This window comes from Rhizohabitans arisaemae (assembly GCF_025996515.1).
Classification (GTDB): domain Bacteria; phylum Actinomycetota; class Actinomycetes; order Streptosporangiales; family Streptosporangiaceae; genus Rhizohabitans; species Rhizohabitans arisaemae.
The window spans coordinates 1-57671 of sequence record NZ_BLRH01000029.1 but is presented as its reverse complement, the minus strand read 5'-3'; the positions used below and the strand labels follow the sequence as shown (position 1 = coordinate 57671).

Here is a 57671-nt window from a genome sequence, read left to right as displayed (position 1 = left end):
CCGCACGAACCGATCGCGGATGCCGTCGTCACGAATTCGGAGTCCTTGACCGACGAGTGTGGCGATCACGCGTTCGCGGCCGGCGTCGGTGAAGACGTCACGGTACAGGCGTCCGGCCTGGCCGAAGTCGTCGTCGTCCGCGCGCAGGCCGGCGGCGGACCGCAGCAACTCCCCGTCCGACTCCCAGCCACCGTTGCCTGCGGCAGCGGCGTCGCCCGCCGGCCCGCCGAAGGAGTTCGGAGCGTAGACAGGGGCGGACGCGGGCTTGAAGCGGTGGCGACCGAGACCGTCCTGGCTGTACGAACGGACGGGCGCCACGGGCGCATTGACCGGAATCTCGGCATAGTTGGTGCCGACGCGGTATCGCTGGGCGTCCGGGTAGGAGAAGACCCGCGCCATGAGCATCTTGTCGGGGCTGATGTCGACGCCCGGGACCGTGTTCGCCGGGGAGAAGGCCGCCTGCTCGATTTGGGCGAAGAAGTTCTGCGGGTTCTCAGTCAAGGTGTATGTACCGACCTTGATCAACGGATGGTCCGCGTGCGGCCAGACCTTGGTGACGTCGAAGGGATTGAACCGGTACGTCTTCGCGTCCTCATACGGCATCACCTGCACGTTGACCTCCCAGGAAGGGAAATCACCGCGCTCAATCGCCTCATAAAGGTCGCGTCGGTAGTAGTCGGCGTCGGCACCGGCGATCGCCTCGGCTTCGGCTTCGGCCATATCGGCGTTTCCCTGCAGCGGCTTGAAATGGTACTTCACCCAGTGCCGCTCCCCTGCGGCGTTGATCCACTGAAAGGTGTGCGATCCGTAGCCCGACATGGTGCGCCACGATCGTGGAAGGCCGCGGTCACCCATGAGGTACGTGACCTGATGCGCCGACTCGGGCGACAGGGTGAGGAAGTCCCACTGCATGTCGGCGTCGCGCAGGCCGGACCCCGGCAGTCGCTTCTGCGAGTGGATGAAGTCGGGGAACTTCATGCCATCGCGAATGAAGAAGACGGGGGTGTTGTTGCCGACGATGTCGTAGTTTCCCTCGCTCGTGTAGAACTTCAGGCTCCAGCCGCGTACGTCGCGCCAGGTGTCCGGCGATCCCTGCTCGCCCGCGACCGAGGAGAAGCGCTGGAGAAGGCGGGTCCTCGTCCCGGGCTGGAAGAGCGCGGCTCGGGTGTACCGGCTGACGTCCTCGGTGACGACGAGTTCCCCGAATGCGCCGCCGCCCTTGGCGTGCACGATTCGCTCCGGGATCCGCTCGCGGCTGAACTGGGCCAGTTTCTCGACCAGGTAGCGGTCGTGCAACACGGTGGCACCGTCGGCGCCAACCGTAAGGGAGTGAGCGTCGCCGGCGACCGGCGTGCCCGTCTGGGTGGTCGTGACGTTCTCTGTCATCACTTCTCCTCGTAGGTGTTGTCGGGCTGGCGGCTCGTCCCCGGTCCGCCTCAAGAGCGTCACGGCGTCGACCGCCCACGGCTGCGGAAAACGAGCCGACGTGTTTCGAGGTCGTGGAGGATGGTGTGGATGCTCTGTTTCGACAACCCCGGGGTCGCACCATCGGGATCCTCTTCTCCTCCTCCCTGACTCAGTGCAGTCTTTGCGATGGGGCAGCGGGAGTGTGGTGCCGAGGCTTGCCAAAGATCACACAGTTCCGGACATCGGGCCGGACCGGCTGAGGAGGCGACGTCATGCCTAGGACGAGGCACATCGTGTTCCTGGTGTTCGACGGCGTGAAGATGCTCGACATCTGTGGTCCCGCCGAGGTCTTCTCCGAGGCGAACCTTTTCGGAGCGCACTACCGACTCACGTATGCGTCGACCTCCGGGCGGGCCGTGGCAACGTCGATCGGGACGGCATTCGCCGTCGATCAGGCGGTCGGCCGGATCGAACGGGTCGACACCGTCGTGGTCTCGGGCGGCGACAACCTGCCCACGAAACCGATTCCGCCTGACCTGGTCGCCGCCGCGGCCGCACTGCAGGCCCGCTGTACTCGGATGGTGTCCATCTGCACCGGGTCGTTCGTGCTGGCGTCCTCGGGGCTGCTCGACGGGCGGCGGGCCACCACGCACTGGAGGTACGCCGGTTTGCTCGCCCGAGCGTTCCCAAAGATCTCGGTGTCGCCGGATGCGCTCTTCGTCCATGACCGCGGCATCTACACCTCTGCCGGTGTCTCCGCCGGCATCGACCTGGCGCTGTCTCTCGTCGAGCAGGATCACGGACCCGACCTGGCCCGTGACGTGGCGCGCAACCTCGTGATGTTCATGCAGCGGCCCGGCGGACAGTCGCAGTTCGCGGCGCCACTCCAGATCCGGGCGCCACGGACGCCCACGCTGCGCGCCTTGGTCGACTTGGTCTCCGCGCAGCCGGCGCTCGCGCACACCACCAGCTCACTCGCCGCGCACGCCGGGGTCAGTCCGCGCCATCTCGCGCGCCTCTTCGCCAACGAGCTCGACATCTCGCCGGCCAAATTCGTCGAACGCACCCGGCTCGACCACGCTCAGGCGCTCCTGGACTCCGGACACGGCGTCGCGGAAACGGCGAGACTGGTCGGCTTCGGCAGTGCTGAAACCCTGCGTCGGCTATTCGTGGCCCGATTCGGAATCTCGCCCAGCCAGTACCGGGCCCGCTTCAAGACGACCACCGGACACACCCAGGCCGGGCCGAGCTCAGGGCTTGGCCCGGCCGAGGAACCAGGTCGGACCTCGGCGGGCACACACCGACCGGCTACTCCGGCCAAGCGTTGTTCCGGATGACGTCGACGAAGTTCGTGCGCTTGAACCGCCGGTCGAAGTAGGCGAGTACATCGTCGTTCATCGTGCCGAAGGTGGTGTCCGGGCGGTCCGCCATCCCCTCGTAGAACGCATGCAGGATCTGACGCTTGAAATCCGGACGGGGGTGAGCCTCAACCACCGCCTGTATGTCGGCGTCGCCGATCTGCCCGAGATCCACGCCCAGTACATCGGTCTCCACTCCGAGCGTGACGACTCCGACCTCGGGGGCGAGATGGAGCGGCACTTCGGGGGTGGTGTGGAGGGCAATGGCGAGCCACACGTTGCGTGCATCCGCCTCGGAACGGCCGTGGTCGCGGAGGAAGCCGAACGCGGCGTCCGCACCGTCGATCTCGAAGCGCCGGTCGGGCTTGCGAAACGTCTGGGTGAGGCCCAGGTCGTGGAACATTCCGCCGACGTAGGCCAACTCCGGGTCGACCTCGATGCCGCGCGCTTTCGACTTGAGCATCCCCCATAGGAAGACGCGTCGCGAATGGTGGAACAGCGTGTCTCCCACGACGGCGTCGTCCGTGGCACTCCGCGCCACCTCGGTTGCCGCACGGACAAGGCCGGTATCGGGGATCCGGATTCCTGCGATGGTCTCGCTCACGGGACCTCCTGGTTACTTGAGCGTCAGGGACCCCTTCAGCGTCGCAGCGCAAAGGCATTACGCAGCCCACGGCAACGGACAGGAATCGCTTGATCCGCGACATCGCGGGGAGGGCTTCACACTGCTGCGGCTAACGGTTAGCCTAGATGAGTAACGGTTAGCTAGGCGAGGTGGTCATAGAAGCCGGTGTGCGCTGACAACCGTGGAGAACGTGGAGCTGCCGGCCGGGCGGTCACCGCGGGTGGCCCGCCGGGGAGCTGCTGGAGCGTGTCGGGCTCGCCGGTCGTGCCGGGCACCTGCCGTCGGCGCTGTCGGGCGCGGAACGGTAGCGGGTCGCAATCGCCCGCGCGCTGAGCGATGGGCCACTGGTGGTGCCGGCAGATGAGCCAACCGGCAACCTCGACAGTGTCGCGACCCTGGAGATGCTGCGGCTGCTGGACAGCCTGTAGGAAGCGGGACGGACGCTGGTGATCGTCACCCATGACGCCCGGGTTGCGTCCACGGCCGACCGGCTGATCTCGATGCGGGACGGCGTTTTCGTGAAGGAGACCAGGTTGACGCACTACGAGGACGGGCGGCTGAGAAAGCCGGCTGGACTGGAGGACTGATGGGGCGGATCCTGCTGATCTTACGGCTCGCCGCGCGGGATCTCCGGCGGCGCCCGGGTGAGGCGGCGCTGCTGGTGCTGGCGATCGCTACCGCCACGGCCTCGCTGACGGTGGGCATGGTGCTGCAAGGGGTCGTCAGCCGGCCCTATGAAAGCACGCGGGCGGCGACCTCCGGGCCCGACGTGATCGCCAGCGTCACGGAGGTGCCCCATACCGATCCGGCACGGCTGGAGGCACTGACCGCTGTTTCCGGAGTGGTGGCGCACAGCGGGCCGTACCCGTACACGGAGGCGGTCGTGGCGGCGAAGGGCGTGACCGTGGGGGCGTATGTCCAGGGCCGCACCACCACTCCCGCCGTCGTCGACCAGCCCAAGGTGGTCGAGGGCGGCTGGGTGCGCGACGGCGGTGCGGTGGTCGAGGCGAGTTTCGCATCGGCGCTCGGGCTCGGCACGGGTGATCGGATCACCGTGGGCAGCCGGTCGTTCCAGGTCGTCGGCGTGGCGGCGACCGCCTCCGCAGGTCCGTACCCGAAGCACTGCTTCGCCCCCTGCTGGTCTACGAGTGCGGCGGGGTCCCACCTCCCCAAGCCACCCCCGAAACAGGAGCATGCAGAGCCGCCTCCCCAACCCGACACGAGGGGACTGAGCCCCGGCCCGAGAGGCCTGATCTGGACCACGGAATCGGATGTCGGGCTTGTATCCGGGGGGCGGTTCATCGGCTACGTCGCGTACTTGAAGCTGGCCGACCCGGCGAAGGCGTGGGAGTTCGTCGGGGCACACCTGCCGGCTGAGGTGAACGATCCGTTCGTGGTGCCGTGGCAGGACGTGCTGGACGGGCATGGCTGGCTGGTGGAAGCCAAGCGCACCGGCATGATTCTGAGCGCCTGGCTGCTCGGCCTGATCGCGTTGGGCAGCATCGCGGTGCTGGTCGGAGGCCGGATGGCCGATCAGTTCCGGCGGGTCGGGTTGCTGAAAGCCGTAGGCGGCACGCCTGGTCTGGTGGCGGCGGTGCTGTTGGCCGAGCATGTCGCGGTGGCGCTGGTGGCGACGGTGCCGGGGCTGGCGGTGGGACGGGCGGTGGCGCCGCTGCTGACCGATCCCGGCGCCGGATTGCTGGGCGGCGCGGGTGCGGTGCCGTTCACCGCGTCGACGGTCGCCGTGGTGGTAGCCGCCGCGCTCGGGATCGCGGGTGTGGCGACGTTCGTCCCAGCGGTCCGCGCCGCTCGTACCAGCACGGTTCGCGCGCTGGCGAACGAACCTCGCCCGCCACGGCGGTCCGGCTGGCTGATCGCGGCTTCGGCGCGGCTCCCGGTGCCGCTGCTCCTGGGCTTGCGGGTGGCGGCGCGGCGACCGCGCCGTACCGTGCTGGGCGTGGCGGGGATCGCGGTGACGGTCACCGGGGTGGTCGCCACGTTGGCGGTTCATGCCAACCGTTACGCGGAGAAGGCTCCGGGGGTCGATCCCCGTACCGGCCTGAGCCAGGTACTGGTACTGATGACGATCATGCTGATCGTTCAGGCGGCCGTCAACGCGGTGTGTGTGATCTGGGCGACCACACTGGACTCCCGGTGGTCCTCGGCGCTGGCCCGCGCACTGGGGGCGACCCCGGGTCAGGTCAGTGCCGGCTTGTCGGCGGCACAGATGCTGCCCACGCTGGCCGGCTCCCTGCTGGGGCTGGTGATGGGGATCGGACTGGCGGAGTTCCTCGACGACGATCCGGTGACGGTCCCGCCCTGGTGGCAGCTGCTGGCCGTGGTCGTGGGATGTGTGGTCGTGGTGGCGGCGCTCACCGCCGTACCGGCTCGGATCGCCGCCCGTCGCCCGGCTGGTGAGATCCTGCGGACCGAGCACGCCTGAGCCGGGATGAGATCCCCTGATCGCGCAACCCGGCACCAGTCGAGCTCACCGTGTTCGTCGTTCCCCTCGGCCTCAGCTGAACTCGACGCCTTGGGCGAGTGGCAGTTCGGTGGAGTAGTTGATCGTGTTGGTGGCGCGTCGCATGTACGAGCGCCACGCGTCGGAACCCGATTCGCGCCCGCCGCCGGTGTCCTTCTCACCGCCGAACGCCCCGCCGATCTCGGCACCGGACGGACCGATGTTGACGTTCGCGATGCCGCAGTCGGAACCGGCCGCCGACATGAACGTCTCGGCCTCCCGCACATTGAGGGTGAAGATCGACGACGACAGTCCCTGAGTCACCGCGTTGTGCAGGCCGACGGCCTCGTCGAGGTCGCGGTAGCCGAGCACGTACAGGATCGGCGCGAACGTCTCGTCCCGCACGATCTCGGTCTGTTCTGGCATGTCGACGATCGCCGGGCGCACGTACTGTCCGCCGGCGACACCGTCGGCACGGGTGCCTCCGGTGACCAGTGTCCCGCCGTCGGCCTGTGCCCGCTTGATCGCCCGCAGGAAGGCGTCGGCGGCGGCCTCGTCGATCAGCGGCCCGACGAGCGTGGACGTCTCCAGCGGGGAGCCGATCGGCAACGTCTCGTACGCCGCCTTGAGCCGCGACACGAGGTCGGCGCGGATCGACTCGTGCACGATGATCCGCCGAAGCGAGGTGCAGCGCTGCCCGGCGGTACCGACGGCGGAGAACACGATGCCGCGCACGGTGAGGTCGAGGTCGGCCGAGGGAGCGACGATCGCCGCGTTGTTGCCGCCGAGCTCCAGCAGGGTGCGCCCCAGGCGGGCGGCCACACGCGGGGCGACCTCCTTGCCCATCCGGGTCGAACCGGTGGCCGAGACGAGCGGGATCCTGGGGTCGTCGACGAGCGCCTCACCGATCGCGCGGTCACCGAGCAGCACCTGGGAGAGGCCGTCCGGCGCGCCGGCCCGCCGGGCCGCCTCCTCGATCAGTGCCTGACACGCCAGTGCGGTGAGCAGCGTCTTCTCCGACGGCTTCCACACCACCGCGTCCCCGCACACGAAGGCCAGCGCGCTGTTCCAGGACCACACGGCGACCGGGAAGTTGAACGCCGAGATGACGCCGACCACCCCGAGTGGATGCCACTGCTCCATCATCCGGTGCCCGGGACGCTCGGTCGCGATCGTCAGCCCGTGCAGCTGACGGGACAGGCCGACCGCGAGGTCGCAGATGTCGATCATCTCCTGCACCTCGCCCAGACCCTCGGACACGATCTTCCCTGCCTCGATCGTGACGAGCGCCCCAAGGTCGTGCTTGTGCTCGCGCAGCAGTTCTCCGAGCTCACGCACCAGGCGGCCGCGCACCGGGGCCGGAACCGCGCGCCACAGCTCGAACGCCTCCTGTGCCCGCCCGATCGCGGCCGCGGCCTCCTGCGGTGTGTGGGCGCGCAGCCGGCCGATCACGCCGCCGTCGATCGGCGAACGGGCGACCAGTTCGCCGTCCTCGTCGAAGGGGTTCCCCGCACCGAGGCGTTCGAGGATCTCGCGAGCCCGCGTGCTGATATCTGTCACCGGAGTGTCCTTTCACCCTGGGGAGGCGTGTTGCCAAGTGCTCTGGAAGACGCGTGATCGACGCGCCCTAAGCGTGCCGGTCGTCGGCGATCCCGCAGAAGTCCAGCGCGGTCAGCGCGTAGGTCTTCGTCGCGGTGATCAGTTGGTGGATGGGTACGTACTCGTTCTCGGCGTGCGCCGTCTTCGCTGCCCCGGGGCCGTAGATGACGCCGTCGATTCCCTGGGCCGCGCTCCACGTGATGTCGCACACCCCAAAGAATCCCTCACGCTTCGGCGGGGCCGCGTACTCGACCCCTCCGAGCGCGTCGACGTGGGCGTTGCTCACCGACGCCTCCAGCCCGTGGCCGGCCGGGGTGTTGTACGGCGGCCAGTCGAGTTTCCACTCGAACTCGGGCCGGTGTTCGCGCAGCCACGTGTCGGCGGCGCAGGCGAGCCTGACGGTCTCCTCGATCTCGGCCCTGACCTCGTCGTTGCCGCGGTCGGGGTGGTGAAGTACGCAGTAATCCACGGTAAGGGTGTCGGCGAGCAGGAAGGGAACGTCGATCCCCTTGGGGTTGGCCTTGAGGACGCCGGGCAGGAGGCTGAAATGCCCCGGGGCGAAAAGCGGGTGCCGGTCGCGCAGGGCCCAGGTGTTCTCCAGCTCACGCAGCGCGTGGTAGATCACCCAGTACTTGTCGACGGTGTTGACGCCCAGGCGTTCGCCGTCGAGGGTCGGGTGGATGGACGAGCCGCGCCATCCGGGATGCGCGGTCTTGCCGGTGATGGTCATGGAGAACCACAGAAGGCCGGGGGTGCTGGTGACAAGGCTCGGCAGCCCGTCGGTCGGGTTGGTGGGCTCGCAGAGCAGCATGGCGTCTCCGGTGTATCCGGCGCCCAGAACGGCGCTGGTTCCCGCATTGTGGTCGCCCACCTCCTCACCGACCACGGCATGGAGCACGAGGTCGCCCTTGAGGGTGATGCCCGCCCTGGCCAGCGCGAGCGCCGCGTACGCGGCCGCGACGGTTCCGCCCTTCATGTCGGTCGCCCCGCGGCCGAGGACGGCCGTGTCGGTGATCTGTCCCGAGAACGGCGGAGCGTCCCACAGGTTCGGCTGGATCGCGGGGACGACGTCGACGTGCCCGTTGAGGACGAGCGACCTTCCACCGCCTGCCCCGCGAACGCGACCGCAGGCGTTGTCGCGCCTGGCCTCCTCGGCGACCAGCTCGGTCTCGGCGCCCGCCTCGCGGTAGAGGTCGGCGATGAGGGCGCTGACGTCCGACTCAGCGCCGACGATCTTGTCGTAGTCCTGTCCGGGGTACTTCGGGTTGACCGATGGGATCTTGATGGCGTCGGAGACCGACCGTACGAGGCGTGGCGCGAGTTCGTCGACGGCGTCCAGGACGGCCTTCTTCACGTCGCGGCGGCTTTCAGGCATGTTCGACACTCCTCTGTGGGGTCTGACTACTGGTCGATGGACGGCCGGAGTTCGTGAGACGCCCGCGCAGGACGGCGACGCCCCGGGTGAGCGCGGCGCTGATCCCGCCCGGCGCGAAGATCAGTACGGCGATCGTCCCGGCGGCGAAGACGACGGGGCTCCAGGCGTCCAGACCCGTGAGCCGGTCGTTGACAAGAGTGATGACGACGGCTCCGACGACGGGGCCCCAGATCTGTTTCGTGCCACCCAGGAAGATCATGCTCAACCCCAGGGTCACGAGCCCGAAGCCGAAGAGGCTGACGTCGGCGACCCTGAAGTACGCGACGTACATCGCGCCGGTGAAGCCGGCCATGGCACCGGAGATCACGAAGGCGATGAACTGCTGGCGGACCCGGTTGACCCCGCGGCTCCGCGCGAGCTGTTCGTTGTCCCGCAGGGCCACGAGGCTGTGGCCGAACGGGCTCGCCATGATGAGTTCGAGGACGATGAGCAGGACGGCGACGGCGGCTCCGAGCATCCAGAGGTACCCGAGGCCGCCGTACTGCGCGAGGCTCTGTCCGGCGATCGTCATGGCCGGAACCCCGGGCAGCCCGCCCGAGCCGCCGGTGAGGTCGGGGAGCGCCAGGACCAGGTGGTAGCTGATCTGGACGAACACGAAGGTGATGAGGGCGATGTAGATGCCCCGCATCCGGATGACGGGCAGGTAGGTCAGCCCGCCGACGACCGCCCCGACCAAGACGGCGAAGGCGAGGGAGGGGATCGAAGCCCACTGCAATTTCAGCGTCGCGATCGCCATCGCGTAGCCGCCGATCCCGAACATCCCCGCGTGGGCGAAGTTGAAGATACCGCCGAATCCCAGGGTCAGGTTCCAGCTCGCCGCGAGCAGGGCGTAGATGAGCGCGGTGCAGACGAGCAGCCGGCTCGACGGCGCGACGAAGACGTACGGGATCACGACGGCGATGGCGAGGTATCCGGCCCAGCGGATGAGGCGGGAAGGAACGTACTTCGTCATGAGCCTCTCCTGACGAGTCCCTCGGGGCGGACGAGCATCACGACGACCAGCAGGACGAAGACCGCCACCGGGCTCCACTGAAGACCGATCCAATAGCTCGTCGACGCCTCGATGAACCCGATCGCGTAGGCGCCCACGAGGGTGCCCATGAGCGAGGCCGTCCCGCCGAAGACCAGGACGACGAAGGCGATGAGCAGGGGACCGCTCCCCTTGGCCGGGGTCAGCGTGGTGGTGGTCGCGAACACGAGGGCTCCCACCGTGGCGAGCGCCGCCGAGGCCGCGAACACGGACAGGTACACCCGGCCGGGCTTGATGCCGAGCAACATCGCCATGTCGCGGTTCTGGGCGACGGCGCGGATGCTCGCGCCCCATTCGGTCCGGTTCACCACGAGCATGAGGCCGCCGACGAGGCCGACGGCGAGGAGGAACGCGAGGACGGTGGTCCAGCGGACGGCGACCCCGGCGATGTCGAACGTCGCGGTGGTCACCGGCTGCACCTGCTTGTTCTCCGGCCCCCAGATGAGTTGAACGGCGCCTTCGGCGAGGCCGGCGAGAGCCAGCGTGGCGACCATCACCATCAGCGTCCCGTCGGGGCGCGACGCGAGCGGTCGCACCACGACCAGCTCGACGAGCGCGCCGAGGCCCGCCATGGCGACGGTCGCGAGGAGAACGGCGAGCGGGAGAGGCAGCCCGGCTGTCGAGGACAACGTCCAGATGAGATACCCGCCGATGATCAGCATCGCGCCGTGGGCGTAGTTGAACACCTGGAGCGTCGACCAGATCAGGGACATCCCGGCGGTCAGGAGCGAGTACATCGACCCGAGCAGGAGGGTCGACACGAGAACCGGAACGAGTCCGTCAAGCATGGCCGTCCTCCTCGTCCGGGCCCGCCGCGAGGGCGGTGGGGGCGTGTGCTCCGCCGACGAACATGGCCATCATCTGCTCCTGGGTCGGCTTCTCCTCCGTGGTGCCGCGGCCGACGGTCCGCCCCAGCTCGACGACGCACCAGGTGTCCGCGAGACCGAAGAGGAAGTCGACGTCACCGTCGGCGACGAGAAGCGAAAGGCCGGTCGCGCGGATGTCGAGGAGGGTCCGCAGGATCTCGTGCCGCACTTTGGGGGCGAGGCCGAGCGTCGGCTCGTCGAGGATGAGGACGCTCGGGTTGGCCATGATGCCCATCGCGATCGCGAGCATCTGCCGTTCCCCACCGGACATCGCCCCGACCGGCTGGCCGCGGCGTTCGACGAGCTTCGGGAACAGACCGAGGACCAGCTCGAGGTTGGCGCTCCTGACCCGCCTCGCCCGTTTGAGCCGGCCGGCCAGGTTCAGGCTCTCGCCCACGGTGAGCCGCGGGAACAGGGTGCACCCCTGGGGTACGTGCATGAGGCCCCGCTCGACGATCGCCGGTGTGCCGAGCCTGTCGATGCGTTCGCCGTCGAGTTCCACGGTGCCCCCGGTCAGCGGCCCCAGGCCGGTGATCGCGCGCAGGAGTGTCGTCTTGCCGTGCCCGTTCGGCCCGAGGAGCGCGAGGGCCTCCCCGCGCCCAACCGACAGGGAGATGCCGTTGACGACCTGCAACTTGCCGTAACCGGCCGTTACGTTCGTCACCGAGAGTCGTACGGTGTCCGCGCTCATCGGTTCGACTCCCCCAGATAGGCGTCGATGACCCGGGGGTCGGACAGGACGTCGTCCGGGCTGCCGACCACGAGAACCTCGCCGGCGACCATGACGATCATTCGGTTGGCCACGCGCCGCAGCAGGTGCAGGACGTGTTCGATGATGACGAACGTCGTCCCGTCGGCGTTCAGGGTCTCGACCAGGGTCGCGAGATCGTCCTGATCGTCGTTGTCGAGGCCCCCGGCGGGCTCGTCCAGCATGAGGACCTTCGGATCCCCGACCAGGGCTCCGGCGATCATCAGCTTCTTCCTGGCCAGGACGGACAGGTCGCCGCCGCGCAGGTGCGCGCTGTGCAGGAGCCCGACCCGTTCGAGCGCCTGGAGCGCCGTCGAGCGGGAGTTCCGGCGCCCGTTGAGATAGTGCGCCGCGAGGCGGACGTTCTCCAAGGCCGTCAGTTCCGGGAAGACCTGATCGGCCTGGAAGGTACGGCGCAGGCCGAGGCGGGCGATCTTGTGTGCGGGAAGTCGTTCGATGTGCCGTCCGGCGTACACGATCCGGCCGCCGGAGGCGTTGAACGGCACCCCGGTGATCAGATTGAACAACGTGCTCTTACCGGCGCCGTTCGGACCGGCGATACCGAGGACTTCACCCTCGGTGAGGTCGAAGGTGACATCGTGCACGGCTCGATAGCTTCCGAAGGTCCGGCAGGCCTGCCGGACACTCAGAAGTACGTGCTGGTTGGTCGTCGCGGTCACCGGAGGATGCTCACTTGAACCAGTCGGGCTGCTTGAACGCGCCGTCGGCGTACTTGGTGGGGCTGAGAAGGACGTCCTTGCCGTTCTGGATCTGGAAGAACTGCAACGGGAGACCGTTGGTGTCGTCGGCGATCGCGAGGTGGGTGGCCGGGTCGAACCGGATGGTTCCCATCGCCGTGTCGCGCACCTCGATGCCGCCGACGGCCTTGCCGACCGCCGCCTTGTCGAACGGGTCGCCCGCGGATTCGACGGCCTTAGCCCACAGCTTGACCTGCTCGTAGCTCATGACTCCGTACAGGCCGGGGTCGGTGCCGTAAGCGTCGTTGAACTTCTTCACGAAGTCGCGGCCCGGTGCGTACCTGTCGGAGACCACGGCGCCGACGGGAAGGTTGTACAGCACGCCGTCGGCGCCCTTGCCCGCGAGCTCCTTGAACTCGGGCACGCTCGGCGCGTACTGGGAGAACAGCAGCGAGTCGGTCGGGTTGTCGCGGAACTGGGTCAGGAACTTGACGGCGTTGGCGGTCAGGTAGTCGAGGTTGACGATGACCGACGGGTCGGCGCTGTGGATCTTGCCGATCTGCGGGGTCCAGTCGTTGACCTCTCCGTACGGGACGACGTCGGGTCCGACGACCTTCCACCCCTTGGCCTTGAAGTTCTTCACCAGGCCGGCGGAGATGTCGTTGGAGTAGGGGTTGTCGCTGGAGATGAGGTAGACGGTCTTGTTGCGGAGTTGGAACGTGCCATCCTGGCTCCACGCCGCCAACCGGTTGGGCAGGTCGGTCTTGTACGCCTCGAAGCTGGGTGCCGTGGACCAGACTCCCGGATACTTGCCCGGGTCCTTGGTGATGATCTCCGCGGTCTGCGTGCTCCCGCCGCCGATGAGGTACGGCATCCCGGCCTCGGCGAGCAGGTCGATCTCGAAGTTGGTGGTGCTGGCGTAGCCGGTGATGACGGCGCCGACCCCGCTGTCCGCGGTGAGCCGCGAGACGGCGGACGCGACGGCGTCGGACTTGAGGTCCTTGACGTCGGCCACCTCAAGGGCGATCTCGCGTCCGGCGACTCCCCCGCCGCCGGCGTTGAGCTCCTTGACGGCCAGCTCCGCGCCCTGGCGCATGAGCTTGCCGTCGGCGGCCGACGCTCCGGTGAGCGGAGCGAGCAGGCCGAGCTTGACCGGCCCGTCGTTCTTCGTGCTTTCTGTGCCGCCGGGCAGGGCGGCCGAGCATGCGGCCAGCGCGAGTGCTCCGGCGACCGCGATCGCGGCGGCTCCGAGTCGGATCGGATGGAACTTGATCGACATTACGTCTCCAAGGACTCGAGCGAATGTGCCCAAGTAACGCACATTTCAAAACATCTATCAATGGCCGTTTTGGAAATTTTCCATTCATTGGCCGTACGGTCCCGTACGGAACCGGGGACACGGCGGCGGGCGTTCGGCGACTCAGGTGTGTTCGGCCGACGTGGCGGCCCCGGGCGTGCGGGTGGTCAGCAACCCGTGCAGGAATCCCCCCGCCACCAACGGGATGATGCTCCACTTCAGCACGTCGGCCAGCACGGTCTCCCCGGCCAGCAGGGTGAAGTTGGACCAGATGAGCCACAGGGCGGCGAGCAGCGCGACCAGGGCGATCCCGGGCGCGACCAGCCGCACCCAGACCGACACGCCGGTTCGCCGGAGGAACAGCATCGCGGCGGCGCAGGTCGTCGCCATCAACACCACGATCGCCATGGTCGCGAAGCCACCCGCCACCGCGCCCAGCTTGAGGTAGGGGTCGGTACCGGTGACCAGGCACGCCACGATCACGCCCACCATGAGCAGCATCTGCACGGTCCCCGCGAGGTGCGGGGTCTGGTACCTGCGGTGCGTGCGTCCGAGCGCCCGGGGAAGCAGCCTGTCGCGCCCGAACGCGAACAGGTAGCGCGAGGCCATGTTGTGCACCGCCATCGACACGGCGACCAGGCTGGCCAGCAGGAGCCAGTTGATCACATGTTCGGCCCACGGCCCCAGCACCTTCACCGCCGCGCCGCTCAGGAAGGTGCCCGGTGAGTCCAGGGCCGTGCCGACGACGCCTGCGCGCGGATAGACCGAGATGACCGCCCACGCGACCAGCGCGTAGAGGATCGCAATGACCCAGACCGCGGCGTACGTCGCCTTCCCGACGGTGCGTTCCGGGTTGCGGGCCTCCTCCCCGAACACCGCGGTGGCCTCGAAACCCACGAAGCTGAGCAGGGCGAAGGTGAACGCGATCCCGATGTTCCCCGAGAAGGCGTCCGAGACGATGAGGGACTTGTCGGTGGACGGGTCCAGGAGCGCCCCGGCCACCACGAGGACGAGGATGCCCACTTCGAGGCAGAGGAGAAAGCCCATGATCACGGTGTTCAGCTCGATGCCGCGAATGCCCACCAGCCACGCGAAGATGAGGATGGCCGCGCTGATCACCGTCCACGGCATGTCGATCGAGAGCTCATCGCGGAAAACCTGATTACCGAAGTATCCGGCAAAGGCGATCGGGACGAGCATGATGACGTTGTAGGCGCACACGGCGAGCCACCCGACGGCGACGCCCGCCGGTCTGCCGAGACCCGCCGAGATGTAGGAGTAGAAGGCACCCGCGTTCGTGATCCGGTGGCTCATGGCGACGAACGGCACCGCGAACAGCGTCAGGACGACCCCGGACACGATGAAGGCGAGCGGAGCGCCGGCCCCGTTGCCCAGCCCCACGATGAGGGGCATGTTGCCGGCGACGGCGGTCAGCGGTGCTTGGAACGCCATGACCAGGAAGACCAGGGCGGAGACGCCCATGATGCCCGGCCGGAGGGATCCGCCGGTGGGGGCGGCGTGTTTCTGTGCGCGATCGGCGTCAACCATTTCTGTCCTATCGAGGTGGGGGGTGCCCGGGGGCAGGAGGGGTGCTCTCCCTCGGGACGGGTCATCAGGTCGGCGGAAACGCCGTACAGGCGGCCAGGTATCCGGCGGCCAGCGCCAGGGCGGTGTGATCGACGGCCTCGTCCGACGCGAGGAAGTCGGCGCTGTGCAGCCTTCCCGAGCTCGCGCCGGTGCCGACGAACATCATCAGGGAGGGGAATCGCTGCGCGTAGTAAGCGAAGTCGTCCGCTCCGCACGAGCGAAGATCATCCGATTGGGTCAGCCCGAACCCTTGGAGGTTCGCGGCTGCGGCTTTCGCCAGCCGTGGATCGTTGTGGAGGGCCGGTTCGCCGAGGTCGAGGTGGACCTCGCTCTTGCAGCCGACCGATTCGGCCACCCCGGAGGCCACTGTTTCGAGGCGGCGGTGCAGCAACTCCCGCTGTGCGGGGTCGAACGACCGCAGGGTGCCGCGCGCGACCGCGTGATCCGGCCGGACGTTGGGCGAGGAGCCCGCCCGGATCTCCCCGATGCTCACCACCGCCGGTGTCATCGGGTCGACGTCACGGGCGACCAGTTGCTGGGCCGCGGCGACGAAGAGCGAGAGCGCCAGGACCGGGTCGGGCCCGAGGTGCGGGTAGGCGGCGTGACCCCCGACACCCAGCATCCGTACGGTGAACTCGTCGGCCGAGGCGTTCACGGTGCCGGGTGTGCTGGCCACCTCACCCGAGGCGAGGAGCGGTTGCACGTGCGCTCCGATCATCGCGCGGACCTGATGGCGCTCCAGAGCGCGCGAGTCCAGGACGTCCATGGCGCCGGAGGGGGCGGTTTCCTCTCTCGGCTGGAGAACCAGCACCAGGGGGACCGGCGCGCCCACGCGATGGACCGCCCGCGCCAGGGCGATACCGGCGCTCAGGTGCACATCGTGCCCGCAGGCGTGCATCGCCCCGTTTCCGGCCGCCCATTCGACGAGGGTCCGCTCGGTGATGGGCAGGGCGTCCAGCTCGGTGCGGACCGCGACGCAGGCGCCCTCGCCGCCGACGCGGACGATCGCGCCCGAACCGGCGACCTCCTCCACCCGCAGACCGGCCGGCATCTGCTCGATGACGGTTCTCGTCGTCGCGTGTTCGTGTCCGGACAGATCGGGGTGCGCATGGATGTGCCGGCGGATCTCGCGCGCGGCGGCGAACTCATCACGCAGAGCGGCTTCCAGCTGTCGGCCGAGCGCTCTCACGAATACCTCTCACCTTCGGTCATGGAACGGAATGTTCCGTAGTCATATTTACAATTCATCAAGACAATGATCGATTTGAAAATTTCATTTCAGCCACACGGCATGGTGGCAGGCCGACCCGAATGGCACCGCCGGTCGGGCCTTAGCCGGTCACCGATCGCGAGAATCGGCGCCGGGTTACGTCAGCACGCCACCGGATCCAGCGCGTTGGCCCACGCCGGAGGGGACTTCCCGTCGAGCAGCCAGGCGACGGCCGAACGCGCCGCGACCGGGCCGACCAGGTTTCCCGTGCCGTTGTAACCGCCGATCGCGACCATGTCCTCCTCCACCCGTGCGCACAGCGGCCGATCGTCCGGGGTGCATCCGACCGACGCCGCCCACCAGTGCTCCGCCCGGACGGAACCGCCCGCCATCCGTCGTGCGACGTTCTCGATGTGGCGCTGCACGGACTCGGTGGGCTCGGCGTCGTGGGTCCACTCCTCGTCGACGAAGCGGTCGCGGCCACCCCCGACGTACAGCCGTCCGTCGGGCAGCTGCTGCGCGTAGTCGTAACCCCAGCGGGCGTAGACCGGGCAGGGCAGCCGGTGCGATGGGATCGGGGCGGAACTCATCATCTGAAGCCGCGCCGTTCGCACGTGGGTACGCAGCGCGGGCACGAGCTTCTCCAACCGGCCGTCGACGGCGACCACGACGAACCGTGCCTTGACCACACCCCGCTCCGTCGCGACCGAGCCGCTGCGGACGGACGTCACCGGGGTGTGCTCGTGCAGCGCCGCGCGACGTCCGACAAGCGTGGCCAGCCTGGTGGCTCGCACCGCCGGGTTCATGGCCGCGTCGTCGGGAAGGTACAGGCCGACGCCGAGGGGCCCGTCGTACTCCTCCACCGCGATTCCATGCTCACGCATCGACGCGGCCTGGGCCGCGCAGTCGGCCGTCTCGGCCTCGCGATCCGCCGCCTCCGCCTCGTCGGCGGGATCGCCCGGCAGACCGGCGAGCCGGATGGAGCCCACCCGGCGGATCACGGAGGGGCCGAGCAGCGCGTACAGCCGGTCGAGCTCCTCCAGCGTGTCACGGTAGAGGCCGGCGGCGGCCGGGCCCCAGCGGTCGACGGCCCGATGGAGCGCCAGCGACGGTCCCCCCAGCAGGAAACCCCCGTTGCGTCCGGCCGCCCCGGCCGCCACCCGACCGGCGTCGACCCCGACCACCGAGAGCCCGCGGTCGAGGAACGCCTCGATCGCGGCCAGCCCGGAGGCGCCCAAACCCACCACGCAGGCGTCGGCGGTGACATCGCCCGCCAAGGGCGCGAACCCTTCCCATCCGGCCACAGCCGTGTCCCAGCCCACTGACATGTCCTGCGTACCCTTCCGCCGTAGCCGTGGCTTCCGTACCGGTCAGTACCGGAAGCGGTCCTCGATGGCCAGCTCGTGAACGTCCCGCGTGGCCGCCGACCGCGCGGCCAGTTCCCGTACGGCGACCAGCGCGCCGTGCAGGGTGCCGCCCAGTACGGATCTCGCCAGCTCGCTGCCCGCGAACAGCTCGGTCGCGCGCGCCAGGTCTTCGGGAAGCCTGGTCACCCGGTGCTTGTCGCGCTCGACCTCGCTGAGGCCCGCCGGGTCCGACTGGACGGGCGCGGGCAGCTCAAGCCGCCGTTCGATGCCCCGCATCCCGGAGGCGAGGAGCAGCGCGGTGGCGAGATAGGGATTGGCCGCCCCGTCGACGGTCTTGACCTCCAGGTTCGCCGCGGTTCGCCGTACGCTCACGGTCCCCGGGATGAACCGCAGGGCGGCCTCCCGGTTCTCCACGCCCCAGCAGGCGAAGGCTCCCGACCAGTGATTCGGCTTCAGGCGCTCGTAGCTGGCGACGGTCGGCGCGAGAACGGCGAGCAGGCGGGGTAGCTCCGCAAGGATTCCCGCGGTGAACGCGGCGCCGTCCGCCTGCATGCCGGGTTCGGTGGTGCCGTCGTCCTGCATCAGGTTCTCGCCGTCGCGCCAGACGCTCACGTGCAGGTGCGCGCCGTTTCCGGCGGCGCCCGGATTCACCACCGGGGCGAAGCTGACGTCGAGCCCGTGCCGGTGGGCCACCTGTCTGGCGATATACCGGAGCAGCACCACCTCGTCGGCGGCCGTCAGCGGGTCGCGTGGCGCGATGGCGACCTCGAACTGTCCCGGCGAGTACTCGGGGTGCAGCTGCTCGACGTCGATCCCCGCGCCGTCGAGCGCCTCGATCAGCGCGAGCGCGAAGTCCTCCAGCGGGAGCAGCGCCCGCGCGCTGTGCGCGGGGCCCGAGTGGGCCGGTGTCCCGTCCCGGTTCAGCAGCGTCATCTCCGACTCGAACACGGTACGGAACTCGTAACCCATGCTCCGGGCGTTCTCCACGACCGACCGAAGGACGCTGCGCTGGCACCCGGCGCTGATCTCCAGGCTCTGCTCGTACTGGAGGGCGGGCACCCAGGCGTATCCGGGTGACGACGGCAGGGGACGCGCGGCGGCGATGTCGGGGAACAGCCGCAGGTCGCCGCTGGGCGAGTCGTAGGGCGAGACGGAGGCGAACTGATCGTCACCGCCGGCCACGGCCCACAGCGTGGACATTCCGACGCCGCCCGTCGCGGCGCTCTCGAAACGTCGCAGGGGGATCACCTTCACGCGGGTGACCCCGGCGTTGTCCACCACGGTCATCACGACGAGGCGGGTGCCCGCGTCCCTCAGCCGCGCGTGGGCCTCGGCCACGTCCTGCGGAGCGAACACGCGCGCCGCGCTCACAACGCGATCCCGTGCAGCCGCTTGGCGTTGCCGCCGAGGACGTCCACACCGATGCGGGTGGCGTGCTTCTCGTCCAGGTATCCATGGTCAATCGCCCGTCGCAGCACCCGTTCGAGGGCTTCCCGCGCCAGGATCGACGACAACCAGATCACCTCCGGTTCGCTGGCCTCGTCCGAGCCGTACATCACCTTGGCCGGTGGGGCGATGCCCAGCATCAGCTCCAGGCGGTTGTCCACGGCGATCGAGGACCACGGCGTCGACAGGGACGTGTCCAGATAGACGTGCGGAAGGACCGAGGCGATGTACGCCGCCTCCTCGATCCACGGCCACCCCGAGTGAATCAGGACGATCGGCTGACCCAGGTGCTGGCTCAGCAGCGGAAAGATGTCGGACGGGCGTGAATGTGAGAGGACGATCGCCGGATCTCCCCCGCCGCAGTGCACGTGGACGGGAACGCCGCCGGCCGACGCGGCGACCGCCAGCGCGCGGCGCAGCAGCATGTCCCGCACCGGTTTGGCGTGCTCACGCGACTCGGTCCAGCCGGCGGCGCGCCACGCCTGGAACGCGCTCTCCACGTCGTTTCCGCTCCACGAGGAGACGTCCAGCCCGCTCCGATAGGCGATGATCGACTTGAAGGCGACGGCCCCGTCGGCGATCGCCTGTTCGGCCCGGGCGGCGAACGCGTCTTCGAGCTCGGCGAAGCCGTTCACCTGGTCGCGCAGTTCGACGATCCATGGCTCGAGGCGCGCGACCCGGCTGATCGGCAGGCCCGTTTCGTCGGACATGTCGGCCTGGTCGACCATCGGCTGCGGATAGCCGTCCTCGACGAGCAGATGCTCCACGCCCGCCTCGTCCCACAGCCTGCGCAGGTAGGACGCGTCGTTCAAGGCCGCCGTACGGGCCTTCGCCAGCGAGTCGCGTGAGGGGTCGCAGTTGAGGACCTTGCCCAGCCGGAGCGCCATGGCGACGGCGATCGGCGAGGTGTCGGTCGTCCGCCGCAGGAGCTCGGGAAAGGAGCTGTGGTGCAGGCCCGAGCTCGTCAGGCACATGCCCAGCATGGTGATACGATCTAGGAACCCATGTTGATCGCGTCGTCGTATGTCGTCCATGCGGAAGCCATGACAGTGGACATCGACCACTCGTGCTTCATCCAACAGCGTCACGTGTACATCCTTTGAAGACTGGTCGCGCTTGTGCCCGTTCCGGCGCGATCCGATGGACTTGATGGCCGACGGCACCTGCGCAGTGGTCGTTCGGCGGTCGATTCACGCCCCGGCTTGACTCTGGCTGGCCGTGTTCACCGACTGTGCACGACCCTCTAGGTGTGAACGAATAATTTCAGCCACGAGGCTTGTGGTCAATAAAGAACGAAAAAATTCTTTCACTCTTTCGGCCGACGCGGGGGCGGTGACCAGGTCGTACGCGCCGACCGGGCGTCTGCGGCGACGCCGACGCGGTCACGCGGATTCGAAAACGTAAGGGGGCCGGCCTATGGCGCGGGCACCGTCGACACCTGTTCGATCAGGCGCATACGGGCCTGCGCATCCTCGCCGAGACGGGCCAGGGCGGCCGCCGCCAGCGCCTCCACCAACGCGATCGCGGGCACCAGGCTGTCGTACGGGGAACCGATGTCCGTACTCAGGGGAAGAACGACATCGGCGAACTCGGCGATGGGCGACAACCACACGTCGGTGATCAGAACGATCTTGGAACCCCGCTGATGGGCTTTCCGCGCGAAGTCGACGACGTCGTCCTGGTAACGCCTGAAGTCGAGCACGAAGACCACGTCACGGCGCCCGAGCTCGACGAGGGCCACCCCGGCCTCGTCCCGCTGAGCGGTCAGCAGCTGGGTGTCCGGCCGCATCGTCCGCAGATGCAGGATCAGGTATTCGGCGACAAGCCGGGACCAGCGGCCTCCGACCGCGCCGACCCGCAGCTTCGGGTCGGCGGCCAGGTCGATCGCCAGGCCGAACTCGCTCGACGGCAGCGCCGTGAACCCCTCGGCGAGAATTTTCCGACCGGCCTGCGAGACCTTGCTGAGCACGCGCGACGCCGGGGTGTCGGCCGCGTAGTCGGAGGGCAGCGTCATCGGACTGGCCCCGCGAGCGTTGATCTCGTCACGCAGGATCTGCTGAAACTCCTTGTAGCCGCCGAAACCGAGGCGCGACACGTACCGGGTCACGGTCGGGGCGCTGACCCCGGCGCGTTCGGCGAGCTTCACCGCGGGCTCCATGCCCGCCATCGGGTAGTCACTCAGGACGGCCCGCGCCACTCGCCGCTCCGCGGCGGAGACCTCGCTCATGGTCCGGTGGATCACCTCGGCGACGGATCGCGCCGCATCACCGGACGATGCTGAGCCATCCAGTTCGTGGACTTCCACCAGGACCTCGATTCGTGTGCCTCACCCGGATTCTAGTGCGACACACCTGGCAGCCACCGAGGTTGCGTACTGAACGGCCGGAGGGGTCGTCATCGGCTCCTCACGGGGATCCGGCCCTTGCTCCGCATCGCCGCCGCGACGCGGTCCTGGGCGAGTTTGCGGCCGGCGGCGTGCGGGGTGAGGGCCAGCCGGCGGGCCTCCTCCAGCACGCCGAGGGTGTTGGCGCGGAGTCTGTCGGAAATCGCGGGGAACACGGCGCCGGTGTCCGGCCGGAACCCCGAGTAGCGGGCGTCCATCGCGAACGCAGCCGCGATCACCCCTCCGGCGTTGGCGATGAAGTCGGGGACGACGGTGACGCCGCGCTCGGCGAGGACGGCCTGGGCCGCCGGTGAGGTGGGCAGATTCGCCCCCTCGACGACGAGGCTCGCCTTGACCCTCTGGGCGGTGCCCTCGTCGATCACGTCCTGTACGGCCGCCGGGACGAGGACGTCGCAGTCGAGGAGGAGTTCCCGTCCCGCGGTAAGAAGGATGACACCGTCCAGCCGCGTCACGAAGGCGTCGCCGTGCTCGTCGCGGGCTTGGTCCAGCGTGGCGAGGTCCAGGCCGACCGGGTCGTACACGGCGCCGTGCGCGGTGGAGACGGCGACGACGGCGGCGCCGAGGGCACTGAAGCGCCGGGCGGCGGCCCGGCCGACGGCGCCGTAGCCCTGAATGGCGACGCGGGCGCCGTTGAGGGGGCGCCCCAGGTGCTCGGCGGCGGCGTCGGCGGCCTCGGCGACGCCGAAACCGGTGACGCCGAGCTGGTCGTAGGCGATTCCGCCGAGGTGGGCGGGGGTACCGACCGCGGTTCCACGGTCGCCGAGTTCGTCTTGGACGATGGCCGCGTCGTCTTCGGTGAGGCCCATGTCGAGGCCGAGCACGTACTCGCGGGGGACCTCGTTGTGCAGCGCGCGGACGAAGGCCCGCAGGATGGCCTCCTTGTCCGGCGAGGCGGGGTCGGCTGCGATGCCGGCCTTGGCGCCGCCGTAGAAGAGGTCGGCACCGGCCCACTTCCACGTCATGTTCCGGGCGAGCCGGGCGACCTCCGTCACGGTGACGGAGGGCGCCATCCGGGTGCCTCCCTTGCCCACCCCACGGGCGGTGTTATCGATGACCAGCACGCCTTTCATACCGGTACGGCGGTGGGAGACGACGACGATCTTCTCGGGGCCCCAGTCGTCGACGATCTCGAGTGCGTCGGTCATATGTTCTCCTCCGATGGCAGGTGGTGGCCGGGCAGGGCCCGGGCGATGAGCTCGGCCAGATGGACGCCGGTGCGGTCGGTCGCCTGGTCGATCTGGGTACGGCAGCTGAAGCCGTCGGCGAGGACGACGGTGTCCGGCGGCGCCTGGCGAACGGCGGGGAGCAGCACCTGTTCGCCGACCGCCCGCGACACCTGGTAGTGGCCCTTCTCGAAACCGAAGTTCCCGGCCAGGCCGCAACATCCGGAGTCGAGGACCCGGTTGTCCACCCCGAGCGCGGAGAGCAGCGCGGTGTCCGCGCCGAACCCGGAGGTGGCGTGCTGGTGGCAGTGGGTTTGGGAGATGGCGGAGACCTCGACTCTCGGGGGGTCCCAGCCCGGCGTCCTCTCCATGAGCAACTCGGCGAACGTCACGGTCAGCGCCGACAGATCGCGGGCGAGGGGGGCTCCGTCCAGCAGCTCGGGCAGGTCCTGCTTCAGCGCCGCCGTACAGCTGGGCTCAAGCCCGACGATCGGCACGCCCTCGGCCACGCCCGCCCGCAGCGCGCGGGCCGTACGGACGGCGATCCGGCGGGCGACGCCGAGCTGGCCGGTACTGATCCAGGTCAGGCCGCAGCACTGCGTCCCCCGGGGCACCCGGACGCGGTACCCGGCGTCCTCCAGGACCCGGACGCCGGCCCGCAGGACCTGGGGGCTGAAGTGGTTGTTGAACGAGTCCACCCACAGGGTCACCGGGCCGCGTTCGCCGGTGCCGGCGGGAGAGCGGGCGCGGAACCAGGACAGGAACGTCCGGTCGGCGAATCGGGGAATCTCCCGCTCCGCCGCGATGCCGCCGACCCGTTTGATCAGCGGGGCCAGCCGGGACGAGGTGACGGCGTTGACCGCCCCCGGCATCCGGGCGGCGACCCAGGAGAGCAGCGGCAGCCAGCCCATCGAGTAGTGCGACGCGGGCCGTAGCCTTCGCCGGTAGTGGTGGTACAGAAACTCCGACTTGTAGCTCGCGACGTCGACACCGACCGGGCAGTCGACGCTGCACCCCTTGCAGGAAAGACAGAGGTCGAGGACGTCGCGCACCTCGGTGGAACGCCACCCGCCGGTGATGACCTCGCCCTGGGTCATCTCGTAGAGCACCCGGGCCCGGCCCCGGGTGGAGTCCTTCTCATCCCGGGTGACCCGGTAGCTGGGGCACATCACCCCGCCGTGCGGGGCGGCGGACCGGCATCTGCCGACCCCGACGCAGCGACGGGTCGCCTTGGCGAAGTCCCCGCCGTCGGCGTGGAAGGCAAGCTTGGTGACCAGGGGGAGCGCCGGGCGGTCCGGGCTGACGCGCAGGTTCCCGTCCAGGGGCAGCGGATGCACGATCATGCCCGGGTTGAGCCCGTTGTCCGGGTCCCACGCGTGCTTGAAGTGTTCGAACATCCGGATGACCTCGGGCCCGTACATCACGGGAAGCAGTTCCGACCGCGCCTGGCCGTCGCCGTGCTCGCCCGAGAGCGAGCCGCCGTGGGCCGTGACAAGCTTGGCGGCGTCGGTGAGGAACGCGCGGAAGACGCCCACTCCGTGGTCGGTGGTGAAGTCGAAGTTGATCCGCGTGTGCAGGCAACCCTCGCCGAAGTGCCCGTAGACGGCGCCGGCGAGCCCGTACTGATCAAAAAGGTCCCTTAGCCCGCGCAGATAGGCGCCGAGCCGGTCGGGCGGGACGGCGGCGTCCTCCCAGCCCGGCCACGCCTCCGATCCGTCGGGCAGCCGGGTGGCGAGGCCGACGCCGTCCTCCCGGATCCGCCACAGGCTCCTCGCCCGCCCGGGGTCCTCGACGACTTCGACCCCGGAGAACCCATTGGCGGTACGGGCGGCGGCGACCAGCGCTGATCCGGCGTCGGGCAGCTCCTCCGCCGGACCGGCGAGCTCGGCGAAGAGCCAGGCCCGCCCGTCCGGCAGGGTGTCGATCGTCGCCCGGGTCTCCGGCCGCGTCACGATGTCGGTGAGCGCCTGGTCCACGCACTCCAGCGCCACCAGGCCCCGCTGCCGGAGCAGTTCCGGGACCGCGTCGGCCGCGTCGCAGGCGTCGGTGAAACCGAGGACCACCAGCGAGCGGTCCTGCGGCGCGTGGACCAGCCGGAGCTTCGCCGACAGCACGACCGCGCAGGTGCCCTCGGAGCCGACCAGGACCCGGGCGAGATTGAAGCGGTTCTCCGGCAGCAGCTGCTCAAGCGCGTAGCCCGAGACCTGTCGCGGGAAACGGCCGAGCCGCGTGCGCAGCATTTCCAGGTTGGCCTGGGCGAGCTTGTCCAGCCGACCGATGAGCGCGCCGCGCTCGCCCCCCTCGGCGACGGCCCGGTCGATCTCCGCACGGGTCATCTCGCCGACGGTCATCACGGTGCCGCGATAGGTGACGACCTCAAGCTCCAGGACGTTCTCCGCCGTACGGCCCCAGGCGAGCGAGTGGGAGCCGCAGGAGTTGTTGCCGATCATCCCGCCGATGGTGCAGCGGCTGTGTGTCGAGGGGTCAGGGCCGAAGAGGAGCCCGTACGGGGCCGCGGCCGCCTGCAGGTCGTCCAGGACGATGCCCGGCTCCACGGTGGCCTGACCGGCAGACGGGTCCAGTTCCAGAAGCCGGTTGTAGAAACGCGAGAAGTCCAGCACGACGCCGGAGCCCACGGCCTGCCCGGAGGTACTGGTGCCCGCGCCCCGGCAGGTGATCGAGAGCCCGAGTTCGCGGCAGGCGGCCACGGCGTTGATCACCTGCTGCCGGGTGCGGGGGAAGACGACGGCGCGCGGCACCTGCCGGTAGTTGGAGGCGTCCGCCGAATACTGAGCCAGCCGACCGGGGTCGGTCGCGACCTCGCCGCAGTCCGCCCGGCGCAGCGCGTGGGCAAGCTGGGCAGGTTCCGAGCGCTCGATCGAGATGGTCACGTCCCGTTTCCTCCGCCTTCGCCTGGTCAGGGAATACAGAGCCAACCTTGCGGGGTTCGACGCGGTCGTGCCAAGAGCAAGTAGAACGCTAATATTTTGAGCTTAGGGCTAGCATTCCTTGGGCTGGGAGGAACGTGTACAAGCTGCATCACCTGCTGACCTTCCAGGCCGTCCACCGGACGGGCTCGTTCGCGACGGCCGCGCGGGAGCTCGGGTACACCGCGTCGGCGGTGTCGCAGCAGATCGCCGCTTTGGAGAAGGAGACCGGCCTGACGCTTTTCGAGCGTGAGGCGCACGGCATCCGGGCGACGACGGTCGCGCACCGCCTCGCCGAGCTGAGCCGGGGGATGCTCGCCGACGTCGACGAATTCGACTACCAGGTGCGACGGCTCGCCACGGGATTGAGCGGACGACTCCGGGTGGGCAGCTTCACCACCGCGAGCGTCCGCCTGGTGCCCGCCGCGCTGTCCGACCTGCGGCGCCGCCGCCCCGGCGTCGAGATCACCCTGGATGACGGTGAGCCGGAGACGCTGCTCGACCCGCTCGTCGACGGCGACCTCGACATCGCGCTGGTCTACGAGTACGGGCTGATCCCCCGGCAGTGGCCACCCGGGGTCAAGACGCTCCCCCTGGTCAGGGAAGACCTGCTCCTGCTCCGCCCGTCCGGTGAGACGGGACCGCCCGGCCTGTCGCGGCTGGCCGACCGCTTGTGGATCACCAGCCGGGAGGGCACGGCCGGGGATCTCTCGCTGGCCCGGCTGTGTGCGTTCGCCGCGTTCACCCCCACGATCGCCTTCCGCAGCAACGACTACGACGTCGTACGCGAACTGGTCGCCCACATGGGCGGCGTCGCGGTCGTACCCGCCCTCGGCCACGTACCCGACGAGCGCATCTCCGCCGTACCGCTGCGATCGCACCCCGCCGCCCACCGCACCGTGCTGGCCATCCACCGGGAGGGCAACGCAAACCCGGTCCTCGGCGACTTCCTGGCAGCCCTACGCCAAGCGGTCCCCCACGACGCCGACCACCTACTCGCCCTGTGATCCGGCCGAGTTTTAGCACTCGCAGGGTGCGGCTCCCGCTCAGCTCCACGTTCGTGTGCGGCTTCGAGAACGCGAATCACTCCCGGCGTCGAATCCTTCGTAGCGGTGGATCGGCACCCGCGGCGTTGAGCGGGTGGTCTAGAGCGCCTGGGGCCATTCGCCTCGGTCGGCCCCGGCTCCTGGCGCGAGGAGCCGGGGCCGGCCTGTGCTCCCGCCAACCCTCTCCTCGTCCCCGCGGAGGGTAGGGCATGGCCTGGCGAGAGCGCGCGGGTGGCTAGTTCTCGTACGGCGCGGGCGGCTGCAGGGAGGCGCACCCGTCGTGGACCCGCTGCCAGGCGGCCGATTTGGGCTTGACCTCCTTGAACCCGGCCGGCTTCTTCTCATCCTTGTCGATGGGCTGCCAGACGCCGCCCTCGCGCAGGCACTTGGCCCACGCGGCGAACTTGGCGTCGTCCTCGGGTGAGGACGGCTCGGAGCCTCCGAGGAGCACCGAGTCCCACTCCTTGCACGCCTTCATGGCGGCGTCGAGCTTGGCCTGGGTGACCTTGGTCACGGCGCTGGTGTCGATGTCCTGCCCCTTGACCGGATCCGGGATGTCGATCCCGTTCTCCCGCATGCACCCGGCGAACTTCACCGCGGTCTCGTGCCAGCCGGCCGTGGCCGAGACGGAAGGGCTCGACGCGCTGGCGAAGCTCTGGGCCCCGCACGCCGTACTCATCGCCAAGACGGGAAGGGCGGCCAGGACGGCGAGGCGCCGCTTGGTCATGAACACATGTCCTCCAACGGGTCGCTGACTCCCCAACACCCTGGTCTGCTCCTGTGATCGGCCCGTCCGCGCCATGTCATGAACGTGTAATAGCCTCCAAAGCAGGACAGACCGCAAGTCGACGCCGCCGATACTGGAACACATGGCTCGCGTGTTGCTGATCGAGGACGACCCGAACGTCAGGGACGCGCTGGCACTTGCCCTCAAGGGCAGGGAACACGAGGTCGAATCGGCGGCATCCGGGGAAGAAGGGCTGGAGCGGCTGGCACGCTTCGCCGCCGACGTGGTCGTGCTCGACCTCATGCTGCCCGGCATCGACGGGTTCGAGGTCTGCCGCCGCATCCGCGCGGCCGCCTCCACCTCGATCGTGATGCTGAGTGCGCGGGGCGACGACTTCGACGTGGTCGGCGGGCTGGAGGCCGGAGCGGACGACTACGTGGTCAAACCGGTGCGGCCGCAGGTGCTGGAGGCCCGGATCAGGGCGGTGCTGCGCCGTACCGACGGTGTGCCCTCTCCTGTGGAGAGCTATGGCGCGCTGTGCGTGGACCGCGCCTCCCTGACCGTGAGCAGGAGCGGGCGGCAGGTCGCACTACCGCCGATGGAGTTGCGGCTGCTGCTGTATCTGTCAGCCGCGCCCGGGCAGGTCTTCAGCAGGCAGCAGCTGCTGGAGTCGGTGTGGGAACACGACTACCTGGGCGACTCGCGGCTGGTGGACGCGTGCGTGCAGCGGCTGCGCGCCAAGATCGAGGACGTGCCGGCCCAGCCGAGGTACGTGCAGACCGTGCGCGGATTCGGCTACCGCTTCGGGCCGGTATGAGCTGGCTGCGGGGGTTGCGGATCCGGCTGGTGATCACGTTCGTGCTGGTGGGCGGGCTGAGCGCGGTGGGGGCCGCCGGGCTGACCTACTACGAGGTACGGGCCAACCTGCTCGGCGGGGTACAGGATCGGTTGCTGAAGGACTTCAGGAACCGGATGCTCCTGCTGTCGCGCGACGTCGCACTGCCCGCCGACGATGAGGAGCTCGCTCTGCTGGCCGAGGACCTCGAGGTGGGCGACCGCGAGGTGTACGTGGTCAGGGACGGCGCCATCCCCAGCGACGCCCGTATCACCGCCGAACTGCGCGCGCGCGTTCAGCGGCGGCCGGAACTGGCCTGGCAGCGGGTGACCCGCGACGGTGTGCCGTATCTCGTGGGCGGCAGCAGGGTCATGCTCCTCGCGGGCGGAACGCCTTCGGGGATCACCGTCTATCTTGTCGAGTCGCTCGCGCAGGCCGCCTCCGACGAGGCGACCGTGCTGCGTGCCGCGCAGGCGGCGCCCCTGCCCGCCCTGCTCCTGGCGGTGCTGGCCGGGCTGCTGGCCGCGCGCGGCGTGCTGCGCCCGGTCGCCGACCTGGACCACGCGGCCCGGCGGCTTGGCGAAGGGCGGCTGGAGACCCGCCTGCCCGTGCGCGGCGGCGACGAGCTGGCCCGGTTGGCGGGACGGTTCAACGAGACCGCCGCCGCGCTGGAACGCTCGGTCGGCGAGCTGCGCGAGATGGAGGCCAGGTCGCGGCGGTTCGTCGCCGACGTCTCCCACGAGCTGCGCACCCCGCTGGCCGCCGCCACCGCCGTGACCGACGTCCTCGAAGCCGGCGCCGACCGGCTGGACGCCGACGCCGGGACCGCCGCCCGGCTGGTCACCTCCGAGATCGCCCGGCTCACAAAGCTCGTCGACGACCTGATGGAGATCTCCCGCTTCGACGCCGGAGCCGCCCAGCTCAACCTCGACGTCGTGGACGTCGGCGCCGCCGTCGCCGCCTGCCTGCGCTCACGCGGCTGGATGGCCGACGTCACCACGGACCTGCCGCCGGACATTCGTGTTCCCCTCGACCCACGCCGTCTGGACGTCATCGTCGCCAACCTCGTCGGCAACGCGCTGCGGCACGGCGCACCGCCCGTCACGGTCCGGGTGCGCGCCACCGGCCAGGCCGTCACCGTCGAGGTCGCCGACCATGGGCCGGGCCTGCCCGCCGACGTCCTCCCCCACGTCTTCGAGCGCTTCTACAAGGCCGACGCCGCCCGCGCCCGCTCCGAAGGCAGCGGCCTGGGCCTGGCCATCGCCCGCGAGAACGCCCTCCTGCACGGCGGCGACCTGACCGTCACCCCCGAAGCCGTCTTCACCCTTACCCTGCCGAGGAACCACCCTGCCGAGGAACCGCCCCTCAGAACCACCCCGCCGGGGAACCGCCCGTGAAAACCTGGCCCCTCGCCCTGCTCCTGGCAGCCTGTACGGCCTGCGGAGTCGGCCCCACCGACGTGATCGGCGCCGGAGAGCCCGCCCGCGGCTTCGTCCAGGGAACCCGCCTGTACTTCGTGCAGCAAGACCGCCTCGTCTCCGTCAGCCGCCCCGAGGGCCCTCTCGAAGCCGCCGAAGCCGTCGAGCTGCTGGCCGGCGGACCCACCTCGAAGGAAAGCGAGCGCTCCTTCGTCACCCGCCTGCCCAAGAACATGACCGTCCGGGTGAACGACGACGGGTTCAAGCTCGACAAGGGCGTCTCAATTCCGGTGGGCGGCCGATGGCTGCCGCCGGTCACCCGCCTGTCGCGGATGGCCACCGGGCAGCTCGTCTGCACGATCGCCGCCGCCACCGCCGCCAAGCGCGGCGTGGACGTGGATGACGTGCTCGTGTCCGTACCGGACAAGGGGCAGGTGCGCTGCAAGGACTTTAAGTGAGTTGCCCGGGGCGGCCCTTTCCAGGCCGCCAAGGCCCTGGCCGCTGCGCCTCGCGGGCCTTGGCGAAGCGGCCCAGCCGCTGAAAGCACTTGAGCGCGAGCATCAGCGCCAGCAGGTGCTCATCGGTGTCGGTCTTCTCCCACGCCCAGGCGACGATACGTACTCGATCTTCAACCCGCACTCTCTGGAATTCCGGCCCCGCAGCTGACGGCCGTTGTCATATGTGGGGCATCGGCGGTGCTCTACAGATATGGACGTTGTTGGGTATGGCGGGAGCACACCGGCAGCCGTGGCGCTGCCGACCCTCTTCGCGCCACCTGGATCGCTGGCGCGGTCGACCAAGCCCTCGACAACGACAGTGTGGCGCAGGTCGGCACCGCCTCCCAGATGCCGCTGCCAACGGACTGCCTGTGGCGAGGGGCCAAGTACGCCTTCCAGGATCAGAGGTTGTTCACGCAGGTCGGCTCCGGATTCGGGAACTCCCCGTTCCTCAGCCGGACCCCGCTCACCTCTGCCTACCTCGCCTGGACCGGCCTCTGGATCGTCCTCATACTGGGGCTCGCGGGGATGGCCTTCCAGCGCCGCGACCTGTGAACCGTGGGCTCTTCTCGGGTCATTCCGACCACATGGAACGGATGCCGGTATGCAGACAGTGGATGTACTGGTCGTGGGTGCGGGCCTCGCCGGTCTGCACACAGCCCGCCTACTCGCGGAACAGGGACTGGACGTGATGGTGGTCGACCGCCGCCGGTCTCTGTCGGTCGGCGTCCGTACTACGGGGATCTTTGTACGCCGTACCCTCGATGACTTCGACCTGCCAGACGCCGCACTCGGGCCGGGTATCCGGGACGTACTGCTGTATCCTCCGTCGCGGCGGGCGCCGATCCGGCTTACCAGTGACCGGGACGAGTACCGCGTGGCCGACATGGCGGCCATCTACGAGCATGCGCGCCGCACCGCGGAGTCGGCCGGGGCACGGATCCACCTGGGCGTACGGTATATCGAAGCGTCGACGGGTCCTGTGCGGTTCGCGGGCGCGGAACCGGTGGTGGCCCGATTCATCATCGGCGCGGACGGCGCCCGCTCCCGGGTGGCCCGCGATCTCGGCCTCGACGTCAACCGGCGTTTTCTCGTCGGTGCCGAGATTGTTCACCCGATCGCGTCGCGCACCACCGTGCCGGCGTTCCACTGCGTGCTGGACCCTCGGATCGCCCCGGGATACCTGGGCTGGGTCATCGACGACGGCTGGCATACGCACGTCGGCGTCGCGGGTTATCCGGACGCGATGCGCACCGGCGTCCGCCATCTGCTGGACGCCTTCGCCGCGGACGCGCCCGGCCGCGCGGCGCCAACCGGGCCGATCGAGCGTCGAGGTGGTCCGATCCCGGTCGGCGGCGTGCTAAAACGGTTGGTATGCCCAGCCGGGCTCCTCGTGGGCGACGCGGCAGGTGCGGTGTCGCCGCTCACGGCCGGCGGACTGGATCCTTGTCTACGCATGTCCGAGTTGGCCGCAGCGGTCACCGTCGCCTATCTGCGAACCGGAGACCAACACGTTTTGCGTGCGTACGACGGGGGCGCGCTGCGGACTCGGTTCCGCGGGCGACTGTTGCTGCGCGGTATATTCGCCGGCATGCGATCACCTGCCGCGGTAGAGGCAGCTGTGGCCGCGCTACGCGGTCGTGCAGGTCGTGCCGTGGCGGCGCGAATACTGTTCGGCGACGGCTCGTTTCCCGATGTCGACCAACGGCGCCGAACCAGGTCCGCACCCTGATCGACGGCTTCAGCGTGAAGTTGCGCGAACTCGATCAGGTGATTGATCACCTGTAGATCATCCTGTCTCGTTCGAACTTGGGGTCGGGGCCAGGACGTATCTGAACCGGCCGTGCCCAGGTTCGAGGCGGCTGTCCCGTCCACCAAATTGTCAGAGTGCATAACGGTTGCGGTGACTCGTCGGCTTGGGCGAGACTCGTCGGTGATCACGAGCAGTGGCGGAGGAGACGATGAGCACCGCCGACAGAGGCAACGCCTACTTGGATCAGGTCGTCGCGCAGCAGGCGGTGCTTGAGGATGATCTCAAGGCACCCAGGCGGGCGAGCCCGCTGGCCAAGCGTGACCGGGCGCTCGGCGAAGTCAGAGCCGAGAAGTCGACACCGGGGTCGGTGGATATAAGGATCACCGGTTTCTGGCGCTGGAAGAACGTGCTCGTGCCGCCCAACGCCTTCGTGGTGCACACCCGGCGCGGCCAGGTCAAGCCGCTGCACATGGGGCTCGGAGTATCGTTCCGTTTCAATCCCGCCACCGACTCCTTCCTGGTGGTGCCAGGGGCCATCCAGACCATCCTGATCAACGCGTACTGCATCTGCCGGGAACTGCAGGGCGTGCTGGTGCAGGGCTATGTGCAGTGGATCATCCAGGATTTCGGCACTGCCTACCGCAAACTGGACTTCGGTGACGCGGAGGACCCGATGCGGCTGGTCAACCTCCAACTGCGGGAGCAGGCGGAGGCAGCGATCAAGGATAAGGTCGCGACCATCGGCGTACGCGACGTGCTCAGCGACAAGCAGCCCATCATCGAGGAACTGACCGCCCGGCTGCGCGCGGTGGCCGAGGGCGAGGACAACAGCGACCAAGGGCTCGGCCTGCGCATCGTCACCGTCCAGATCAAGGAGGCCGTCGTCAGCTCGTCACGACTCTGGGAGAACCTGCAGAAGCCATACCGGGCTGAGCAGGACCAGATCGCCCGGCTGGCCGAGTTGCAGGCCAACGAGGCCGTCGCACAGCGTGAGATGGCAGCCGAACGGCTCACGGAGACCCAGCGCCTGGAGTACGAGCGAGAACTTGCCGGACTGCGCGCCCACAACGCGGCGTGGGAGTTCGACACCGAGACGGCCGAGCGACTGCGGCGCACCCAGCGAGAGCACGACGATGCCAGGTCGGTGGCGGAACTGGAGACCGAGACCACCCGGCACGCGCTGCGGATGGAGCGCGAACGGCACGCCGAGGAGGCCGAGACCGGCAGGCTCCGGATCGAGCGGGAGCAGGAGCTCAAGCGACTGGAGCTCGACGGCGAACTGGAACTGGCCCGCTCCCAGGTGCAATCCGACCACCAGCGGGCGCTGCTTGAAATGGAACGTACGCGAATGCGTGCCGACATCGAGAACCACCAGACCCCGGCCAGCCTGCAGGCCAGGTTGATCGGCTCGCTGCCAGAGATCATGGCGAGGTTACCCAAGCCGGAGGAACTGCGCACGGTGTCGATCAACGGCGGCGACCGGACCACTGTGTCGGGCCTCCTGGCCGAAATCGCCACTGTGGTCGGTGCGCTGCGTTCCGCGGTCGACGCCGACCGTCCGAATACCTGATCATCGAGGCTCAGGGGGTGTGCTCGCAAGCGAGGATCGTGCCGGGGTTGTGTGGGCCTCGCCGCCGCCGTGGCCGCGTCTTGCCCCTTCCAAGCCGCCAAGAATGAGGGTGGCCTGGACCAATATCAGGTCCGCCCTTACAATTCCTGGCACTGTCGCATCGCCCTCGCGGTGCTCGCCCACGCCGTACACGCCCAAAAGCCCGAGCGACCTGGTCCACGTCACATAAGCGGAAATCCGCCGTCTCCCGGCAAACCCGACCACCGTGATCGCCCGCCCGCTCGCTGATGCCCTGGCCTGGTCGCAGCCCCAACACACTGCACCAGACCCGCGCCCTAACCAATCGCAGTTGGAAAGGCCGGCTCAACAAGCTGTAGTACTTGCTTCGAAACGTAGACCTTCCCTCCGTTCAACGTCGCGTTCACTCGGTGGCTGGTTGATGGCGCTTTGGACACAACCCACCCCTCACGCGCACCTCACAATGATTCAGTTTTTTCTCACACGGCACGCGGCACGAGGAGCGCCGCTGATCAGGTTCGGTACGGGCACCCCACGGCAGCACGTCGCCCCACCAGATGAAGAGTTGACCGGGGAGTATCTGGCCGCGGTTTGGGCGGTATCGCCGTCGGCGGGCTCGCCTCGGGGCCGAGCGGTGGGTCGCGCTTCGCCGACGCCCTCGCCTGACCTCCATGCTCAAGCCCCGATCTTCCTGGCTATACGAAGAAATCCGCTCAGAAACTCCTGGAGTCGCCCATGTCACCCATCGCCCGCTTCAGCGCTACCTCCTCCGCAATCCTCGGCCTCCTGTTCATCATCCTCGAAACGGCCCGGCGAGGCATTGACGCATGGGGGACGACGTCCGTCACGATCCTGGAGGACTACATCGCAGGCATCCTGTTGGTGACAGCTGCGGTAGCACTCATCCGGTCGGCCCGCATCAGCTGGCCACTGATGCTGGCAGCGAGCGCCTATGCCACGGGCATGATGACCTCAAGTCTCTGGGGACAGGTGGAAGCACAGCTCAGAGGGGAGACATGGGAGACACAGCAGTCCATCGTGATCGCCGTGAAGGCATTCCTATGGTTGCTGCCTCTTATCCTGAGCGTCTTCTCTCTCCGGGAACTGCGCAGAGGTTTCCACGGTGAGCCTCATTCCGGCTCGTGAAACCTTCGTGCGGCCCCGGAATTCCGGCACGCTCTATGGTGGTCTTCCAATTCTTCCAGCGTGACCGTCCGGCGGATCACGCTCAACCACTGGGGGTCGCGCCCGGGACGCCCTTCGGCTGGTACTGCTTGCATGCCTCCTCGGCCTTCTTGAGCTGTGCTGCGTCGACGTTGCCGTCGAGTTTGAAAGCGCCGTCAGCGTCGGGGTCGGGGAACGACGGCACGCCGTTGCTGCGCACCATCCCGTGATCGGGTTGCGATCGAGGTGCTGCCGGTCGAGTTGGGTCATGCGCCGAGCCGAGCCGACTGCGGTCCTCGTCGGAGCGGAGCGTCTGACCCAAGGTCGTACTGAACCGCTCCGGGGTGTCGACCGGTGGGTCTTGGAACTTTCTTCCTTCAGGACGGGCGGCGCGCGGTGTGGCTCTCTTCTCGCGTCTTCTGAGTCCGGGCGAGCTGTGGCCGGAATCCCCCGATGGTTCAGGAAGTGCGCCGGGCTCATGACTTACCGCAATGCTCCGGGCACAGCTCGACCTCGGGGTAGCGGGATGACGGCTCCTCCAGGAGGGGCTGCCGTCCCCCCTTGAGATGCTCGTCGAGGAAGGCCGCCACGTACGCGCGGGCGATCTCGGCGCCGCGCTCCGCGGGCAGGACGCCGGGTTCGGGCGCGACGCCGAGGAAGGGCCCGAGCAGCGGGAGGTCGGTGAACGCCTGGTGGACCGTGTCCTTCACCACGACCCAGCGCTTCCACCCGGTCAGCAGCTTCCAGTCACGGTCCCACGAAGCATCATGACCGGGGACATGCAACTCCGAACCGATGAACATGAACGGCCGGGAGAACCCGCTCTTGGGAATCCGGGCGTAGGTGGTGCCGTCCATGTCGATCCCGGCGCGTACACGGGAGTCCTTGACCATGGCTGCCATGGCGGCGGCCCCACCCATCGACTGGCCGACCATCGCGATTCTGGAGCGGTCGATCAGGCCGGAACCGTCCCACTTCATCGGCAACTGGTCGAGCACGAAGGAGACGTCGTCCGCCCGGCCCTGAACCACCCGCGTGCCGAAGCCCGGATCGGTGTCGTTGTCGCACGCGATGCATTCGGCGACCCGCCCATCGGACAAGGTCGTGACGTGGCTCTCGTAGGTGTGGTCGATTCCGGCCACGACGTACCCCCGGCTGGCCATGTCCTCGGCAAGGGACGTGAGCGAGCTCAACGGCTTGGTCCAGCCGGGAGAGAGCACCACCAGCGGAAGCTTCTCCCCCGCGGGTTCGGCGTCCTTGATGGCGTTCGTCCGCGTCTTGCTCAGCGTGTCGGACGGCACGCCCGCGATCCCGGAGCCCTTCAGGAAGAGCTCCGACTCCTTCGGCGTCATGTACGGCGCCCGCTCCCCCTCCTTCTGCTTGGTCGGATACCACAGGGTGACCTTGAGCTCCCTGGTTGCGACGTCCAGGTTCCAGGGATCGGGGCGGGAGGTGTCGTTCACATGCAGGATGGTGGTGCCGACCGGATGGGCGCCGCTGGTCGCGGGCAGGACGGCCGGGCCGGTGGGTGTGGGCGACGGGCCGGTGGCCGACCGAGGCGGTGCGGGCGCGGAGCAGGCTGACGCGGCGAGGACAACCAGTCCGGCGGCGACTGCCAGGATCCGTCTCATCGAGAGGTCCATTCACTTCTCCAGCAGGGTCAGCGCCTTGGCCAGGGCGGGGTCGCGCCCGGCTGCGGCGTCCTGCGGGGTCAGGGGCACGTGGTGGTCGGGCGGCACGCCGATCCGGTCGATCGTCTCGCGGCCCGGCCCCAGGTGATGCCTGGTGGGGAAGGCCAGCATGGTGTTGTTGCTGAGCTGGAACGGCTCCGCGGGGCCGGAGATGAGACCGGCCGTCCTGGTGCCGACCAGGTGGCCGATGCCCAGATCCTTGACCGTGGAGCTGAAGTGCTCACACGCCGAGGCACAACCGCGGTCGGTGAGCACCGCAAGCGGCAGGTTGAGCAGTTCGACGGTGTCGTCGGTCCGCAGGGCTTCGCACTTGGCGTCCACGGTGCACATGTAGGCGGTGACCTTGCCATGGACGAAGCCGCTCGCCAGCCGGATCGCTTCAGGGGCTTTGCCGCCGCCGTTACCCCGCAGGTCAAGCACCACACCGGTGAGCGTCCGGCCGGTGCGCAGCCTGGAGATCGCCCTGAAGACCCGTTCCGCGGCGTCGGGAGCGAACCCGCGCAACCGCACATAGGCGATGCCGCCTTCCAGCAACTTCGACGTCACCCCTTGCAGGGTGGCCAGATCCCGCTGGTAGACGCCGGGCTTGAGCGTCACGCTCCAGCGGCGGCCGGTGCCCGGCCGCGAAAGCCGCAGCTCGACCGGGTCGGCTTCGGGGTACCGCGGGTAGAGCGCGGCGATCACGGGGGTGAGTTTCCCGTCGATGAAGGGCGCCGATCCGTCGATCGATTCGATGATGTCGCCCGGACGCAGCCCGGCGGCCTGCGCCGCGCCGCCCTCCACCGTGGTGACGAACAGCGGAGGAAGTGCGGTGCCGGGGTTGATGTCCACCTGGGGCCCGTTGACGTTCGCCTGGAGGCCCAGGCCGTAACCGTCACCGTCGTAGAAGTCGGGGGGTCGCCCTCCGCCGCCGTGCGCCCAGCTGGCGTGATTGTCGCCGAGGGAGGCCACGATCGCCTCCAGGGTGACGACGGCCAGCTTGTCACGCAGATCGGGAACCTGATCGGTGACCTTCCGGTAGACGGCCTCGAACGCGGTCCAGTCGGCTTTCCGGTCACCGGTCAGCGCCGGCATGGTCGCATCGGCGACATCACGTCCGTTGAGGTTGAGCTCCCGCGTCAACGCGACGAAGCCGGCGGTGAGCAGCGAGCGGGCGTCCATCGTGGAGCCGCTGTAGTAGTTGCCGAGGATGCAGTGGTACGCCTGCTCGATGACGTCGATCGTGGTGGGCGTCTGTGCCGGGAGACGGCCCGAAGGCTTTGCGCAGACCGTGGCGCCCGACGATCTCGACTGGCTGCGCGGCGTCGTCGGTGCCGTACAGGCCGCGGCCAGCAGGAGGGCGAGCCCGGCGGTCACGGCCCTGATGGCGGTCATGATACGCGCCTCCGGATCCACCGGAAGGACAACCACGTCAGGCCGATGGTGAGCAGGGCGTAGATCCCGGTCTCGATCCACTGGAAGAGCCAGAAGCGCTCAAGGGGCTGGTAGGTAACCTGCTGCCGGTACCCGAGGCGGTTGACCTCGCCCATGCAGCCGTCTTCGGCGCCCGCGCCACTCTTCGGTGAGCAGGGTCCTGACGTCGAGGAGACGTTGATGACGGCTCCGGTGCCGCCGGTGCCGCCGGGGACCACGCGTCCGGATGGGTCGAGCAGTTCGCTGGCCAGGACCCAGGAACCGAGCTTGCCGGGCACTGCCTCCCGCAAAAACAGCTGCGGGGCCGAGCCTCCCTCCCGAGGGATGTTGAGGCTGTCCACGTTCGCCGGGCCGAGCTCGAAGGTCGCGGTCACCGGGGCCATCAGATGGGGACGGACCATCGCCGGCAAGGCGAGCTGGATCGCGGCGAAGACGGCCAACGTGACGGCCATGGCGGGCAGCGTGCGGCGCACCAATATGCCCACGGTCACGCCGAGGACAAAAGCGAATGCCGCATACCCCATCGGGGCGATGCCGCGGGCGCTGAACACCAGAGGGGCCATCAAGGCCATGCCCTCGCTGGCCGACTCGTCCAGGGGGGCGGACCACCAGGTCACCATGAGGCCGCCTAGGCCGGCGGCGACCACGGAGATCAGGCCGGTGAGCCCGAGCTTGACCGCCAGCCAACGGCCGCGGGTGATGCTCTGGTTCCACACCAGCAGGTGCGTGCCCGCCTCCAGCTCGCGGGTGATCAACGGTGCTCCCCAGAAGAGCCCGGCGAGGGCGGGCAGGATCAGCACGACGAAGGTCAGGGCCATGAACGGGAGGTTGTACTGGCTGAAAAAGAGGTTGTAGAAGCGGTCGCAGGTGTTGTTTGTGCTGCAGTCGGCGATCCCGGCGGAGTAGGCGGAGGCCAGTCCCGGGCCGGTCACGGCCAGGACGACGGCGAGTACGGCGAGTACGGCGGCCATCATCGCGGCCGAGCCGCGGAACTGACGCCAGGTCAGCCAGATCATCGCTGCACCTCCAGGGCGGCTCGCCGGTCGGCGGTGTGCTTGTCCATGTAGGCCAGGACGAGGTCCTCCAGGTTGAGCTGGGTGACCGTCCAGGCGGGGTCGTGGATCGGGGAGTCGGTACGGACCACGAACGTGCTCTGCCGGTCGGTGTGGCTGGCGGAGATCACCTGCTGGTCGGCGGGGAGCCGGTCGGTGTCGCGGCGCGGGCCGGTGAGCCGGTAATGGGTGGCCAGCAGCTTGTCGGTCTCTCCCGCCACCTGGACGCGGGAGTCGACGAGCACGACCAGGAAGTCGCAGACCCGTTCCAGGTCGGAGACCAGGTGGGAGGAGAGCACCACGCTGAACTCGTGTTCGACGGTGGCCTCCATCAGTCCCTGCATGAACTCGCGGCGGGCCAGCGGGTCGAGCGCGGCGACCGGCTCGTCCAGGATCAGCAGTTCGGGCCGCTTGGCCAGGCCCAGGGTGAGGGCGACCTGGGCGCGCTGGCCGCCCGACAGCTTGCCGGCCCGCTGGTCGGGAGCCAGTCCGAGACGCGCGATGCGCTCCTGCGCCATGGCGGCGTCCCAGCGAGGGTTGAGCCGTGCGCCCAGCCGCAGGTGGTCGGCGATGCTCAGCCCGGAGTAGACGGGGGTGTCCTGGGCGACGAACCCGATCCTGGCCAACCGCGCGGGCGTGGCCGCGGGCCGGTCGCCGAGCACGGTGACGGCGCCCTCCGTCGCTTCGAGCTGGCCGCTGGCCAGCTTCAGCAGTGTGGTCTTGCCGGCCCCGTTGGGGCCCACCAGCCCGACGACGTGGCCCGAAGGGATCTCGATGGTGCAGTCGCGCAGCGCCCATCGTCTGCCATATTTCCTGCCCAGTTTTTGGGCCTCCAGGACAGAAGAAGTCACGCTATGTCCTCCTGAGCGGTTGTCTGAAATGTGGTCATGAACAGGGCTTCGATGCTCTCCTCGTCGAGGCCGGCCCGGCGGGCCTTGGCCAGCCAGCGCTGTAGCTCCAGCCGGAGCGGGCCGTGCGCGGCCAGCGAGGCGTTGGTGAGCGTCGCGGTCACGAACGTTCCGATCCCCGGCCGGGCGGCGACCAGGCGCTCGTGCTCAAGTTCGCGATAGGCCTTCAGGACGGTGTTGGCGTTGATCGCCAGGTGCGCCACGACCTCCTTGACGGTCGGCAGCTGGTCGCCCTCGCGTAGCAGGCCGAGCCGTAGCGCGTGCCGTACCTGCTGAACCAGTTGCAGATACGGCGAAACACCCGACCTGTTGTCCAGATGGAACTCGATCATCGATTTCCCCATTTATCTAGCTTGCTAGCACTTTAGACTTCTACATGTTAAGGGATCATAAGGATCGCTCTCCAGACATCGCCCCGCCGGCGAAGCGGTCCATACCTGTTCCAGGCCACCGAGCTCGTTCACTGTCCGGCTTCCGAGGTCGAACCGGCCATAGAAGCCAAGTACTCCGGCTCTAGGCAGCCGCTCCTCAGGGAACGCAGGGCACATCAGAACAGGTCGCCCCAGTTGTCGTTTTGTCGGTGTACGGCGAGATCATGTGCTTCCGATCATTCGGCGAGTTTGGAGATGCGCGTGAAGCGTTGTGATCGGTGTGAACTGATCATGGGCGAGGGTTGCGCCTGTGAATTGCCGGGTTCCGGGGCGCCGCGGCGTGCAGTAGACGCCTTGGAGCCCGTCCGCTGGGCCAAGTTCGCCCCAGACACCATCCTGATCTCGTCGCGAAGGATGGCACACCTGCCCGGCGCATGCGATCACATGACCGAGGCCGATGTCGTGGCCCCCAGCTGGGGCTGGATCCGCAGTCCGGAGCCCGGCCTCTGGGATCGCATCAGTGCCGGAAATCCTGTCCGGGCAACCGAGGGCAATCTTCAGCGGGTGGCCACCACCAGATGCTCCACCTGCTTGAGCAGCCTCTGATAGCCACCGGCATGACTCACATGTGTCCCACGGTCGGCGAGGGGAACCCGTTCTGGGTGTCCATCACGCCCTAGCCGCAACCAGCTGCTACAAGTCCGAGAGGGCGAGGAGGTGCCAAAGTGCCACCTCCTCGCCCTCTTCTCCGAGAACATTCCGGAGTTCCGTCATGAACCTGGTCCGCAGCGCGATGCGATGAGAACTCGATTCCTGGTATCGGGTGAAAGGAGGTGATCAGCCCTAAGGAACGGAGCTCAAGCTTGATCATCCATTCACCGGATGACGCGGAGGTGATCGATCGTGCCCGGCGTGATCCCGCCGCCTTCTCCGTATTGTTCGACCGGCACGCCCCCGCGCTCCACCGATACGTGACCCGTCGGCTGGGCGACTCGCTGGCTGACGACGTCGTGGCCGAGACGTTCCTGGCGGCTTTCCGCCGGCTCAGGCACTACGACACCGCTCACCGCGATGCCCGCCCGTGGCTGTACGGCATCGCCGCCAACCTCATCGGCAAACACCGCCGTACCGAGGTCAGAGCGTATCTGGCGCTGGCCAGAACGGGGGCGGACGAGGTGGCGGAGAGCTACGCCGACCGGGTGGAGGCCCGTGTGTCGGCCTCGGCGGTACATCGGGAGCTGGCGGAAGCGCTCGCGGTGCTGTCGCCCGAGGACCGCGAGGTACTGCTGATGGTCGCCTGGGCCGACTTCAGCTACGAGGAGGTGGCGCAGGCACTCGGCATCCCCGTCGGCACGGTGCGTTCGCGCCTGCACCGAGCTCGGAAGAAGACCCGTGCGGCCCTGGGTGGAGCCGACCCGTCCGCCGTTCAAGAGGAGGAGGCCACCTGTGGATGATCTGAAACTGCTGGGCGGCATGCGAGCGGACGCGCCGGAGCCCGGCGCCGACCGGCTGAACGCCCTGCGCGCTCGGGCGCTGAAGCGCCGCCGGTTCCGGCTTGCGCCGCCCCTGCTCGCGATGGTTGTCGGTGCGGTGGGCATTGCGGTGGTGGTGAGCGGCATCGGCTCGCCGCCGACCCCGGGCGTGCGGCTGCTGCCGGCCGTCACCAACGAGACCAAGCCCATGCGCGCGGAGATAGTGCTGAGGCGAGCCGCGCAGGTGTCCGAACGGCACACGCCTTCCCCGACACCCCGCGTCGATCAATGGCTGTACTGGAAGCTCATGGTCAGGCAACCAGACGATGCGGCACCCCTCGTCGAGGAGTACTGGACCCGCTACGACGGCACACAACAGGCTTCGCGCCATGGGCAAGGGGCGATAGAGCAGCGCCATTACGTGCCGGACCCGAACGACGACAACCTGACCCCGCGCGAGTTCGCAGCCAAGCTGGCCGAACTACCCACCGATCCCGACCGGCTGCTGGCTCACGTCAAGGCCGACCGGTTCTGGATGAACAAGGCGGAGGAAGAAGCGGGCCGTGAGGAGCATCCAGATGCGCGGGCCTTCCGGGTGCTGTCCGTCTACCTTTATCAGGAGGTCCCTGTGCCGCCCAGGCTGCGGGGTGCGATCTTCCGTGCCCTCGCCGAGATCCCGGGCGTACGGGTGGACTCCGGCGTACGTGACGCGGCGGGCCGGGCAGGCATTGGCATCGCCTACGAGAAGAGCGCTTCAGGCTCCATCCTTAGGAGTGACGCGAACGGCCAGGTGACGTCCAGGTCGTATCTTGTGTTCGACGCCACAACTTACGAGTTTCTTGGTAGAAGAGTGGACTTTTTGCGGGACGAGGTCTTCGACGGCCACATCATCACCCCTGCGGGGAGCTCTTACGCCAGTGCCGTAGTCGCGGCGGGCGTCGTGGACAAGCCAGGCGACATTCCCGAGTAGCTTGTCGGACTAAGAACTCGCGATGAACTCCACGGACGGGGGTCATCATTCGCCTGCCGATCCTCCTGGGTTCCGTACGCCCATACGCGTCGGCGAGGCGAACCGTTGAATCCGACCTTCACTCCCCGAGTACGGCTCCGGGACATGAAACCGGCTCCGTGCGCGTGTGTGGTCACGCGCACGGAGCCGGTGGATTCCTCGATCGCTTCGTAAAGCGGTCAGTCCGTGTGGCGGTGTTCGTCAAGCGGTCAGTTCGTCAAGCGGTCACTTCGTGAAGACGACGGGCAGGAACGCCGGGCCGCGGACGATCAGGGAGGGCTTGAACACGACGTCCGCGCGGGGAATCGCCAGGGCCATCGACGGGAACCGCTCCAAGGTCCTGGTGAGGAGAATCCGGGATTCCAGCCGGGCCAGCTGCGCGCCCAGGCAGTGGTGGATACCGTGGCCGAACGCGAGGTGCCGCTTGTCCTCACGGAGGATGTCGAAGCGGTCTGGGTCGGGGTAGCGGGCGGGGTCGCGGTGGGCCGATCCGATCAGGAACAGGACGGGCTCGCCGGTCGCGATCGGAATTCCCGCGATCTCCAGGTCCTCGGTGGGGAAGCGCCAGAAGGAGGACGCCGTCGGGCCGTCGTACCGGAGGACCTCCTCGATGGCAGCCTCGATGAGGGAGGGGTCCCGGCGGAGCAGGGCCGCCTGCTCCGGGTGGTCGAGCAGCGCCAGGAAGATGTCGCCGGCCAGGGCGATGGTCGTCTCGTACCCGGCCACGACGAGGCCGAGGACGGTGGCGAGCAGTTCGTCCTCGCTGATCAGTTCGGGGGTCGCTCTGATCAGGTCCGAGATGAGGTCGGTGTCAAGGTGGCGCTTCTTGTCTGCGATGAGCGCGGCCGAGTAGTCGATCAGGGAGTCCACGGCCTTGGCCGCCTGGGGGCGCTGGGCCGGGTCGGCGGCGAAGATCGCGTCCGCCCAGTTGCGGAGAGTGGCGGCGTCGCTGGGCGGAGCCCCGATGATCTCGCAGATCACCTTGACCGATAGCGGGGTGGCGACCCGGTCCAGGACGTCCACGGCCTCGCCGGCGGGCACGGCGTCGAGAAGCTCCGCCACGATCGTCTCGATGCTCTCCGCCCACTCGGCGATCCGCCGCGCGCTGAAGGTCGCGGTCGCCAACTTCCGTACGCGCGTGTGGTCAGGCGCGTCCAGGTTGAGCATGGTACGGGCCGCCACCGTGTCGCCGCCGAACGCCAGCCCGGCGGCGTGGAAGGCCGGGGGCGCGTTGCGGTAGTCGCTGGAGAGGCGGGCGTCCCGGAGCCCCTCCCTGACGTCCTCGTACCTGCTGACCAGCCAGACGTCGACATCGGTGAAGGGGAACCTCGTCCGGTGAACCGGGTGCTCCTCCCTGAGCTTCTGGTACATGGGGTAGGGGTGCTGGAAGAACTCCGGAGTGAACACCGGGAACGTGGTCATGTGCCGATCCTTGTTGCAGTGATGGAGCGATGGTTTTCCGAAGCCGGGATGTAAGAGAGCGGGCCGCGGAATTCCCTTGCCTCACCCATACGGACGGGCGGCGGACGCGCCTTTTCCCATGCGGAAACCCAGCATTGGCTAGGGGTCTTGGGTTTCACTTGCAACCGGATGGGAGCGCCGACTCCAGTGGGTCAGGCCCTGAGCTCGGGGAACTGGTCGTCACGCCATTCACCGGGCCTGGCGTCGTCTTCCTGGGCCCGCAGCTCGACCCGCCGGATCTTGCCCGACAGCGTCTTGGGCAGTTCGGCGAACTCGATCCGGCGCACCCGCTGGTAGGGGTTCAGTCGTTCGCGGGCGTGCCGGAGGATGGCCAGCGCCGTCTCCCTGCTCGGCTCGTGCCCCGGCGCCAGCGCGATGTATGCCTTGGGCACGGCCAGCCGGATCTCGTCAGGCGCGGGTACGACGGCCGCCTCGGCGACGGCAGGGTGCTCGATCAGCACCGACTCCAGCTCGAACGGGCTGATCTTGTAGTCGCTGGCCTTGAAGACGTCATCGGTCCGCCCGACGTAGAAGATGTAGCCGTCCTCGTCGACGCCGGCCACGTCGCCCGTGTGGTAGTAACCGCCGGCCATCGCCTCCGCCGTCCGCTCCGGATCGGACTGGTACCCCTTCATCAGCGGCACCGGCCGGTCCATCAGATCGAGGCAGATCTCCCCTTCCCCCGGCCCGGTCAGCGGCTTGCCGGAGGCGACGTCTACCAGGACCACGGGAACCCCCGGCAGCGGACGCCCCATGGAACCCGGTTTGACCTCGGCGCCGGGCACGTTGCCGACCTGCGCGGTCGTCTCCGTCTGCCCGAACCCGTCGCGGATCGTCAGCCCCCACGCCCGGCGGACCTGCTCGATCACCTCCGGGTTCAGCGGCTCCCCGGCCCCGATCAACTCACGCAGCCCGGTCGGCCGCTCACCCAGCTCCGCCTTGATCAGCATGCGCCATACGGTCGGCGGCGCGCAGAAGGTGTTGACGCCACGCTTGCGGAGCTGCCTGAGAAGGGCGGCGGCGTCGAAGCGGGCGTAGTTGTAGATGAACACGGTCGCCTCGGCGATCCATGGCGCGAAGAAACACGACCAGGCGTGCTTGGCCCATCCCGGGGAGGAGATGTTCAGGTGTACGTCGCCCGGCTCGACCCCCAGGAAGTACATGGTCGGCAGATGCCCGACCGGATAGGACACCTGCGTGTGCTCGACCAGCTTCGGCCGTGACGTCGTGCCCGAGGTGAAGTAGAGCAGCACCGGGTCGTCCACCGACGTCTCCGGATGCGGAATCGGCGCCCACGCGTTACCGGCAGCTTCCCGCAGGTCGGCCCACCCCTCTGCCGCCCCCACACTGATCCGGGTGAACTCGCCGGGCACCTCGGCGAGCCGTTCCGTGTCGGCCGCGTTGCAGATCAGGTGCAGGGCCCCGCTGCGGGCGACCCGGTCGGCGACGTCGGCCGCGGTCACGGCGGTCGTCGTGGGCAGCACCACCGCGCCCAGCTTCATGATCGCCAGCATCGACTCCCAGAGCTCGACCTGGTTGCCCAGCATCAGCAGAACCGGGTCGCCCTTCGCGACGCCGTGAGCGGCAAGCCAGGACGCCAGGCGATCGGACGCGCGCGCCATCTCGTCGAAGCTCCGCTCGATCGCCGACCCGTCCTCTTCGACGATCACCAGCGCCGGCCGGTCGTTCCCCCGGGCGATGGCGTCGAACCAGTCGACCGCCCAGTTGAAGCGGTCGCCGAGGTCGGGCCAGCGGAACTCGGCCACCGCCCGCCCGTAGTCACCCCGCAGGGACAGCAACTGATCCCGGCTCGCGCGGTAGGCACCGGTCACGTCCATGAGACCCTCCTAGGCAGATCGCTCGTCAACCGAGCATCCACCCCACGGTCACCCGGAGACTACCTACCAACGGGGGTAACCCGGCAGGTCAGAGCGCCCCGGAGAGCCGGGCCGCGTGTACGGCGGCGGTCCGGTTGTGTACGTCGAGCTTGCGCATCGCACTCCGCAGATAGGCCTTCACCGTCTCCGGGCTCAGCCTCAGCTCCACCGCGATCTCCAGATTGCTCGCCCCCGTGGCGACCAGCCGAAGCGCCTCACGCTCCCGCTCGGACAGCCGCCTCGCGCCGGGGGACGACGCCTTACCGCTGAGCTCCGCGTGAACGCGAAGCAGCCGGGCGCGGACCCTTTCGTCGTCGATGTCCTGGATGATGTCGGCCAGCTCGTCGAGTGCGCTCGCCGGGGGCCGTACATCGGTCTCTCTGCACGCCATGGCCTCCCGCTGGACCCGCGCGGCCACGATCCCGGCGGCCCGCATGGCGCGCTCACCGATCGGGCGCCCATCACGGACCGCGCCGTAGAGAACGGCCTCGACGGCACCGTTCACGACGATCGGCATCGCCATCACGGAGGTGATCCGTTCGTCCCGGACCACGATGTCGTCGTAGTCGTGGGTGATTCGGTCGGTTCCGGCGTAGTCGTTCACGCAATGGGGCGCGCCGTCCCTGAGTACGGCCCCGCCCAGTCCACGGCCGGAGGAGACACGCAGTCCGCGTAGTGACGTGCCGAGCGTGCCGATCAGCCGGGTGATCTCCAGCTGGAAACTCGCCGCCACCGTTCGCGTTCGGCCCCCGAAGACCACGGGGAACCCGGTCAGCCGCTGAATGTCCCGCAAGGCCTCGGGGAGTGCCCGCTCGATCGTCGTGCCTCTGCCGCCGTCCATGAACCACCCCCTGTTCCCGGGGCTGCCTTCTCGTCGCGACGCCTCATGGACCGCACGTGATCTAGGCCGTCTGTCCCGAAACACAATGTGAATTCATATTTCGGTTAGGCGCTAAGTATGTTTCAGGCACACAACACCGTCAAGAACGCTCTCGGAGCGTGCTTGGGCTCATTGGACGATTTCACAGGAAGCGTGCATCAAACGCCCTTCAGAACACGATCAAGTGCCGCCCGGCCCGCAGGTCCCCAGTTCGGCTTGCCGCCGGGGAGGCCCCGATCTCCGTTCTGCCCCATGAGCATCAGGAAAAGGCACTTCATTGCGGCCAGCCCGCGGGCGCGCCGGATCGCCGCCTCATCTGCTTGCGCGTACATGTCGAAGAACCGTGAGGCCGTGCCCGCGGGTAGCAGCACCCATGCGGCAGCGAGGTCCCACGCCGGATCGCCGGCGAACATGTCACCGAAGTCGACGATGCCCGAGAGCGTTCCGTCCGAGACGACGACGTTCGCGGGATGGAGATCGCCGTGCACCCACACCGGCGGGCCCTCCCACGCGTCGGCCGCAACGGCGTCGTCCCAGACGGCCCGGACCTCGGCAGCGATGTCGTCGGGGGCAACGGCCTGGAAGAAGTTCTCGAAGCCGTTCGTGCAGTTCCTGGGATGGGCTCCGCGGTCTGTAGCGGTCGGCGCCTCGGCAGGTGCCTCCACATGAAGCGCCTGGAGGAAGCCCGCCAGCGTGTCGGCCGCATGGGCGCCGCGGCTGATCGTGCCGTGGTCCAGCGGCTCGCCGGGAACCCACGTCATCACGGTCCAGTGCTTGGGGAAGCACTCGGACGGTTCGCCGAACCGCACCGGGAGCGGCACCGGGAGCGGCAGGCGCGGAGCCAGCACGGGTAGCCACCGCCGCTCCTTGAGCTGGAGCTCCGGGGTGGGGTCCATGCGCTGCATGCGTACGGCCAACTCGTCCCCGAGGCGCCACATTTGGTTGCCCCAGCCGCCCGCCACCTCGCGGATGGTCAGCCCTGCAAGGTCTGGATGTTGTTCCTGCAGCAGGTCGCGGACCAGGTCTGCGGTGATCTCGATCTCGGTCATGCGTAGGCACTGTACTGAGGCGGCAGGCGGAGCAGCGGATCAGAGTGCCATGGCCGTCGGCTCGTTGCAGAACGCTCAACCAGAGGAAGCTCCAAGTCGCAGCCCTGATCCATGATTCTTTGGGTCGCATGCCGTAACCTCGGCTCCACTTGTGTCCGGTGCCCCCGCCAGGCTCGAACCAAAGGAATTTGGAATCGCGGCCGCGGTGGGCCTGACGGCGACGTGTGTGGAATCTGCTCGGTTCAGATTCTCGGCCACGTCCAGGCGACGCGGGTGATCGTGAGCATCAGCGTGACCATGATGACGATCCCGACGATGTAGTAGACCCAGGTCTCGCCGATGATTGTCACCGCCGCCGTCACCACGTAGAACAGGCTCACGATGATGTTGGTGATTCTGTTGACGCGGGCCCGGGCGACGAGGGAGACGACGACCATCAATGCCGGAACCACGACATAGCAGGTCGTGAGCAAGAGGAACGTCTGGTCGATCGTGAATCCTGTGCTCGACACCTCGCCGGCGAGAACGCCGTTGATCACGTCCGTGCGGAAGAAGCCGAAGATGTCGACGTACGCGAACACGAACAGCGTGGCGACCCAGAGACCGCAGAGCACGACCTTGACGTCGGTCTTGGTGTCGGTGAGGTTGCTCGTCCGGTCCCTGCTCATTGGTGGTGCTCCTCCCGGTGGCCTGATGGCGCTGAACGGCCTCCAGTCTGGGCCGGACCGACGGCTTGGCGCCCGAGCCGTGCGGACAAGGCTCTCCCTGGCCGAAAGACCAGGTTGGCGGCTGGTCTTACGGCCGGTCCGCCACGACCGCCCGAACGCTACTGTGGCTGTCGTGTCGAATGCTGCGACATCGTTGTGGGCCGCGGTGCGGCACTCGCCGCCGCATGGCCGGCGCGACTGGGCACTCGCCGCGATCGTGATGGCCGGGGTCGTGCTTGAGGGGGTGTTCCGCCACGACTTGGTCTGGCGATCGGTCGCCGTCGCCTTCGGATGCGGTCTCGCGCTCGCCGCCCTGGTCCGGCGGACCCATCCGCTGGCGGCGGTGGCGTTCGCGTTCGGAGGATTCGCGAGCCTGGATGTGGCCATGCTCGTCGCGGGCGCCGAACCCATGGCGTTGCACAGCGGTTGGACGGTGCTGGTGCTTGTCTACTCGCTCTTGCGGTGGCGTGGCGGCCGCGACGCGGTCCTCGGGCTCGCAGTCGTGGCCCTCGCGATCACGGTCATCGTCGGCATCGACTTTCCCGGGGTCGCCGAGACGATCGCCGGGGCCGCGTTGGTGCTACTCGCTGCGGCGCTCGGTGTGTCCAGCCGCTACCGGGCTGCCGTACGCGAGCAGCGGGTCGAACAGGCGAAGCTGCAGGAGCGGGAGCAGTTGGCCCGGGAACTGCACGACACCGTCGCCCATCACGTCTCCGCGATCGCGATCCAGGCTCAGGCGGGGCTGTTCCTCGCCCGATCGTCATCGCTCAGCGGGGCGACCGAGTCGCTGGAGACCATCGACCGCGAGGCGGCCCGGACGCTCGCCGAGATGCGCACGATGGTCAGCGCGCTGCGCGACCGCGAGCGACAGCCGGCCACGGCCCCGCAGCGCCGGATCGCCGACATCGAACATCTCGTCACCGGCAGCACCGACGCGCTGCGCATCGGTGTGCGGCTGCGCGGCGACCTGACGAACCTGCCGCCGGCCGTGGAAGGCGCTGTGTACCGGGTGACCCAGGAATCGATCACCAACGCCACCCGCCACGCACATCAGGCGACCCGGGTCGAGGTCGAGGTGACCGGCGGCGCCACCGAGGTGCGGCTGACGGTCAGCGACGACGGTGCCCGCACCGCGCCCGCCGGCCAGCAATCCGGTTTCGGACTGGTCGGCATGACCGAGCGCGTCACCCTGCTCGGTGGCACGCTTACGGCCGGACCGAATCCGGATCGCGGCTGGAGCGTGCGGGCCGTCCTTCCCCGCGGGATCGCCGCGCCATGACCGTCCGCGTGCTCGTCGCCGACGACCAGGGCATCGTCCGGGCAGGACTGACGACGATCCTCAACGGCCAGCCCGGTGTCGAGGTGGTCGGGCAGGCGGCCGATGGACGCGAGGCCGTCGCGCTCGCCCACCGGCTGCGACCCGACGTGTGCCTGTTCGACATCCGCATGCCCGTCCTGGACGGCATCGAGGCCACCCGGCTGGTCGCCGGACCGGACGTGGACGATCCGATCGCCGTCGTCGTGATCACCACGTTCGACACCGACGAGTACATCTACGGAGCACTCAGAGCAGGTGCCCGTGGCTTCCTCCTCAAGGGAACGGAACCGGATCAGCTGATTCGGGCGATCCACGCCGCCGTACACGGTGACGCGCTTATCGACCCGGCCGTCACCGCCCGGCTGCTCGCCACCTTCGCGACCGGCGGCCCGGCCGCCGCGCCGGCCCAGCCCATCGACGCGTTGACGGACCGGGAGGAGAACGTGCTCGGCCGGGTCGCACGAGGCAGGACCAACGCCGAGATCGCCCGGGAACTGCACATCAGCATGAGTACGGTCAAGTTCCATCTCGCCGGTCTCATGACGAAACTCGGCGTCCGGAACCGGGTCGAGCTCGCGATATGGGCTTACCAGACGAAACGCGTCCAGTGACGACTTCAGGCCACGGCCTTGGACAAGCTCGATGCGGCACTGGGTGGGCTCACATAGGACATTGCCGTCAAAGGGAGCCGTCAACGGCCTCGGAACATGATTGTTCTGAGGCCGTTCTCGCTGGTGGAGCGCCTGGGGCTCGAACCCGGAACCTACGGATCAAAAGCCGACTTGATCAATGCCGCGCAGTGCCGCGGTGTATCGACTTCCATCGCTCTGTCCGCTGTTGTCCCCGGCAACCTGCGGGGCGATTACGCTGCGTGCCGTGCCGTACCGCTCTCCAGAACGACGCCGCAGGTCCCGGTCACGCCTCAGCGCGTCCGCGCGCGTGCCTGGTGGCCATGGCGTGGAAGACCGCCTTGGGCTCCCACCTGGTCGCGTCGAGCATCCTGACGACACCGTAGGAGCCAATGTCGGCCGCGCCTTGGAGGGCGTATCCGGCAAAGCTGAACCAGAAAGCGGCGTCCACGTTCTCCTTCTCGAAGATGTCCATCATCTCCTCGAAGTAGCGGACCTGCTCGCCCTCGTCCGGCACCGCCCCCTCCGGCACCAGCATCGCGGCGCCGCCCTGCTCGGCCGCGCCCCGCCAGGCGCAGGTGCCGAACTCGGTGACCACGACAGGCTTGCCGTGCTTGAAGTGGCCGCGCATCTCCTCGACGAAGGTGTCGGCGTTGTACGCGGTGCGGTAGGCATCCACGCCTACCAGGTCGAACGGGGCCCAGTCAACGAACTCCCATGAGCCCGAAGCGTAGGTGATCCGGCCGTTGAACAGCGACCGTACGGTCTCGGCCGACTCGGCGAGGAATGCGTTGAAGCGGCCCTTGGTCGTGTTCAACGAATCCAGCCAGGTCAGGCCGGCCATCATGGCGTCCATGCGCTCCGTATAGGTGTCGCCGGGCAGGTAGCCGTGGCCGAAGGTGGTGTACTCGCAGCCGGTCACGAATACCACCTCGGCCCCACCGCGCCGGACCGCCTCCGCGCGCTCGGCGCAGTCGGTGAAGAAGGCCAGCGTGTCCTGGTCGGGCAGGTCCACGGGGAAGGGCGCGAACCAGACCTCCAGCCCTGCCTCGGCGGCTTCCTGGGCGGCGACGCTCAGCCGGGCGGGGTCGTCGCCGGACACGCGGATGGCCTGGCAGTGCAGGTCGTCGGCGATGACGCGCATTTCGCGTCGCACGGTTTCGGCGTCGAACACCTTGCGGCTGAATTGGTCTCCCGGCAGGAACCCCGTGTCGTAGTTGATTCCCTTTTTCATGACATTTCCCTTCTTGGTGAATCCGTGTTTCAGCAGGTCCAAGGCGCATCGACGGCGTCGGCGAGCCACCGACCCACCTCCTCGAAGCGGTATTCCGAGGGCGAGCCGGGAGAAGACCCTCTCCTGGTGGGTGGTGGGCACGGCGATGATCTGCGCCGCCATGGGCGGGGCGACCGGTTCGCCCACGAAGAGCACGGCCCGCCGCCCATGGGTACGGCGGTTACCGGGGATGGTGCTCGCGGTACTGCCGGCGTAGGCCAGGTGTCAGCGGAACAGGTCTGCGTTCTCGATCGCCCAGTCGTCGTAGGTACGCAGTGGACGGCCGATGATCTCCTGCACGGAAGGCCGCTGCTCGAGCGTCCATTGGGTGAGTTCGGCCAGTTTCGCGCCGTACTCCTCAAGGGCGTACAGCGTCACGTCGATGCCGCTGTCGGGCCAGCCACGACGGCCCCAGTTCGTGCGGCTGTCGGAGGGCGTCAGCTCGACGGCGGCGATGTCGCGGCCGATGGCCTTGGCAATGCTCCGCACGCGAGAAAGGGTGCTGAGCGGCAGGCCGACCGCCTCAAGGACGGCTCCGACGTAGTCGTCGTTGCGCAGTGCCGACACTGCGACAGCAGCGAGGTCGTCTTCGTGGATGAACGGATAGTGGCCCTCGTCGAGGAATGCCTCCCGGACGACCAGCTCGGCCCTGATCGTGTCCGGCCAGTCCGATCCCGTGGCGGGATAGGTGCCTTCGACCATGGACCCCATCACCGCCGATGGCCGGATGTGAGTCCACTCGATCCCTGAACGCTCGACGGCCTTCTCTATGGCCAGCCAGAACCACGTCTCCGGCGGATACGACTCCTCGTACTCCGGCCCGTGCGAGGACAGCACCACGATGCGCCGGACACCGGCGGCCAGTGCGAGCGCCAGCGCATCCTGCACCGTCGAGGGCTCCGCACCGGCGAGGAAGACACCGTCAACGCCGTCGAAGGCCTCAGCGCACTCCCGTGGGCGGGTGATGGACCCCTCGACAAGTTCGACCGCATCAGGCCAGTCGGCCAACTGGTCGGACTCAGCGATCACGCGCACGCGATCGCCGACGGCGAGCAACTGCCGTGCCAGGCTTCGCCCGACGATCCCGGTAGGGCTGCTGCCGGCGTCTTTTCTCGCGCCGACCACGGTCAGCAGCCGCAGTTCTCCGGATTCCGGCGCACTCTTGATCCGCTTGATTTCATCCATGGCAAGACTCTCCAACTGTCGACGGAGATCTTGCGCCTTCCCCCGCGGCCTGAGCATGTGCTTCAGCCTCAGCCCTCAAGGCTGCCGGGAGAAGGGTGCGGATCTGAGGTCGTCAACACTAGCAGCAACCCAGGCTCAACCGGACAGGGCGCTCTAGCTCGCCCATGATGGAACGACTTCCTCGCGCTGTTCCGGGCCGGAATGTCGACTCATTCAGTTCGAGCTCGGTGGGAACACCAATCTTTGCCACCGCCTGACACAGCTCGGTGATCATGGTCACGCTGATGCTCACGATCACCCGAGTCGTCTGGACGTGGCCGAGAATCTGAATCGAGCGGATTCCACGAGCACGCCCCTGCCGTACCATCCGCATCCAAGCCGGCGACCATGTCCTTACTGCCGCCGACTCCCTGCGCTCCGACCTACGCGACGCGCTCAAGCGGATCCGTGCTCCCGAAGGTGCGCACTAAATTGAGCCAACCCAGGTCCACAAGTACTCACATGCCGCTTGACCTGCACGGATGTGATTTTCGGCAGGCGCAGAGCTGGTCGGATACAGCTTCGACGCCGTCCGCGAATCGGCTCGGCTCGGCCACCAACTCGTCGGCCAGGACCCGCTGCCGTGGAACGGTCCATGTGCGAGCTCCGGAAATCCTGCCTAGCATCACCGGGTCCGCGGGGCGCCGCCGCGAAACCAATGCCACGGACGCGGCGGCGCCCGGTGTGCTCATCCGGAAAACCAGAGGAGCGACATGACGATCCTAGTGACGGGGGCGACCGGCAACATCGGCCGTCGCGTCGTCGACGGGCTGGTGGGAGCCGGTCAGCGGGTTCGCGCGATGGTGCGTGATCCACGTACGGCCCGGCTGCCCGACGGGGTGGAGCTGGTCCACGGGGACTTCACCAAGCCGAAGACCTGGCAGGCGGCGCTGAAGGGGGTCGAGCGGGTTTACCTGTTCCCTTTCGCCTATGTGATGTCTGAGTCCGGGTTCGTGGAGCAGGCGGCCTCGGCGGGTGTGCACCGGTTTGTGGTGCATTCGGCGGCGGCGGCCGGATTCTCGCCGTTCGACGATGCGAGCGCGCTGGGGCGCCACTTGGAGGAGGAGCGCGAGGCCCATCGGGGGCTGGAGCTGACGGTGGAGGCCACCGGCAGGGAGTGGACGCATGTCCGTCCCGGGTTGCTGGCTGCCGGCGCGCTCGGCTGGGCCTCCGGCATCCGGGCCGAGGGGGTGGTTCGCGCGCCGTACGGCGAGTCGGGCTACCCGCTGGTGCACGAGGCGGACGTGGCGGAGGTCGCGGTCGCGGCCATGCTCACGGACCGGCACGTCGGTGAGGCCTACACGATCACGGGCCCGGTCAAGGTCACGCAGGTCGAGCAGGTGGCGGCGATCGCGACCGCGATCGGCTCGCCGGTGCGCTTCGAGGAGCTTACGCCGGAGCAGGCCCGCTCGACGTGGCTCGCGGAGGGATATCCGGCCGAGACGACCCGCTGGCTAGTCGAACTGCTGGCCGCCGCGGTCGACGGCCCGGGGGTGCTGCCGCCGACCGGCACCTACGAGGAGATCACGGGACGTACGCCGCGCACGTTCGCCCGTTGGGCCTTTGATCACGCCGCGGATTTCGGAGGGGAACCGGCATGACGATCCTGGTGACCGGTGCGACCGGCGTGGTGGGCAGGCGGGTTGTCGCCGAACTGCTGCAGGAGGGGCGGGCCGTACGCGCCCTGACCAGACGACCGGCCGCGGCCACCCTGCCCGGCGAGGTCGACGTGCGCGAAGGCGACCTGGAGCGGCCCGAATCCCTCCAGCCCGCGCTCAAGGGTGTGGAGCGGCTGTACCTGTTCCCCATGCCGGAGACGGCCGCCGAGATCGTCGCGATGGCCGTGGAGTCGGGGGTGCGGCGGATCGTGGTCCTTTCGGGCGCGAGCGCCACCGAGGAGGAGTTCGGCTCGGGATATCTGGCCGTGGAGCAGGCCGTGTCACGGTCCGGGGTGGACTGGACCCACGTCCGGCCCGGCGAGTTCGCCGGCAACTGGCTGGACTGGGGGCCGAAGATTCGCGCCGAGCGCGTCGTGCGCCGCCCGTACGGCGAAGCCGTCACCCAGCCCACCCACGAGTCCGACGTCGCCGCCGTGGCCGCCGCCGCCCTCCTTCGAGACGGGCACACCGGCCGGACTTATACGTTCGCGGGCCCGCAGGCGCTCACGGTGCGGGAGCAGGTTTCCGCGATCGCCGCCGCCATTGGATCCCCGGTGCGCTTCGAGGAACAGGACCCGATCCCGGCCCGCGACCTGTGGATCCAGGAGGGGTACCCGGCCGAGGTGGTGGACTGGCTGTTCGGCATGTGGCGTGAATCCGCCGAGAACCCACTTCCGGTGAACGAGCAGTGGGCGTCCGTCGTCCCTGACATCACGGGCCGCCCTGCCAGGACATTCGCCGAATGGGCAGTGGAGAACGCGGCCGCGTTCAGGTAGTTCCACCGGCTGCCGCCTGGACTCGGGCGGCAGTGCGCCTGCCGATAACTCCATCCGTCCAGGTCACGGCCTTGCAGGGCTTCTCTTGTAGGCAGGATTCGATTCCTGAGGGGGAGCCAGTGCGGCAGGATGGCCGGTCGTGCTCCTTCGCCTGGCCTATCTCGCCGTCACGAACACCTTCGCGGCGCTGCGGTTGCCCAGAAACCGAGGAGGATCTTCCCGGAATCTGGATCAATCCAGTCGTCGTTGACGATCTCCGCCTCCTTCTTTGTGAGCCAGATGTCTGCATCGGTTCTGGTCGCGAAGGCCTCCGGAGCCGACCTGTCCAGGTCATTCGGCCCGGGTCGGCAAGCCTGCCAGATTTTTGGTGTTCCCTGGGATGTTTTAGTGACTTTGATTCTTTGACTGCGAGCGCGGGAGCTTCTATTTTTCAAAAGTCGACAAAAGAGAGTCGACTGGATGGGCCAAATTTTCCGCTCAGGAACACAAATGACATGGCATGGCCGAAGGAATATGATTCGCAATCAATGTTCAACCTTCGCCTTCTCCTTTCATTGGAAGACGCGGCCGACATGCAACGTCGTTTTCCCGAAAGGTGGATAAATGCAGCTTCGTGCCGTTGTCTCGGCGGTAATTGGGGCATTGCTCGTCTTCTCGGCGCTCACCGCGCCCGCGTACGCCGACATCTCGCCCCCAGGGGCCAACATCTGGGCCTGCAAGCCGTCACCGCTCCGCCCGCGTCCGGTGGTCCTGGTCCACGGCACGTTCGAGGACATGGCCAGCAACTGGGGAACGCTTTCACCGAAGCTGAAGGCGGGAGGCCACTGTGTTTTCGCGCTCAACTACGGCCACCTACGGGGCACGGGGCCGCTCCAGGCCATGGGCGATATCGCCCAGTCCGCTCAGCAGCTGTCGGACTTCGTCGACAAGGTGCTGACGGAGACCGGGGCATCCAAGGTGGATCTCGTCGGTCATTCGCAGGGCGGAATGATGCCGCGTTACTACCTGAAGTTCCTGAAAGGCGCGGAGAAGGTTCACAGGCTGATCGGCATCACACCGTCCAACCACGGCACCAGCGCCCTCGGGCTGGCGAACCTCGCCAGGCTGCTCGGGCTCGACCCCGCAGTCGCGTTGGTGTGCCAGGCCTGCCGGCAGCAGATTACCGACTCCGACTTCATGAAGAAGCTGAATGACGGGGGCGACACGGTGCCCGGAGTGAACTACACGGTGATCGCCACGAAGTTCGACATGGTGGTCACGCCGTACACATCGAGTTTCCTCACAGGGGACTCCGTCAAGAACATCCTGCTCCAGGACCGCGCCCCGTTCGACCTCAGCGGTCACATCGCTGTCAACTTCGACCCAGTGGTGCACCAGATCGTGCTCAACGAACTCGACGCCCTGCCGAACCCGCTGGCCGTCACCCACGGCAACGAGCTGGGTTAAGGGATGAGCCGGGAGGGTGCGTCCTCGACGAGGACGCACCCTCGTCGTGGTGATCGCGGGTATGGAACGCACCAGTTCGTGTTGTACCGGATCAAAAGTCGTCGCGGGGCGCTTGACCTGGGGTTTGACATGGCGGCGACATGAGCAAGATCGCGGCTTGTGTCTCTCCGTCTGCTCTACCTGATCACGGTTTGGTTGTGCAGCCAACGAGCAACCACTCGCGATCAACCGCTTGCAGCAAGCCGCCTGAAACCGAGAAATCGCAGGTCAGACGGGGTATGAATGGTGAGGCGCCTGGGACTCGAACCCAGAACCTACGGATTAAAAGTCGACTTGATCAATGCCGTTGAGTGCCGCAGTGTATCGACTTCTATCAGTTTATCCGCCGCCGTCCCCGGCAATCTGCCTGGCGATGACACTGCGTGCCGTGCCGTACCGCGTACATGCGAGCAACCATCGAGCAATCATGCGTCCTTGACGGTTGAATTCGACCGCGAAGATCCGACTTCGTTCCCCGGTGTTTGAGCCGCGAAGGGAGGAGTGAACCGGTCTCGTACTTGACAGCGCAGCCCGCGCCGCCGCACTCCATACACTAGCCACCCCGCCCGAACGGCGACCAAGTTGGATTATGCGACTCGACATCTGCCGACATGATCGACTGGTGGCGTCCTCAAGAGTGCCGACAGATGGCTTGACCTGAACGGACGCTAGGGCCTGTCTGACAATTCGGAGTGGCGGAGCCAGAGCACAACAGATGCGAGGGTGACGCCTGCGAGGTAGCGGCTGGCGAGCTTGTCGAAG

General features: G+C 68.3%; 50 protein-coding genes (1 of these 50 running past the window's edge). 18 read left to right on the top strand and 32 right to left on the bottom strand.

Annotated features, from left to right (window positions below; all coding sequences use genetic code 11):
• Positions 1 to 1386 carry the 5' portion of a catalase gene (locus RUR_RS11760; RefSeq protein ID WP_283135022.1) on the bottom strand. Its footprint begins 54 nt before the window's first position, so the window shows 1386 of its 1440 coding nt (coding positions 1-1386); the start codon lies at positions 1384 to 1386; the stop codon falls past the left edge of the window.
• A gap of 293 nt (positions 1387 to 1679) precedes the next feature.
• Between RUR_RS11760 and RUR_RS11755 the strand changes: the two genes are divergently transcribed.
• Entirely contained in the window at positions 1680 to 2744 is a 1065-nt protein-coding gene (locus RUR_RS11755; RefSeq protein WP_283135021.1) for a GlxA family transcriptional regulator, read from the top strand.
• On the opposite strand, the gene RUR_RS11750 is transcribed toward RUR_RS11755, so the two are convergent.
• Positions 2716 to 3369, bottom strand: a complete 654-nt coding sequence (locus RUR_RS11750; protein ID WP_283135020.1) for an HD domain-containing protein — start codon at positions 3367 to 3369, stop codon at positions 2716 to 2718. The genes RUR_RS11755 and RUR_RS11750 overlap by 29 nt on opposite strands.
• A gap of 467 nt (positions 3370 to 3836) precedes the next feature.
• On the opposite strand from RUR_RS11750, the gene RUR_RS11745 reads away from it, so the two are divergent.
• Both RUR_RS11745 and RUR_RS11740 read left to right on the top strand, forming a co-directional pair.
• Positions 3837 to 3977, top strand: a complete 141-nt coding sequence (locus RUR_RS11745) for a hypothetical protein (protein ID WP_283135019.1) — start codon at positions 3837 to 3839, stop codon at positions 3975 to 3977.
• Positions 3977 to 5833, top strand: coding sequence for an FtsX-like permease family protein (locus RUR_RS11740; protein ID WP_283135018.1), 1857 nt, complete (start codon positions 3977 to 3979; stop codon positions 5831 to 5833). The genes RUR_RS11745 and RUR_RS11740 overlap by 1 nt, the downstream gene beginning before the upstream one ends.
• Positions 5834 to 5905: 72 nt before the next feature.
• Here the strand turns inward: RUR_RS11740 and amaB are convergent, their stop codons facing one another.
• The 15 genes from amaB to RUR_RS11665 form a co-directional block, all read right to left on the bottom strand.
• A complete protein-coding gene (amaB, locus tag RUR_RS11735; RefSeq protein ID WP_283135017.1) occupies positions 5906 to 7411 on the bottom strand; it encodes an L-piperidine-6-carboxylate dehydrogenase in 1506 nt (501 codons plus the stop codon).
• Between the two features lie 67 nt (positions 7412 to 7478).
• Positions 7479 to 8825 carry an ArgE/DapE family deacylase gene (locus RUR_RS11730; RefSeq protein WP_283135016.1) on the bottom strand — a complete coding sequence of 449 codons (1347 nt, stop codon included), beginning with the start codon at positions 8823 to 8825 and terminating at the stop codon, positions 7479 to 7481.
• Positions 8818 to 9837, bottom strand: a complete 1020-nt coding sequence (locus tag RUR_RS11725) for a branched-chain amino acid ABC transporter permease (RefSeq protein WP_283135015.1) — start codon at positions 9835 to 9837, stop codon at positions 8818 to 8820. The genes RUR_RS11730 and RUR_RS11725 overlap by 8 nt, the downstream gene beginning before the upstream one ends.
• On the bottom strand, positions 9834 to 10703 hold the full coding sequence (locus tag RUR_RS11720) for a branched-chain amino acid ABC transporter permease (protein WP_283135014.1): 870 nt from the start codon (positions 10701 to 10703) through the stop codon (positions 9834 to 9836). Before RUR_RS11720 ends, RUR_RS11725 begins: the two co-directional genes overlap by 4 nt.
• Positions 10696 to 11472 (bottom strand): ABC transporter ATP-binding protein, encoded by a 777-nt coding sequence (locus RUR_RS11715; RefSeq protein WP_283135013.1) that lies wholly within the window; start codon positions 11470 to 11472, stop codon positions 10696 to 10698. The genes RUR_RS11720 and RUR_RS11715 overlap by 8 nt, the downstream gene beginning before the upstream one ends.
• On the bottom strand, positions 11469 to 12209 hold the full coding sequence (locus RUR_RS11710; protein WP_283135012.1) for an ABC transporter ATP-binding protein: 741 nt from the start codon (positions 12207 to 12209) through the stop codon (positions 11469 to 11471). The genes RUR_RS11715 and RUR_RS11710 overlap by 4 nt, the downstream gene beginning before the upstream one ends.
• A 10-nt stretch (positions 12210 to 12219) precedes the next feature.
• Complete coding sequence (locus tag RUR_RS11705; protein WP_283135011.1) at positions 12220 to 13506, bottom strand: ABC transporter substrate-binding protein; 1287 nt, start codon at positions 13504 to 13506, stop codon at positions 12220 to 12222.
• A 141-nt stretch (positions 13507 to 13647) separates the two neighbouring features.
• A complete protein-coding gene (locus tag RUR_RS11700; protein ID WP_283135010.1) occupies positions 13648 to 15072 on the bottom strand; it encodes an APC family permease in 1425 nt (474 codons plus the stop codon).
• 64 nt (positions 15073 to 15136) lie between these two features.
• Positions 15137 to 16300 (bottom strand): M20 metallopeptidase family protein, encoded by a 1164-nt coding sequence (locus tag RUR_RS11695; protein WP_283135009.1) that lies wholly within the window; start codon positions 16298 to 16300, stop codon positions 15137 to 15139.
• A 182-nt stretch (positions 16301 to 16482) separates the two neighbouring features.
• A complete protein-coding gene (locus RUR_RS11690; RefSeq protein ID WP_283135008.1) occupies positions 16483 to 17649 on the bottom strand; it encodes an NAD(P)/FAD-dependent oxidoreductase in 1167 nt (388 codons plus the stop codon).
• A 42-nt stretch (positions 17650 to 17691) separates the two neighbouring features.
• On the bottom strand, positions 17692 to 19059 hold the full coding sequence (locus RUR_RS11685; RefSeq protein ID WP_283135007.1) for a glutamine synthetase family protein: 1368 nt from the start codon (positions 19057 to 19059) through the stop codon (positions 17692 to 17694).
• A complete protein-coding gene (locus tag RUR_RS11680; protein ID WP_283135006.1) occupies positions 19056 to 20108 on the bottom strand; it encodes an amidohydrolase family protein in 1053 nt (350 codons plus the stop codon). Before RUR_RS11680 ends, RUR_RS11685 begins: the two co-directional genes overlap by 4 nt.
• Positions 20109 to 20548: 440 nt before the next feature.
• Positions 20549 to 21376 carry a MurR/RpiR family transcriptional regulator gene (locus RUR_RS11675; RefSeq protein WP_283135693.1) on the bottom strand — a complete coding sequence of 276 codons (828 nt, stop codon included), beginning with the start codon at positions 21374 to 21376 and terminating at the stop codon, positions 20549 to 20551.
• 152 nt (positions 21377 to 21528) lie between these two features.
• Positions 21529 to 22683 carry a Glu/Leu/Phe/Val family dehydrogenase gene (locus tag RUR_RS11670; protein ID WP_283135005.1) on the bottom strand — a complete coding sequence of 385 codons (1155 nt, stop codon included), beginning with the start codon at positions 22681 to 22683 and terminating at the stop codon, positions 21529 to 21531.
• Positions 22680 to 25592: an FAD-binding and (Fe-S)-binding domain-containing protein gene (locus RUR_RS11665; protein ID WP_283135004.1), complete on the bottom strand. Its 2913-nt coding sequence runs from the start codon at positions 25590 to 25592 to the stop codon at positions 22680 to 22682. The genes RUR_RS11670 and RUR_RS11665 overlap by 4 nt, the downstream gene beginning before the upstream one ends.
• A gap of 134 nt (positions 25593 to 25726) precedes the next feature.
• Between RUR_RS11665 and RUR_RS11660 the strand changes: the two genes are divergently transcribed.
• On the top strand, positions 25727 to 26635 hold the full coding sequence (locus RUR_RS11660; RefSeq protein WP_283135003.1) for a LysR family transcriptional regulator: 909 nt from the start codon (positions 25727 to 25729) through the stop codon (positions 26633 to 26635).
• 274 nt (positions 26636 to 26909) lie between these two features.
• On the opposite strand, the gene RUR_RS11655 is transcribed toward RUR_RS11660, so the two are convergent.
• The gene (locus RUR_RS11655) at positions 26910 to 27401 is read right to left on the bottom strand and encodes a hypothetical protein (protein WP_283135002.1); all 492 of its coding nucleotides are present in this window, start codon (positions 27399 to 27401) and stop codon (positions 26910 to 26912) included.
• Between the two features lie 142 nt (positions 27402 to 27543).
• Between RUR_RS11655 and RUR_RS11650 the strand changes: the two genes are divergently transcribed.
• The 7 genes from RUR_RS11650 (at position 27544) to RUR_RS11615 (ending at position 34638) form a co-directional block, all read left to right on the top strand.
• Positions 27544 to 28218, top strand: coding sequence for a response regulator transcription factor (locus RUR_RS11650; RefSeq protein ID WP_283135001.1), 675 nt, complete (start codon positions 27544 to 27546; stop codon positions 28216 to 28218).
• Positions 28215 to 29633, top strand: coding sequence for a sensor histidine kinase (locus tag RUR_RS11645; RefSeq protein ID WP_283135000.1), 1419 nt, complete (start codon positions 28215 to 28217; stop codon positions 29631 to 29633). The genes RUR_RS11650 and RUR_RS11645 overlap by 4 nt, the downstream gene beginning before the upstream one ends.
• Positions 29630 to 30112 carry a hypothetical protein gene (locus tag RUR_RS11640; RefSeq protein ID WP_283134999.1) on the top strand — a complete coding sequence of 161 codons (483 nt, stop codon included), beginning with the start codon at positions 29630 to 29632 and terminating at the stop codon, positions 30110 to 30112. Before RUR_RS11645 ends, RUR_RS11640 begins: the two co-directional genes overlap by 4 nt.
• Positions 30113 to 30499: 387 nt before the next feature.
• The gene (locus RUR_RS11635; RefSeq protein WP_283134998.1) at positions 30500 to 30706 is read left to right on the top strand and encodes a hypothetical protein; all 207 of its coding nucleotides are present in this window, start codon (positions 30500 to 30502) and stop codon (positions 30704 to 30706) included.
• Positions 30707 to 30755: 49 nt separating this feature from the next.
• Positions 30756 to 31883 carry an FAD-dependent oxidoreductase gene (locus RUR_RS11630; protein ID WP_283134997.1) on the top strand — a complete coding sequence of 376 codons (1128 nt, stop codon included), beginning with the start codon at positions 30756 to 30758 and terminating at the stop codon, positions 31881 to 31883.
• Between the two features lie 229 nt (positions 31884 to 32112).
• Positions 32113 to 33474 carry an SPFH domain-containing protein gene (locus RUR_RS11625; RefSeq protein WP_283134996.1) on the top strand — a complete coding sequence of 454 codons (1362 nt, stop codon included), beginning with the start codon at positions 32113 to 32115 and terminating at the stop codon, positions 33472 to 33474.
• Positions 33475 to 34227: 753 nt separating this feature from the next.
• A complete protein-coding gene (locus RUR_RS11615; RefSeq protein WP_283134995.1) occupies positions 34228 to 34638 on the top strand; it encodes a hypothetical protein in 411 nt (136 codons plus the stop codon).
• Positions 34639 to 34720: 82 nt separating this feature from the next.
• Here RUR_RS11615 and RUR_RS11610 read toward each other — a convergent pair whose 3' ends face one another.
• The 6 genes from RUR_RS11610 to RUR_RS11585 all read right to left on the bottom strand — a co-directional run bounded on the left by RUR_RS11610 (position 34721) and on the right by RUR_RS11585 (position 40052).
• Entirely contained in the window at positions 34721 to 34879 is a 159-nt protein-coding gene (locus RUR_RS11610; RefSeq protein ID WP_283134994.1) for a hypothetical protein, read from the bottom strand.
• A 253-nt stretch (positions 34880 to 35132) separates the two neighbouring features.
• Positions 35133 to 36287 (bottom strand): alpha/beta hydrolase family protein, encoded by a 1155-nt coding sequence (locus RUR_RS11605; protein ID WP_283134993.1) that lies wholly within the window; start codon positions 36285 to 36287, stop codon positions 35133 to 35135.
• Between the two features lie 12 nt (positions 36288 to 36299).
• A complete protein-coding gene (locus tag RUR_RS11600) occupies positions 36300 to 37721 on the bottom strand; it encodes a S41 family peptidase (protein ID WP_283134992.1) in 1422 nt (473 codons plus the stop codon).
• The gene (locus RUR_RS11595) at positions 37718 to 38776 is read right to left on the bottom strand and encodes an ABC transporter permease (protein WP_283134991.1); all 1059 of its coding nucleotides are present in this window, start codon (positions 38774 to 38776) and stop codon (positions 37718 to 37720) included. Before RUR_RS11595 ends, RUR_RS11600 begins: the two co-directional genes overlap by 4 nt.
• Complete coding sequence (locus RUR_RS11590; RefSeq protein WP_283134990.1) at positions 38773 to 39663, bottom strand: ABC transporter ATP-binding protein; 891 nt, start codon at positions 39661 to 39663, stop codon at positions 38773 to 38775. Before RUR_RS11590 ends, RUR_RS11595 begins: the two co-directional genes overlap by 4 nt.
• Entirely contained in the window at positions 39660 to 40052 is a 393-nt protein-coding gene (locus RUR_RS11585; protein ID WP_283134989.1) for a GntR family transcriptional regulator, read from the bottom strand. The genes RUR_RS11590 and RUR_RS11585 overlap by 4 nt, the downstream gene beginning before the upstream one ends.
• A 902-nt stretch (positions 40053 to 40954) precedes the next feature.
• Between RUR_RS11585 and RUR_RS11580 the strand changes: the two genes are divergently transcribed.
• Together RUR_RS11580 and RUR_RS11575 are read left to right on the top strand one after the other, a co-directional pair.
• Positions 40955 to 41545 (top strand): RNA polymerase sigma factor, encoded by a 591-nt coding sequence (locus RUR_RS11580; RefSeq protein ID WP_283134988.1) that lies wholly within the window; start codon positions 40955 to 40957, stop codon positions 41543 to 41545.
• Positions 41538 to 42533 (top strand): CU044_5270 family protein, encoded by a 996-nt coding sequence (locus RUR_RS11575; RefSeq protein ID WP_283134987.1) that lies wholly within the window; start codon positions 41538 to 41540, stop codon positions 42531 to 42533. The genes RUR_RS11580 and RUR_RS11575 overlap by 8 nt, the downstream gene beginning before the upstream one ends.
• Positions 42534 to 42797: 264 nt before the next feature.
• Here the strand turns inward: RUR_RS11575 and RUR_RS11570 are convergent, their stop codons facing one another.
• The 5 genes from RUR_RS11570 to RUR_RS11550 all read right to left on the bottom strand — a co-directional run bounded on the left by RUR_RS11570 (position 42798) and on the right by RUR_RS11550 (position 48507).
• Positions 42798 to 43994, bottom strand: a complete 1197-nt coding sequence (locus tag RUR_RS11570; protein WP_283134986.1) for a cytochrome P450 family protein — start codon at positions 43992 to 43994, stop codon at positions 42798 to 42800.
• 191 nt (positions 43995 to 44185) lie between these two features.
• Complete coding sequence (locus tag RUR_RS11565; RefSeq protein ID WP_283134985.1) at positions 44186 to 45871, bottom strand: AMP-binding protein; 1686 nt, start codon at positions 45869 to 45871, stop codon at positions 44186 to 44188.
• Between the two features lie 88 nt (positions 45872 to 45959).
• Positions 45960 to 46751 carry a LuxR C-terminal-related transcriptional regulator gene (locus tag RUR_RS11560; protein WP_283134984.1) on the bottom strand — a complete coding sequence of 264 codons (792 nt, stop codon included), beginning with the start codon at positions 46749 to 46751 and terminating at the stop codon, positions 45960 to 45962.
• 197 nt (positions 46752 to 46948) lie between these two features.
• Complete coding sequence (locus RUR_RS11555; RefSeq protein WP_283134983.1) at positions 46949 to 47839, bottom strand: aminoglycoside phosphotransferase family protein; 891 nt, start codon at positions 47837 to 47839, stop codon at positions 46949 to 46951.
• A gap of 242 nt (positions 47840 to 48081) precedes the next feature.
• Positions 48082 to 48507 carry a DUF6326 family protein gene (locus RUR_RS11550; protein ID WP_283134982.1) on the bottom strand — a complete coding sequence of 142 codons (426 nt, stop codon included), beginning with the start codon at positions 48505 to 48507 and terminating at the stop codon, positions 48082 to 48084.
• 172 nt (positions 48508 to 48679) lie between these two features.
• Between RUR_RS11550 and RUR_RS11545 the strand changes: the two genes are divergently transcribed.
• Together RUR_RS11545 and RUR_RS11540 are read left to right on the top strand one after the other, a co-directional pair.
• On the top strand, positions 48680 to 49825 hold the full coding sequence (locus tag RUR_RS11545) for a sensor histidine kinase (RefSeq protein WP_283134981.1): 1146 nt from the start codon (positions 48680 to 48682) through the stop codon (positions 49823 to 49825).
• The gene (locus RUR_RS11540) at positions 49822 to 50475 is read left to right on the top strand and encodes a response regulator (RefSeq protein WP_283134980.1); all 654 of its coding nucleotides are present in this window, start codon (positions 49822 to 49824) and stop codon (positions 50473 to 50475) included. Before RUR_RS11545 ends, RUR_RS11540 begins: the two co-directional genes overlap by 4 nt.
• A gap of 304 nt (positions 50476 to 50779) precedes the next feature.
• Here the strand turns inward: RUR_RS11540 and RUR_RS11535 are convergent, their stop codons facing one another.
• The gene (locus RUR_RS11535) at positions 50780 to 51727 is read right to left on the bottom strand and encodes a glycoside hydrolase family 113 protein (protein ID WP_283134979.1); all 948 of its coding nucleotides are present in this window, start codon (positions 51725 to 51727) and stop codon (positions 50780 to 50782) included.
• Positions 51728 to 51991: 264 nt separating this feature from the next.
• Positions 51992 to 52951 (bottom strand): SDR family oxidoreductase, encoded by a 960-nt coding sequence (locus RUR_RS11530; RefSeq protein ID WP_283134978.1) that lies wholly within the window; start codon positions 52949 to 52951, stop codon positions 51992 to 51994.
• Between the two features lie 752 nt (positions 52952 to 53703).
• On the opposite strand from RUR_RS11530, the gene RUR_RS11525 reads away from it, so the two are divergent.
• Both RUR_RS11525 and RUR_RS11520 read left to right on the top strand, forming a co-directional pair.
• Complete coding sequence (locus RUR_RS11525; protein WP_283134977.1) at positions 53704 to 54591, top strand: NAD(P)H-binding protein; 888 nt, start codon at positions 53704 to 53706, stop codon at positions 54589 to 54591.
• Positions 54588 to 55424 carry an SDR family oxidoreductase gene (locus tag RUR_RS11520; RefSeq protein WP_283134976.1) on the top strand — a complete coding sequence of 279 codons (837 nt, stop codon included), beginning with the start codon at positions 54588 to 54590 and terminating at the stop codon, positions 55422 to 55424. Before RUR_RS11525 ends, RUR_RS11520 begins: the two co-directional genes overlap by 4 nt.
• 167 nt (positions 55425 to 55591) lie before the next feature.
• Here the strand turns inward: RUR_RS11520 and RUR_RS36935 are convergent, their stop codons facing one another.
• Complete coding sequence (locus RUR_RS36935) at positions 55592 to 55858, bottom strand: hypothetical protein (RefSeq protein WP_487250715.1); 267 nt, start codon at positions 55856 to 55858, stop codon at positions 55592 to 55594.
• Positions 55859 to 56027: 169 nt separating this feature from the next.
• Here RUR_RS36935 and RUR_RS11515 point away from each other — a divergent pair, with 169 nt between their 5' ends.
• Positions 56028 to 56870, top strand: coding sequence for an esterase/lipase family protein (locus tag RUR_RS11515; protein ID WP_283134975.1), 843 nt, complete (start codon positions 56028 to 56030; stop codon positions 56868 to 56870).
• Positions 56871 to 57671: the final 801 nt, after the last annotated feature.

Excerpts from the sequence above, each read along its gene's own strand:
- RUR_RS11755 (WP_283135021.1), top strand. The coding sequence starts at position 1,680 with ATGCCTAGGACGAGGCACATCGTGTTCCTGGTGTTCGACGGCGTGAAG.
- RUR_RS11740 (WP_283135018.1), top strand. The coding sequence starts at position 3,977 with ATGGGGCGGATCCTGCTGATCTTACGGCTCGCCGCGCGGGATCTCCGG.
- RUR_RS11730 (WP_283135016.1), bottom strand. The coding sequence starts at position 8,825 with ATGCCTGAAAGCCGCCGCGACGTGAAGAAGGCCGTCCTGGACGCCGTC.
- RUR_RS11725 (WP_283135015.1), bottom strand. The coding sequence starts at position 9,837 with ATGACGAAGTACGTTCCTTCCCGCCTCATCCGCTGGGCCGGATACCTC.
- RUR_RS11720 (WP_283135014.1), bottom strand. The coding sequence starts at position 10,703 with ATGCTTGACGGACTCGTTCCGGTTCTCGTGTCGACCCTCCTGCTCGGG.
- RUR_RS11715 (WP_283135013.1), bottom strand. The coding sequence starts at position 11,472 with ATGAGCGCGGACACCGTACGACTCTCGGTGACGAACGTAACGGCCGGT.
- RUR_RS11705 (WP_283135011.1), bottom strand. The coding sequence starts at position 13,506 with ATGTCGATCAAGTTCCATCCGATCCGACTCGGAGCCGCCGCGATCGCG.
- RUR_RS11700 (WP_283135010.1), bottom strand. The coding sequence starts at position 15,072 with ATGGTTGACGCCGATCGCGCACAGAAACACGCCGCCCCCACCGGCGGA.
- RUR_RS11690 (WP_283135008.1), bottom strand. The coding sequence starts at position 17,649 with ATGTCAGTGGGCTGGGACACGGCTGTGGCCGGATGGGAAGGGTTCGCG.
- RUR_RS11680 (WP_283135006.1), bottom strand. The coding sequence starts at position 20,108 with ATGTGCCTGACGAGCTCGGGCCTGCACCACAGCTCCTTTCCCGAGCTC.
- RUR_RS11670 (WP_283135005.1), bottom strand. The coding sequence starts at position 22,683 with ATGACCGACGCACTCGAGATCGTCGACGACTGGGGCCCCGAGAAGATC.
- RUR_RS11655 (WP_283135002.1), bottom strand. The coding sequence starts at position 27,401 with ATGACCAAGCGGCGCCTCGCCGTCCTGGCCGCCCTTCCCGTCTTGGCG.
- RUR_RS11650 (WP_283135001.1), top strand. The coding sequence starts at position 27,544 with ATGGCTCGCGTGTTGCTGATCGAGGACGACCCGAACGTCAGGGACGCG.
- RUR_RS11645 (WP_283135000.1), top strand. The coding sequence starts at position 28,215 with ATGAGCTGGCTGCGGGGGTTGCGGATCCGGCTGGTGATCACGTTCGTG.
- RUR_RS11635 (WP_283134998.1), top strand. The coding sequence starts at position 30,500 with ATGCCGCTGCCAACGGACTGCCTGTGGCGAGGGGCCAAGTACGCCTTC.
- RUR_RS11630 (WP_283134997.1), top strand. The coding sequence starts at position 30,756 with ATGCAGACAGTGGATGTACTGGTCGTGGGTGCGGGCCTCGCCGGTCTG.
- RUR_RS11625 (WP_283134996.1), top strand. The coding sequence starts at position 32,113 with ATGAGCACCGCCGACAGAGGCAACGCCTACTTGGATCAGGTCGTCGCG.
- RUR_RS11615 (WP_283134995.1), top strand. The coding sequence starts at position 34,228 with ATGTCACCCATCGCCCGCTTCAGCGCTACCTCCTCCGCAATCCTCGGC.
- RUR_RS11610 (WP_283134994.1), bottom strand. The coding sequence starts at position 34,879 with ATGGTGCGCAGCAACGGCGTGCCGTCGTTCCCCGACCCCGACGCTGAC.
- RUR_RS11605 (WP_283134993.1), bottom strand. The coding sequence starts at position 36,287 with ATGAGACGGATCCTGGCAGTCGCCGCCGGACTGGTTGTCCTCGCCGCG.
- RUR_RS11600 (WP_283134992.1), bottom strand. The coding sequence starts at position 37,721 with ATGACCGCCATCAGGGCCGTGACCGCCGGGCTCGCCCTCCTGCTGGCC.
- RUR_RS11595 (WP_283134991.1), bottom strand. The coding sequence starts at position 38,776 with ATGATCTGGCTGACCTGGCGTCAGTTCCGCGGCTCGGCCGCGATGATG.
- RUR_RS11585 (WP_283134989.1), bottom strand. The coding sequence starts at position 40,052 with ATGATCGAGTTCCATCTGGACAACAGGTCGGGTGTTTCGCCGTATCTG.
- RUR_RS11570 (WP_283134986.1), bottom strand. The coding sequence starts at position 43,994 with ATGACCACGTTCCCGGTGTTCACTCCGGAGTTCTTCCAGCACCCCTAC.
- RUR_RS11565 (WP_283134985.1), bottom strand. The coding sequence starts at position 45,871 with ATGGACGTGACCGGTGCCTACCGCGCGAGCCGGGATCAGTTGCTGTCC.
- RUR_RS11560 (WP_283134984.1), bottom strand. The coding sequence starts at position 46,751 with ATGGACGGCGGCAGAGGCACGACGATCGAGCGGGCACTCCCCGAGGCC.
- RUR_RS11555 (WP_283134983.1), bottom strand. The coding sequence starts at position 47,839 with ATGACCGAGATCGAGATCACCGCAGACCTGGTCCGCGACCTGCTGCAG.
- RUR_RS11550 (WP_283134982.1), bottom strand. The coding sequence starts at position 48,507 with ATGAGCAGGGACCGGACGAGCAACCTCACCGACACCAAGACCGACGTC.
- RUR_RS11540 (WP_283134980.1), top strand. The coding sequence starts at position 49,822 with ATGACCGTCCGCGTGCTCGTCGCCGACGACCAGGGCATCGTCCGGGCA.
- RUR_RS11535 (WP_283134979.1), bottom strand. The coding sequence starts at position 51,727 with ATGAAAAAGGGAATCAACTACGACACGGGGTTCCTGCCGGGAGACCAA.
- RUR_RS11530 (WP_283134978.1), bottom strand. The coding sequence starts at position 52,951 with ATGGATGAAATCAAGCGGATCAAGAGTGCGCCGGAATCCGGAGAACTG.
- RUR_RS11525 (WP_283134977.1), top strand. The coding sequence starts at position 53,704 with ATGACGATCCTAGTGACGGGGGCGACCGGCAACATCGGCCGTCGCGTC.
- RUR_RS11520 (WP_283134976.1), top strand. The coding sequence starts at position 54,588 with ATGACGATCCTGGTGACCGGTGCGACCGGCGTGGTGGGCAGGCGGGTT.
- RUR_RS11515 (WP_283134975.1), top strand. The coding sequence starts at position 56,028 with ATGCAGCTTCGTGCCGTTGTCTCGGCGGTAATTGGGGCATTGCTCGTC.